This window comes from Sphingomonas citricola, from assembly GCF_019429535.1.
In the GTDB taxonomy this organism is placed as follows: Bacteria; Pseudomonadota; Alphaproteobacteria; order Sphingomonadales; family Sphingomonadaceae; genus Sphingomonas; species Sphingomonas citricola.
Map to the genome: position 1 here is coordinate 1 of NZ_JAHXZM010000009.1, position 57,671 is coordinate 57,671.

A 57,671-nucleotide genomic window follows, 5' to 3' on the forward strand; every position below is an offset into this window, starting at 1 on the left:
GCAGCGTGTGCGAGGAGCAGCGACTGCGTGTCGGTGAGCTTCATGGATCTGGTCTCCGGTAGGAGCGACACCAGCGTCGCTTCCACCAGCCACAGCCCCGATGATCAGGGTCGATCAGGGCTGTGCCATACACTCACCAGCAGCAGGGCACGCCTGTGCTGTTGCTCTGGTTGCAGGTGAAGTCGAGCGCGTTCGTGCAGCGTGTACAGCGATTGTCTCTGTGAAGATCGTGCACATGGGTAGATCTAAACAAGAAAATGGCAACTTCTGAGCCACTAAGGTTGTGGGCAGCTTTATAAAGCGCCAGCTATTATCTTCCTACGTACCGGAAATTTCCGAAGCGTGCCTCACCGTTCCCAGCTGCGTACAAACCCGGCCTTAGCATCAGAAAGCCGCCACGCACATTGTGGTGATAGCCTGAGACTTCCATGCCGCGATCAAAGCGTTGCCACGTCCGGCCGCCATCGCCCGAAGTGTCAAAGGTGACGACGTGATGGTCGTTGGTGACGCGCATGCGCAATCGCTGTCCATGCGGGTTGGCCGGGCGGCCGCGCTCCTGGCCATATTGGTGCGTAACGAAGCGCTGTTCGTCGAAGCCGAGTCCGCAATACAGTTGGTCATCGTAGAACAGGATCAACCCGGCGGTGGTGCTGGGATCGATCTCCACGTCGCACTCAATACGATACGCCCGGTCGGTCGCCACCAGCAGCATCGGCGAAGAGTCGGACGGCGCGGTTCCTGCGGCCGACAGATGTAGTTGCCCGTTGGCGACACGCGCGCGCGCGGCTTCGTTAGAGTGCGGACGAAAGAAGCTCCAGCGCGTGCCAAGCGCCAAGTGCGCGAAATCGTCCGACAAGGACAGCCCGTGCGGCACCGCGCTGCCACCGCGCGGCGCAGGCAGCGGCCGCGACAGGTCGCCGCCGGTCATGTGGAACCAGCCGTTCGCTTCCCACGCCACGCGATCGAGCAACGTCTGGCGGCCAAGAGTCCAGTATCCTGCCTCGTAGCCGTGGTAGAGCGCCCACCAGTCACCCGCGGGCCCCTCCACCAGCGATGCATGGCCGCGCGACCACCAGTGTTCTTCCTCCGACATCGTACGCACCAGCGGGTTGCCCGGATGCTGCTCCCACGGCCCGTGGATCGAGCGTGAGCGCGCAGCGATTACCATGTGACCGGTCGGCGGACCCGCGGTGCCGCCGACCGCGGTCAGCATGTAGAACCACGCGCCGCGGCGATGGATCTTGGGTCCTTCGGGCGAGAAGCTTTCCACCACCCAATCCGTCGGATAGCGCCACGGATCGTAGACATGCTCGACCTTGCCGACCGTCGACAATCCATCATCGGCGAGCCTGATGCGGTCGCCGCCCGACAGGAACAGCCAGCGGCTGCCGTCCTCGCCGACTGCGTGGCAGGGATCGATGTGGTTCGGCAGGCCCAGGTCGATCGGCTCGCTCCAAGGCCCCTCGATTCGATCGGCATGGATGACGAAGATGCCGTTGCGCGGGCTGGCCTTGACCGGAATGTAGAGGAAATAGCGCCCAGCATGCTTTTCCAGGCTGACCGCCCAGACCGAGCCGATGTTCTTCGTGAGCGCTGGGCCGATCGGACGCCAATTCACCAGGTCGCGGCTGTGCCAGATGACGCAACCCGGATAAGAATCGAACGACGAGAAGGTCAGGTAGTAATCGCGCCCGTCCTTCAGGAGCGCCGGATCGGGCCGGTCGCCCGCCAGCACCGGATTGAGGAAGCGACCGTCGCCCAGGTCGGCGACGCGCTGCCCGTCGACGCCGTGCCGCCACGTCTGGGCGGTGGAGGGCAGTGCGGTGCCGGCGGCGAGCGCGCCGGCCAGGGTGTCGCGGCGGGTCAAGTTCATGGCAATTGCTCCAGTCGCTTGCGCCCGTTCGCGAGCACGGCGGCGTGCCACGCGACGCGTCTGGCGGGTGCGCGTGGCGCGCGGTCGGCGAGCGCGAGCCAGGCAAGTGCTTCGGCCGCACGTGTTCCGGGGTCCTTGACGATCCGCGCGAGATCGGCCTCGAAGGCGGCGAAATAGACCGGCTCGCCCTGCCATTCGGCGAACGCCGCGCGAGCGCGATCGAGCGACCAGCCCTGCGCGTGGATGCCGAGGTCGACCCGCCCGCGCGCGGCGCGGAAGATCAGCCAGTGCAGATGCCCGAGCAACGCGCGCGGGTCGGGATAGTCGACCAGCGTCTCCGCGTAAGTCGCCCAGCCTTCGACAAAGGCGGACGCGTAGCGGAGGCGCAGCGGGTGAGGGCGCGCGACCTCCTCGATCCCGAGCTGGACCATGTGGCCGGGCAGCAATTCGTGCGCGACGACGCTCGGCAGCGACCAGGCGGGACGCCGCGCGATCTTGCACAGGTCGACGATATAGGCACCGGGGCGGCCGGGCGCGGGTGGTGTACGATAGCCCTGCTTGCCCGCGGCGATCTCCGCCGGGGTGAGCGAACGGACCGCGACGTCGAGGCAGAAGGGCGGCACGTCGCCGATCAGGCGTGGCGTCTTGCTGCGGAAGTGGGCGAGCGTCGCGGTCATGTCGCCGATGGCCTGCGCCCGACCGGTGTCGCTGTCGGCGTATTGCCGCTCGGGCTCAGCGAACAGGCGCTGGAACCGTGCACCAGGATTGGCACCGTTCATACCGATCACGTCGAACGCCGCCGATGCGCGCGCGTGCAGGTCGCGCAGTGCGGCGTCGAGGCGGCGGATCGCAGTGGCGATATCGATCCTGCCGAGCGTCCGCGACACCCGCAACCCGAGGTCGTCCGGGCGCGTGGCGAGCGCGGCGTCGATCGCCAGCCCGGCACGCGCGGCCTCCACGTCGAGCCGGCGGGCATGGGAGAGTTGCCGCACATCGATCGTGTGCAAGGCTGCGAGGCCGTCTATGGGCTGCGCGCGTGCGGCGTCGTCGAGCGCACGCCACACTGCCTGGGCGTGCGGCATTGCCACCGCGGGCAGTGCTGCCACCGCCAGCCCCGCGAGCATGGTGCGGCGATCGAGCGAGCCATCACTGAACGGGCACGAGACGGGAGCAGGGCTCATCGGCGCGTTGCAACATCGTCGTGTACAGGTGCCGCAACCTGGCAGGCTGTCTGCGGTCCTGATGAACGCGCCGGAGCAACGCCGCGCACTACAAAGGGCCGCCGTGCGCTTCCCTCGCGCGACGCCGTGCGATCGGGAACGGCACCCCTCACGCTAGCGCCCTGCTGCGACATCGCGCATCGGCTCGCTCAACGACACGCTGTTGTTGCGCCGCGTCACTTCCGCCGCATCGCCCGGCAGCGCTACTGTCGCCTCGACCGAACTTGCTGCGATGCCGGCCGGTAGCGTCAGCCGCACGACGGTGGTCCTTGGCGTGAGATCGGTCGGCGCGGCGAGCGGTGGGATGGCGACGCTCGCGACGGCCCGTCCGCCGTTCACCAGCGTCGCAGTGCCGCCGCTCGTCGGCTGAGCGCCGAGGCTATGAACCGTCAACGTGACGCTGCGCCCCTTCACCGCCACGTCATCACGCCCAATTCCAAGGTCAGGACGGCGATCCACGGGCGCGGTCGCGCGGACGAGGTCGAGCGTGATCGTCGACGCGCCCGGTGCGAAGGTAACCGGAAGCGCTGCGCCACGCTCCAGCATCAGCGTTCGTGCGATTCCTCCCGCGGTCACGCGCCATTCGCCGGCGGCGATGTTCCACGTCGACATGTCCGCGGCTACTTCAGCAGCGGCGGTGTTGAAGGCACTGACGGTAACCCGCGCCGGCGTCGCCTTGACCAACAGCGCAACCTGCTCGGCAGCGTCTGGCTGGGCGAAGCGCCACGACAGCGCGTTGGCGGGCCAGCTCTGGTTGCGACGCAGCGCGATGCCGCCCATCCGCTCGCGCTGGAGCCACTCGCTCGGTGCTTCGACGCGGTCGGACCACCAATGGCCTTCAGTCATCATGTACGCGCGCGCCGCCTTGTCGCGCGCAGCGGTCTCGTGCAGCGCCGCCAACGCAGCGGTGTCGCCGTTCCTGCTCCAGCGTGCGTAGAGCGACGCTGGGTCGCTGCCCTTCGCGCTCGCCGCATCGTCGCGCCATGCGCCTCCTTGCGGCAACAGCCCGAACACGTCGTCGTTAATCTCGGCCAATGACGCCGCACCGGCCTTCGCCACACGCGCTTCCAGCGGGCGCAGGTAGCGCGCGTCGCCGGTCCAGCGCCACGACGCCCAGGCAGTTTGGAGCGGCAGCGTGGCACCACCGCCGTCGCCGACGCGCTCCTTATCCGACGACCAGTTGATCTCGTTGGGGAACGACCACAGCCCGTCCGAATCCTGCTTGCCGTGCGCGAGCCAGCCGTCGATCGTGCCGGTGACGAGCGCGCGTGCCTGGGAGTTGCCGTTGTACAGCCCCAGCAGCGTCGGGCCGTGCAGCACCGTGAACGCATAAGGCTTCTGCCACGCCCAGGGATCGTCGCGGTAGATCCTGCGCCCGCCGTACCAGGACGAGGCGAAGTGGAGGTGCCCGGCCGGGTTGCGCAGGATCACCCTTTGCAAGGCGCGCGTCGTCGCCATGATCCGCTCGAGCGTTCGGGGCTCGCCCCAGTTCAGGTACAACCGCGCCGCGTCGCTGTTGAGCCCTTCCTCATAGGCGTGGAGCTCGTCGGTCGTGATCGTGCCGAGCCCGCCGGTGATCATGCCGTTCTTGTACGCAGCATCTGACAGGCGGATGAGCGAGGCGGTGATCTTGTCTGGGATCAGCCCCATCAGCGCCGCGCCGGGCCATTGCTGAACGAGATCGCTGTCGTCGGAGATGCCGCCGCCGAAGTCGCCGTAGGGGACTTGGCGATGATCGATCCACCATTCGACGAACTTACGCACCTGGCGTAGGTCCTGCAATTGCCAATGCGCCCAAGCGGGCACCCCCGCAGGAACTGGCGGCAACGCCACCGGCGGCAGGTTCTCGGGCCGGTAGTTGATGTCCGCCCAATAGGCCCGCCCCTCGACATGGTCCGGGTCGACCCGCAGCAGGTCGCTCGCATCGGCGAACAGCCGCGCGTAGAGCCCGGCGCGCTTGGAAGCGGTGTGCTCCTCGACCAGGAAGCCCCAATTGTCCTTTACCTGGTTGAAGCGATCGGCGACGTGCTCGCGGACGGCTTCCGCGCGTGGCTTGAAGACGAGACGGACGCGTGCGCCGTCGAGGCTGCGTGCGCCGAAATCGGGCGCAGCGCTCGCGATCGAAAGGAACAAGCTGTCGTGCGGTAGGATGCGGTCGCGCAGGTCGAGCCACAAGGTACGCGCCTCGTTCGGGCGCACCGACACCGAAAGGTCGATCATGTCGCGGCCGGGCCAGATGGGATCTTTGACGCGGATGTTGAGCGGCACCAGCCCGCGCGCGTTGGGCGTCAGCGACATCGCGGGCAAATCGATTGCAATACCGTCGAGCCCGTCGTGGATGTTCTGCCATCCGTAATCCCACGCGCGCGCGACGGGCTGATCGGGGGCGGCGTCGCCGAAGCTGGCTGGGATCAGCACGTGGACGATCGGCGCGGCACCGGCTGCGCGCTGCACGACGCTTCCCCCGCCCGCCGCGCCCGCGCCGACCGCGGCCTTTACGCCCGACGTCGGCATCGCAAGCACGGTAGTCCGTTCCTCCGGCGGGTAGCGTCCAGCGATGAAGGTGTTGAGCGGCGCTAGTGCGGCGAGCGTCGGCGCGGCGCCGGCGCGGATCGTGTAATCGAGCTTGAGCGATCCCGCCGGCTCCACGCCGGCGGTTACGTCATAGGCCCAGATCTCCTGAATCGGTTGCTCGGCCATGCGGTTGGTGAAGCGCAACGTGCCGCCGCTATGCTCGGGCGTGCGCGTGACACTGCGTACCACGCCCTGCCGCCGATCAGCCACCTTGGTGCCGTTCCAGTCGAGCGTGCCGTAAGCCGCGCCGCGAATCTCAACCTGGTTGAAGCGCTCGCCCGATGGCACCGTCAGGTCGTAGCTGCGCCCACCCTCGACATAGGTATTCCAGTCAGGCAGCTCGAAATAATCATGGCGACCGGGCAGGGCCGAGCGGTTGTAGACGCCGGGCCAGGTCGTTTCCGCGATACCGTCAACGCCCTTCCACATCCACTCCTTCTGGTCCTTCGCGTCGGCGAACTCGACCTTGCGCACGCGCGTCGCGGGTGCGCCCAGCAACGGCGGCGCGTCGGTGTCCCAACCGTAGCGATGAAGCCACGCCGCGCGCCGCGCCGCGTTGTCGCCGCTGCCGGCGAGCACCGGCTCGCGCTTGGCGGCGAGCGCGGTGATCGCGTCGGTGTCGAGCATCCGGTCGTAGACGCGTATCTCGTCCAGGTCGGAGCCGCGCATGAAATTGTAGCGGCTTTGCACCTGATGCGGTGACAGCACGCGCCCCGCCATGCCGAACTGGTCGAGCCCGGCGTCGAGGTCCGCGCGCTGGTCCTTGCGCGCGACCTCGCGCCCGTCGACGAACAACCGCACGCCCGCGGTCTCGTCCCAGGCGAAGGCGAGATGGCGCCAAGCATCGGCGGCCGGCAGAGCGTCGATCCGCCACGACACGCGCACGCGCGACAGATTGGCGTCGGTGACGAAGGCGTCGAAGCCGTGCCCGTTCCAGTCGATGCGCAGGAACGCCATGTCCCAGCTCGAATGATCAGTGAATCCGACGCGGAAGATGTTGAAGGGTGCCTCGCCGACTGGCGTCCGCGGCCGCCAGAAGAACGACAGGGTGCCGCGCTGGGCACGGATATTGCCCGGCGCGCGCCATGCGACATAGCCGTCGTCGGCCCACCGCGCCGCGCCGCCGATCGCGCCATCGGGCACGATCGTGACCCCACTGCGGAAGTTGGGCACCGCGTCGCCACCTGCGACCTCGGCGGTCAGGTCGCGATCGGCCGACGCGCGGAACAGCAGCCCATCGTGCGCGCCTGTCTGGGCGAGCGCCGGCGTCGCTAGCAGCGACGCGGCGGCGAGAAGTGTTCCCCTAGCGCGCATCGACGCGCGCCAGCCGCGGGGAGAGCAGGTGCACCGCGATCAGTGCGACAAAATAGGCGCTGCCCGCGATCGCGAACAGGACCGAGTAATTGTTGTTGGTGGCATCCAGAATGTAGCCGGTGAACAGCGCCATTCCCATGCCGCCGATCGCCCCGACCGTGCCGCCGATCCCGACTACCGAGCCGACCGCACCGCGCGGAAACATGTCGGAGGGGAGGGCGTAGAGGTTGGCCGAGAACGCCTGATGTGCGGCGGTGGCAAGGCCGATCACCGCGACCGCGCCCCAAACGCTCGATATATTCTGCGCGAAGAAGATCGGCATCACCAGGCACGCGCAGACGAACATCGTCGCCTTCCGCGCCACGTTGGGGGTGCGCCCGCTCGCGATCAGCCGCGACGACATCCACCCGCCCGCGATGCTGCCCAGGTCGGAGATCAGATAGATGACCGCGAGCGGCAGCCCGAACGTCTTCAGGTCCATGTCGTAGCGGTTGAACAGGTAACCCGGCAGCCAGAACAGGAAGAACCACCAGATTGGGTCGATGCAGAACTTGCCCAGCGCATAGGCCCAGGTCTCACGATAGGTCGCGACCTTGCTCCACGCCAGCGGCACTACCGGATCGGCCGGGTCCTGCCGGATATAGGCGAGTTCGGCGGCCGAGACACGCGGGTGCTGCTCGGGATGGCGATAGATCGCCAGCCACGCGATCAACCACAGCACGCCGAACACGCCCGTCACGTAGAAGGCGACGCGCCAGTCGAACGCGAGCACCAGCGCCGGAACTAAGAGCGGGGTGACGATCGCGCCGATGTTGGCGCCGGCGTTGAACAGACCGATCGCGTAGGCGCGTTCGCGCTGCGGGAACCACTCGGTCACAGCCTTGATGCCGGCGGGGAAATTGCCCGCCTCGCCGACACCCAGGCCGAAGCGCGCCATCGCGAACGTAGTGATCGAGGTCGCGAGACCGTGCGCCATGTGGCTGACCGTCCAGACCAGGATCGCGATCGTGTAGCCCGCGCGCGCGCCAACCACGTCGACGATCCGTCCAAATCCGATATAGCCTATCGCGTAGGCGAGCTGAAACCAGAAGATGATGTTGGCGAAGTCGCTCTCCGACCAGCCGAACTCGCCCTGCAACGTGGGCTTGAGCACGCCAATCATCTGCCGGTCGACGTAGTTGATCGCGGTCGCCGCGAACAACAATGCGCAGATCACCCAGCGATAGCGGCCGACGCGCGCCGACGCGCCGGCCACCGCGGGATCGGTGCCGGTTGTGCGTGCTTCCATGATCGTCTCTCCTGATCGGCCTCTGTTGCGGGCCGTTACCATCGGCCTTCTAGCGGGCCGTGATGCTGCACTCGACCGTCCAGCGGTCGTCGAAGGTGGCGATGACGCGGTCGCCGGGTTTGACCGGGTGGACGCCGGTCACCGCGCCGGTCGAAACCCATTGGCCCGCCGCAAGCGCGAGCCCGCGCCGTGCGGCATGTTCGAGCAGGAAGCGCACTGCGCCGAACGGCCCGTCGAGCATAGTCGCAGTGGTCGCGCGGCCTACGGCCTTGCCGTTGATCGACAGCGTCACCGTCCAGGCGTCGATGTCCGCCTCCTGCCAGCCCTCGGCCGCCGCTCCGACGACCAGCCCGTTGTTGTTGCCGAAATCGGCGACGGTCACCGCAGGGCCGTGGGTGTTGATACCGGGGAAGGGCGAACTCGCAACCTCGATCCCGACGTGCACCGCGTCGACCAGCGCACGCGCCTCGGCATTGGTGTACGCCGTTTTGGCGGGGTCGGGCGTGGCGGCGAGACGGAGCAGGAACTCGGCCTCGGCGGCGGCGAATCCGTCGGCGAAGACGGGCATTGCAGGCGCGTCGCCGCCGCCCACCACCTGATCGGCGAAGATCGGGCCGGTCAGGCGCTCCTCGCCCTCTACCGGCGGCGCGATCTTTCCAACCTTCCACCCGGCGACCTGCCCGCCAGCGAGCGTCAGCGCGGCGTCCTGCACCACATAGGCGTCGCGCAGGGTTGCGGGCATCGTGCCGGGGTAATCAGGCAATGCGTGTCCCGCACGCCGTGCCTCGACGAAGGCACGCGCGATCGTCCCCGCTTCTTCAACGATGTGCGTCACGCAACCTCCCCTTTGTTCTCATGGCAATCCTATTAGGAAACCGGTGTCATTGGCAAGCGGCGTCGAACACCCGCTCCCACTCGCCTGCATCGGCGTGCGCGGCTGCGTCGCCGATCGCGGCGACCGCGGCGTGGTCAGTGGCGAGATCGGGCAGGAAGCCGATCGCCTCCTCCACCAGCGTCCGCGCGACCGCGCGTGGGTCGCCATCACGCGCGACCTTCGCCAGCCGCGCCGCTTTGGGATCGATGATGGTGATGCCGGCGCGTGCACGCGCCATGAGGAACGCAATCCAGCAGCCGAGTGCGGCGACGACGTGCCGTGGCATCCGCCCCGCTACGCGATTGGCCGCGAGCGTATCTCCTAAACGGTAAGGCAGCTTCTGCGACCCGTCCTGCGCGATCTGCTCCAACCGGTGGACGATGCCCGGATTGCGGAACCGCGCGAGCACGCTTTTACGGTACGCATCGAGGTCGAGCCCCGGCACCGCGGGCAGCACCGCCGCGATGTCGCGCCGGATCATCGCGTCGACGAACGGGGCGAGGTCGGTATCGCACATCGCCTCCGCGACGCTCGCGTGACCGCGCAACAGCCCGGCATAGGCGAGCGTCGAATGTGCACCGTTCAGGATGCGCAGCTTGGCGCGCTCGTAACCCGCGACATCGCGCGTCAGCGTCGCGCCGACGCTCGCCAGATCGGGGCCGAGCGGACGGCCATTTTCCTCGATCACCCATTGCGAGAACGCCTCGCGCTGCACCGCTGCGTCGTCGGTCAATCCACCGAGCGCCGCCGCCACGTCGTGCGTTAGCGTGTCGTCTCCCGCCGGAGTGATCGAGTCGACCATTGTCGAACGCACGTCGACGTGTTCCGCGATCCAATCAGCCAGCGCGGCGTCGACCGCATGCGCGAACGCGATCAGCGCCGCGCGGATCTTGGCGCCGTTGCTCGCCAGATTGTCGCACGGCAGCACCACGAACGGAGAGACGCCCGCCCCCCGCCGCGCGGCCAGCCCCGCGACGATCCAGCCGATCACGCTGGCGGGCACGTCAGGCTGCGCCAGATCGTGAACGATGTCCAAATGGCTCAAGTCCAGCGTTCCGTTGGGCGCGAGGCAATAGCCCTTCTCAGTCACCGTGGTGGTGACCAACCCGACCGCCGGATCGGTGAGCAGCGCGCGCGTCTGCGCCGCCTCGTTGGGACCGAGGAAGCGGCGATGCGCGGCGATCACGCGGAACGCCGGCGCGGCGTCGCGGATCGCCAGCGTGTACAGACCATCCTGCCGTGCCAGCGCATCGACCGTGCCGCGGCTGCGCATCGACACCGCCGCGATGCCCCAGCGCGGATCGCGGTCGAGCAACGCGTCGATGTACGCCGCCTGATGCGCGCGGTGGAACGCGCCGGGGCCGAAATGGACGATGCCGACGCCCACGTCGCCGCGAGTGTGCGGTGCCGGGATCGCTGCGGGCACCTCGGCGAGGGTCGCGGTAGACAGGTTCACAGCGTCACCCCGCGCTTCCAGATCGCGATCTCGCGCTCGTCGTTGCGCTCGGCCGCCGTCTCCGCGCCCGAGGCGATCGCCACGACCCGCGCAATCAGCGCCGATTCCGCCGCCTCGAAGCCGTCGTCGAGCACGACACCCGCGTCGAAATCGATCCACCCCGGTTTGTGCATCGCCAACGCGTGGTTGGTTGCAATCTTGATCGTTGGCACTGGAAAGCCGAGCGGCGTACCGCGCCCGGTCGTGAACAGGATCGCGGTCGCGCCCGCCGCGACGAGCGCGGTGCACGACACCGCGTCGTTGCCCGGCGCCTCCAGCAGCGTCAACCCGTCGTGGCGCACCCGCTCGGCATAGCCGATCACGTCGCACAGCGGCGCGCGCCCCGCCTTCTGCACCGCGCCGAGTGATTTCTCCTCAAGCGTGGTGATCCCGCCCGCGACGTTGCCGGGGGATGGATTCTCCGACACCGTTTCGCCGTGGTCGAGGAAATAGCGTTTGAAGCCGTTGACCACGCCGACCACCGCGTCGAACACGCCTTCGTCAATCGCGCGGTCCATCAGCATCTGCTCGGCGCCGAAGATTTCGGGAATCTCGGTCAACACCACGCGTCCGCCCGCCTCGACCACGCGGTCGCTGATGCGTCCGACCAGCGGATTGGCGGTCAGACCCGACAATCCGTCCGACCCGCCGCACTTCACCCCAAGCACCAGCCGATCGAGTCCCACGGTCGTCCGCGTCACGTCGGCGAGTGCGGCGAGTTCGACCACCTTGGCGACGCCCTCCGCCACTTCGTCATCGCTCGCCTGCGCGGCTAGGATGCGGATAGCGGCGCGACGGCTCTCGGGTATCTCGCCCAGCAGCGCGGCGACCTGGTTCTCCTCGCATCCCAGCCCAACGATCACCACGCCCGCGGCATTGGGGTGGCAGGCTAGGCTCGCCAGGATGCTGCGTGTGCCCGCCAGATCGGCACCCAGCTGCGAGCAGCCGTGGGGGTGCGAGAAAGCGTGAACGCCGTCGACCCGGTCGCCCAGCACGGCAGCAGCACGCGCAGCGATCCGCTCCGCGGTACGCGCAACGCAGCCGACCGTCGGCAGCACCCAGATCTCGTTGCGGGTGCCAACGCGACCATCTCCGCGGACGTAACCCTCGAACGTCGCTGGCAACGCCGAGCGCGCGGTAGAAGTAGGACCGGGCGTGTAGCGGTAGGTCTCCGCACCACTAAGCGCGGTTGCGACATTGTGCTGGTGGACATGCTCGCCCACCCGGATTGCGCGCGTCGCGCGGCCAATCGGATAGCCAAACTTTACGACGGGCGCACCGACCGCAATCGCGTGACGCGCGACTTTGTGTCCACGTGCGATATCCTCGGCGAGTGTCACGCCTAATGCTCCGTCGCCCGCCGCCGCATCCTCCAGCAGCGTCACGACGTTGTCGCTCGCGTCGATTAGCAGCGCGTCGGCCATGCCTATCCTCTCGCCTGTATCCGCCGAGGCCATCGGTAACCGGTGTCATAGTGTCGTCCTTAAAGTCGCGCAAGTTGGGATGGCGTTAGACACCGAAGGTCCGTTGCGGCTATGTCGACGACATGCAGCGCACCGGTCAGCCTACGATCAACGACGTCGCGCGCGTCGCTGGCGTGTCGAAGAAGACGGTCAGCCGCGTCATCAATCGCTCGCCGCTTCTAGGGCAGGAGACGCGCGCGCGGGTCGAGGCGGTGATCGCCGAACTGGGCTACATCCCCAATCCACAGGCGCGCGCGCTGGCGCTCCGGCGCAATTTCCTGATCGGTCTTGTCCATGACAATCCCAATGCGCAGACGGTCATGAACGTCCAGCAAGGCATGCTTGAGGCGCTGCACGACACCGAGTTCGAGATGGTGGTGCGCCCCGTCGATCGTGGCTCGGCAACGATGCTGGAAGATTTGAAGCACTTCCTCGAACGCCAGCGCCCGTATGGCGTCCTGCTGATGCCTCCGGTCAGCGAGAACGATCTGGTGGCGTGCGCCTGCGCCGAAATCGGCTGCCGCTACGTCCGAATGGGATCGGCGATGCTCGACGAGGAAGCGCGAATGGTGGCCTCCAACGACCGCGACGCGGTGCGCACCGCCACCGCGTATCTGATCGAACAGGGGCATCGTCGCATCGGGCTGGTCGGCGGCCCGCACGGCTTCCGCTCGGCGCGCGAGCGGCGGGGCGGGTTCGAGGATGCGATGGCCGCCGCCGGCATTGCGTTGCCGCGCAGCATGATCGCCGATGGCAATTACACCTTCGACAGCGGTCTGGTCGCGGCCGAGCGGTTGCTCGATGTCGTGCCGCGTCCCACCGCGATCTTCTCGTGCAACGACGAAATGGCAGCGGGGGTGATCCACGCCGCGCGGCAGCGCGGGCTCGACGTGCCGCGCGACCTGTCGATCATCGGGTTCGACGACACGCCGATCGCCGCGCACGTCTGGCCGCCGCTCACCACTGTACGCTGGCCGATCGCGTCGATGGCGCGCTCGGCGACGTTGAAGCTAATTGCCGACGCGGATGCCGACGACGGGGTCGAGGAGCCGTCGCTGTTCCTCTCGACGTTGATCCGGCGCGGATCGGTCGGTGCGCCCACCAATTGACGGAAGCGATTGACTTGACGCGCTGACACCGGTTACCAAGCTCATGTCAGCCGATAGGCGACAGGAGAAGGATTGAGCGTGACCCGGCCGCTGGAACTCCACCCCGATCGTCTTTTTCCGGCCGATCCGACGACACGCGGGCTCGCGCGCGCGCTCTATGCCGAGGTTGCCGGCCTGCCAATCGTCAGCCCGCACGGCCACGTCGACCCGAACTGGTTCGCGACCGACGCGCACTGGACCGACGCGACCACCTTGCTGCTCGCGCCCGACCACTACCTCTACCGTATGCTCTACTCGCAGGGCATCGATCTCGACGCGCTGGCGATCCCGTCGAAGGCGGGTGTGCCCGCGACCGACCCGCGGGCGGCGTGGCGGCTGTTCGCGGCGAACTATCACCTGTTCTGCGGCACCCCGTCGCGATTGTGGCTCGATCACGTCTTTGCCGAGGTGTTCGCGTTCGATGTGGCGTTGGAGGCGGCGACCGCCGACCAGTATTTCGACGCGATCCAGGCGGCGCTCGCGACCGACGCTTTCCGTCCGCGTGCGCTGTTCGATCGCTTCCGCATCGACTTTCTCGCCACCACCGAGGGTGCGCACGACGATCTTTCCGCGCACGCCGCGATCCGCCGCTCGGGCTGGAGCGGGCGCGTCGTCACGACTTATCGCCCCGATGGCGTGATCGACGTCGAGCACGAGCAGTTCGCCGGCGCGATGACGCGCTTCGCCGAGCTGACGAACGAGGACGTGCATGACTGGCGCGGCTATCTCGCCGCGCACCGCAGCCGTCGCGCCGCCTTCCGCGCGGCAGGCGCAACCGCGACCGACCACGGCCACCCGACTGCGCAGACCGCCAACCTCTCGACCGCCGAATGCGAGGCGCTGTTCGCGCGCATTACGGGCGGCACGTGGAGCGCCGCCGACGCCGAGCTGTTCCGCGCGCAGATGCTGACCGAAATGGCCAGGATGTCGGCCGACGACGGCATGGTGATGCAGATCCATCCCGGATCGTACCGCAACCACAATGCCGGCCTGTTCACCAGCCACGGCCGCGACAAGGGTGCCGACATCCCGAAGCGGACCGATTACGTCCACGCGCTCAAGCCGATGCTCGACGTCGTCGGCACCCGCGGCGACCTGACGGTAATCCTCTTCACGCTCGACGAATCCAGCTACGCGCGCGAACTCGCTCCGCTCGCCGGGCATTACCCGTGCCTGAAACTCGGGCCTGCCTGGTGGTTCCATGACAGCCCGGAGGGCATGCGCCGCTTCCGCGAAGCCACGACCGAGACCGCCGGCTTCTACAACACCGTCGGCTTCAACGACGACACGCGTGCGTTCCTGTCGATCCCGGCGCGCCACGACGTCGCACGCCGCGTCGATTGCTCGTTCCTCGCCCGGCTCGTCGCCGAGCACCGGATCGCCGATTGGGAGGCGGTCGAGCTGGCGCACGAGCTGACCAGCGGCCTCGTCCGCCGCGCCTATCGTATCGACCAACCCGCACCCGCCGCGATCGCGGCCTGACGACACGAGGACAGTTCCATGAAGATCGCGCTCATCACCGAGAACAGCCAAGCCGCCAAGAACACCATCATCCACGAGGCGTTGACCTCGGTGGTCGAGCCGATGGGGCATCAGGTATTCAACTATGGCATGTACACCGCGGAGGATAAATCCTCGCTGACCTACGTGATGAACGGCCTGCTCGCCGGCATTCTGCTCAATTCCAAGGCAGTCGACTTCGTCGTCACCGGCTGCGGCACCGGCATGGGCTCGATGCTCGCGTGCAACGCCATGCCCGGCGTGTTCTGCGGGCTGGTGATCGATCCGACCGATGCCTTCCTGTTCGGGCAGATCAACGACGGCAATTGCATCTCCACGCCGTTCGCCAAGGGCTTCGGCTGGGCCGCCGAGCTGACGCTCAAGGACATCTACCAGAAGATGTTCGAGGGCGAACGTGGCCTGGGTTATCCCAAGGAGCGCGCCGAGATCATGCGCACCAACCGTGGCGTGCTCAAGGACCTGAAGCAGGCGACGTGCCACGACATGCTGACCGTGCTCAAGTCGGTCGATCAAGACCTGCTGCGCAAAGCGATCGCGGGCGAGAAGTTCGCCGAGCATTTCTACGCCCACGCACAGGATGCTGAGATCGCCGCCTATCTCAAGGCTCTGTCGACCGAGGGCGCCGCCGAGGCGCAGCCGCAGTCCGTGCTCGCCTGACATGAACCCGTTCGATCTCTCTGGCCGCGTCGCGGTCGTCACCGGCGCCAATACCGGCATCGGCCAGGCGATCGCGGTCGCGCTGGCCGAGGCGGGGGCCGACGTGGCCTGCGTCGGGCGCACGCCGGCGGAGGACACGGTGGAGCGCATCCGCGCGCTCGGCCGTCACGCCGAAATCATATCCGCCGACCTGTCTACGATCGAACCCGTCACGCGCGTGGTCGACGAGACGGTGGAGAGGCTGGGCCGGCTCGACATCCTCGTCAACAATGCCGGCATCATCCGCCGTGCCGACGCGGTCGACTTCACCGAAGAAGACTGGGACGCGGTCGTCGACACCAACCTGAAATCCGTGTTCTTCCTCTGCCAGGCGGCCGGCCGCCACATGATTGCGAACGGCGGCGGTCGCATCATCAACATCGCATCGATGCTGACCTTCCAAGGCGGCATCCGCGTACCCAGCTACACCGCATCCAAGAGCGGGATCGGCGGCCTGACCAAGCTGCTCGCCAATGAGTGGGCGAAGCACAACATCAACGTCAACGCGATCGCGCCGGGCTATATCGCCACCAACAACACCGCCGCATTGCAGGCGGACGAGATGCGCAACGCCGCGATTCTCGATCGCATACCGGCAGCGCGCTGGGGCGATCCGGCCGATCTGGGTGGCGCGGCGGTGTTCCTGGCGAGCGATGCGGCATCCTATGTGCAGGGCCACATCCTGGCGGTCGACGGCGGCTGGCTCGCCCGCTGACGAGGTGATTGACGGGGTGATGATCGGCGAGGCGGCTCGATAAACCGTCCGCCGCCTCGCCGGTCGGGCGAGCGAAGGGGAGGAAAGCTGATGGGACGGTTCCTGGCGTTCGGCGAGATCATGCTCCGCCTGTCGCCGCCCGGGCGCGAGCTTCTGCTCCAAACCCCGCGCCTAGATGTGTGGGTGGCGGGCGCGGAAGCGAACGTCGCAACGCAGCTCGCGCGCCTGGGTCACGACGTCGGTTTCGCCAGCCGCGTGCCCGACAACGATATGGGACGCGCGGCGATCACGACCTTGCGCGGGCACGGCGTCGACGTGGCGCACATTGCCACGGGCGGCGAGCGGATGGGGCTGTATTTCGTTACCAGCGGCGCAGGCATGCGCGCGACCGAGGTGATCTACGACCGCGCGGGTTCCGCCTTCGCCGGAGCCGCCGCCCACAGTTGGGACTGGGACGCGATCCTCGACGGCGTCGACCGGCTCCACCTGTCCGGCATCACGCCCGCGCTCGGCCCCGTTCCGGCCGAGGCGGCGATAGCGGCCGCAGAGGCGGCGGCGGCACGCGGGATCGCGGTATCGTTCGACGGCAATTGGCGCGGCAAATTGTGGGCGCGGTGGGACGGTGATCCGCGCTCGATCCTGACCCGCATCGTCCGACACGCGGACCTGATGTTCGGCAACCACCGCGACGTCGCGCTGCTGCTCGGCCGCGATGATTTCGCCGGCGAAGGCGAGGATCGTCGCCGCGCCGCTGCCGAGGCGGCATTCGACGCCTTTCCCAAGTTGCAGACGATTGCCTCCACCGCACGCCACGTCGAGCACGTCGACCTCAACCACCTGTCGGCGCGCATCGACACGCGCGACGGCGTTGCACAGACCAAGGAGGTGATCCTGTTGGGCATCGTCGACCGGATCGGCGGCGGCGACGCCTTCGCCGCCGGCGTGCTCCACGGACTCCGCCGCGGGCAGGACAGTGCGGGTGCGGCGCGCACCGGGCTTGCGCTCGCCGCGCTCAAACACTCGCTGCCCGGCGACGCGGCGCTGTTCCGCCAGGCCGATATCGACGCGTTCCTGGAAGGCGGACTGGACGTGCGGCGATGACGACGCGTCGGCAATTGCTCGCGGGCGGCCTCGCGCTCGGGATCGCGGGCACCGCCCGGGCGCAAGGGAGCGCCGTACGCGCCATCTGCCCGGCAGGCACCTTTCTCGGCACGCGTGAAGGCGGCGTCGCCGCGTTCCGTGGCATCCGCTACGGCCGCGCCGCGCGCTTCATGGCGCCGGTCTCGGAACCGGTCGCGCGCGATCCCGTCCGCGCCACCGCATTCGCGCCTTCGTGCCCGCAGGGCGGTGACGCGGGCGGGGAGGGGCTCGCCTTCGCCGAGGATTGCCTCTCGCTCAACGTCTGGACACCCGACACCGACGCGCGCGCCGGACGACCGGTGATGGTCTACATCCACGGCGGCGCTTATTCCTCGGGCAGCGCGAACCTGGAGCGGCAGGACGGCGCGACGCTCGCTGCGGCGGGCGACGTCGTGGTGGTCAGCGTCAACCACCGGTTGAACGCCTTCGGCTACCTCTACCTCGCCCGGCTCGACCCTCGATACGCCGACAGCGGCAATGCGGGGCAGCTCGACCTGATCCTCGGCTTACGCTGGATCCGCGACAATATCGCAGCGTTCGGCGGCGATCCGTCGCGCGTGATGGTGTTCGGCCAATCGGGTGGCGGTGCTAAGATCGCGACACTGATGGCGACACCCGCCGCGGCCGGCCTGTTCGGCCGAGCCGCGACGATGAGCGGGCAGCAGGTGACGGCGTCGGGACCGCTCAACGCGACGGCACGCGCCCGCGCCTATCTCGCCGCGCTGAAGGTCGACGCGACCGATCTGTCGCCGCTCGCCACGATGCCGACCGATCGACTGGTCGAAGCATTGCGGGCGGTCGATCCGGTGCTCGGCGGCGGCGTGTACTTTGGTCCCGTGCTCGACATGCGCACGCTCGCGCGTCACCCGTTCTGGCCCGACGCCGCGCCGCAGTCGCTCGGCCTGCCCATGATGCTGGGCAACACCGCGGGCGAGACGCGCGCGTTTGTCGGTCCCGAGAAGACGCGCGACCTGACGTGGGGCAATCTGCCGCAGCGGCTCGCGCCCGAACTGCGCATCGACCTGCTGCCCGAATGGGTCGTCGCCGAATATCGGCTGCGCTTCCCGACATGGTCGCCGGTTGACATCTTCTACGACGCGACAACGTGCGGGCGCAGTTGGCGTGGACAGGTGATCGAGGCCGAGGAACGCGCGCGCGCGGGTGCGCCCGCCTGGGTCTATCAGGTTGATTTCACCGCGCGTACCGAGCCGGCGCGCGGCGCCTTCCACTCGATCGACATCGCGCTCGTCTTTGGCACGCTAGGCGCGAAGGGCGCGCTCACCGGTACCGCCGCCGACGCACGTGCGGCGAGCGCGGCGATGCAGTCGGCGTTCGTCGCCTTCGCGCGCACCGGCGATCCCGGCGGCGGCTGGCCGCGCTACGATCTGACGCGCCGCGCGACGATGGTGTTCGATGCGCGCAGCCGTGTGGAGGACGACCCCCGCCGCTGGCAACGCGAGTTGTTCGCGCGCGTACCCTATATCCAGCCGGGCACCTGACGCTTCACCGGGCGACAGGATAAGATACGATCAGCACCAACGGAGCGCGGCCGAGCTGCCGGATACCGACCGTTGCGCCGTTGTAGAGGTATGCCGCCATCCCAGCGGTCACCCGCCTCTTTTCAGGCCCGGACTGCACCTCGCCTTCGCCCGACAGGACGTAATAGACCTCGTCGTGCGCGAGCGGGTGGAGCCCGATCGCTGCACCGGGATGCAGCACGCGCTTGCGAAACTCCAACGTCCGTTCCGGCACGGCGTCGCTGATGCGGTAGGCGGTGCTGGTGCCGATCTTGCCGTGCGGCGTCGCCTCCTCGCGACGCACATCTGCTTCATCGACGACGATCATCGTGCGCGGCGCCTGCTGAGCGGGTAGCGCCGTCGCCATGGTCGCGAGTGCGGCTGCGATCGTCCACGACTTCATTGCCGTCTCTGCCTCCATCAATGCGTGCCGCGGCATATTGACATGACGTGGCAAGGGTTTCATCACTGCTGACACCGGTTACCTTGATGATGCAAGGGGCTGAACAAGAAAGATCGCCGATCAACGGCGGCGCAAGGAGGGGATGATGCGTGGATCAAACAATTCACGACGGCTCCTCTACCAGTTCAAGCGGCATCGGTCCGGCCACGGCCTACCGGTGTCAGAGACAATGGTTAGCGCCGCAAGCGACGGCGAAGAGGGGAAGAAGGCATGCGGATCGATCGAACCAAGCTGGGTGGCGTCTCCGTTGCGGCAATTGCCGTGGCGCTGTTGGTGCCCGCTGCGGCCTTGGCGCAGGCAGCGGAGATACCTGCCACCGCCACGCCGGGATCGCCGCCGCAGGTTGACCCTGCGCCTGCGCAGAATTCGGTTGTCCCAAACACGGGCACCACCGCGCCGGACGATGCTGCCCTCACCGTCCCGCAGGACCAGACGGAGGCCGGCACGGAGGGTGCCGACATCGTGGTCACCGGCTTCCGCAAGTCGCTCGACGCCGCGCTCAGCGTCAAGCGCGAGTCGGTCGCCGCGGTCGACGCGATCGTCGCGGAGGACATCGCCAAATTCCCCGACCAGAACCTCGCCGAATCGCTCCAGCGTATTCCCGGCATCTCGATCCAGCGCGACGCGGGCGAGGGACGCGCCATCACGGTGCGCGGTCTGGGTGCGCAATTCACCCGCGTCCGCGTCAACGGATTGGAGACGGTCGCGACCTCCACCGACGGCGCATCGGCGAACCGCGACCGCGCGTTCGACTTCAACGTGTTCGCGTCCGAGCTGTTCAACTCGATCGTCGTGCACAAGACTGCGGAGGCGTCCCTAGACGAAGGATCGCTCGGCGCCGTGGTCGACCTGAACACCGGTAACCCCCTTGGAGGGAAGAAGGGCTTCACGCTCGTTGGGTCGGTGGTCGGCACCTACAACGACTTGTCCAAGAACGTCCGCCCGCGCGTCGCCGGGTTGTTGTCATGGAAGTCCCCCGACGGCACCTTCGGCGCTTCTATCTCAGGCGCGTACCAGAAGACCGACAATCTAGAACTGGGCAACAACACGGTGCGCTGGGCACAAGCGCGCTTCGACTCGGTTGACGGCAATCCGTGCTTCTTCAATTCGAATTCCGGCACCGCGCGCGTCAACAATGCCGGCGGTTCCTATCGCTCGAGCGCCACGTGCGACAAGGCGGCGTTGTCGTTCCACCCTCGTATCCCGCGCTACGGCTATATCTTGCACGACCGCGAGCGGCTCGGCCTCACGGGCAGCGTGCAGTGGGAACCGAGTGATGCGACGAAGCTGTCGGTCGATGCGCTCTACTCGCGCTTCAAGGAAACGCGCGAGGAGAAGTACGGAGAAGTCTTGCTGCGTTCCAACGAACGGTCGATCGATGTCGTCAACCCGGTCTATGACGCCAACAACAACATGATCGCAGCGACCCTCAACGATGCGTGGGTGCGCACCGAACATTACTTCCGCAAGTCGAAGACAGAATTCTATCAGGTCGGTGCAAGCTGGGATCAGGACGTATCCGATCGCTTTCGCTTCACCCTACTCGGCGGCATCTCACAATCGGACGCCACGATCCCGGTCGAGACGACCTTCGTCTTCGATGATCGCGACGCGCAGGGATATCGCTACGATTACACCAACTCGCGCAGCCCGCTGCTAACGTTCGGCACCAGCGTGACCGATCCGGCGAACTTCCAACTGGCCGAGATCCGCGATCGACCGTCTTCCACGGTCAATAAGTTCCGCACTGCGCAACTCCGCACTGAATACGACGTGGCCGAGGGATTTCAGCTCAAGCTGGGCGGCGTGTATCGCAAGTTCTCGTTCGATTCAGAAGCGTTCACCCGCGATGCGGTCGTCTGTCCGGCGGCCGGGCGCGATGTCGTGCTCGGCACCATCACCTGCTCGGCTCCATCCCTGTTCGGACCGAGCGCGGTGTACGGCTTCTCGGCCGCAGGACTGGGTGAAACATTCAACATCGGACGCGCTGGGCAGCCCAGCGGCAACACCAACGACTTCTACATACCGAACATCGATGCATCGGCGCAGTTCACGGGGCTCTACAATCGTCCCTTGGTGCTCGACGCGGGCCAGAATCGTAGCGTCAGCGAGGAGGTGACCGGCGGCTACGGGCAGGTGGACGTGAAGGGCACGATCTTCGGACTCGATTACGCCGCCAATGGGGGCATGCGCTATGTCCGAACGCACCAGGTCTCGACGGGGCTTAACAACGGCGTCGCGGTGACGATCAAGCGCAATTACGATGATTGGCTACCTGCGCTCAACGTCGCGTTGTTCCCGACCGAAAAGGTGATCCTACGCGGTGCAGTTGCAAAGGTGCTGACCCGGCCGACGCTTGGCAATTTGACACCAGGTGGTTCGGTCGACGGCTTCAACTACCGCATCACCTTCGGCAACCCACAGCTCGACCCATTTCGCGCCACCGCCTTCGACCTTGCAGCGGAATGGTACTTCGCGCCGCAGTCGATCTTCTCGGTCGCGGTGTTCAAGAAGAACGTCGAGAGCTTCCCGGTCTCGCAAGCGACGAACGGCACATTCGACTCAACCGGGCTGCCCCGTTCGGTGATCCCGCCGTCCAGCCCGGCCGCGCTGCCGCAGAACGCGGACGTGATCTACACGATCACGTCGCCGGTGAACGGCACTGGCGCGTCGTTGAAGGGGCTGGAAGTCGCGCTGCAGACGACCTTCCGCTTCCTTCCTGGTTTCCTCAAAAACTTCGGCGCGATCGCCAATGCGACCTTTATCGACTCAAGCGCTACCTATCTGGTGCAGGGTCCAACCGTGAACGCCTGCGTGCCCGGTGCCAATGCGGCGGCTGCCTGCAGCTTCGGCCCGAACGTCTCGACGACACGTTCCAGCACATTGTTCGGCCTGTCAAAGCGCCAGTACAACGGGACGCTCTACTATGAGGACAAGAAGTTCTCGGCCCGCGGCTCGATCAGCTACCGCGGCCCCTACGTCGATCAGAACAGCGCAACCGGCAACGTGTTCGAAGGCTACAATTCGACCATCAATGTCGATGCCTCGGTCCGCTACCGTATCACTGAGAATGTCGAGATTTCGCTTGAGGGCACCAACCTGACCGACGAATATCGCGACCGCTACACCGACCTCGATGCTAATCGCAATTATGAGTACAACCACTTCGGCCGCACCTTCTTTGCCGGTGCGCGAGTGAAGCTCTGAGCATGATCGGTCGCCGTAACCTGCTGCTCGGTCTGGTAGCGGCCGGCACCGGCGCGGCCGCGCAGACCTCGCCGCCGCGCCGCGATGGTCGGACGGTCGCGGGCCTGGGCGAACCGTCCGAGACGATCGACCTGTGGCCGCGTGGCGCACCCGGCGCACCGCGCGTGCTGCCGGTAGAAGTAGTCGATGAACGCAGCAAGGACGCCGATCTGACCGATCGTGCGGTGCATGGCATCACGCGCCCGCGCATGGTCGTGTTCCGTCCCGCCGTGCCCAACGGCGCTGCGGTCCTCGTCACGCCGGGCGGCGGCTACCGTTGGGTGGTGATCGACAAGGAAGGGTATGAAGTCGCGCGCTGGCTGTCGGCGCGCGGCTTCACCGTATTTGTGCTGTTCTACCGTTTGCCGGGCGAGGGCTGGGCGGCGGGGCCTGACGTGGCGCTATCGGACGCGCAGCGCGCGATGCGGCTGATCCGCCAACGCGCACGCGAATGGGGCGTGATGCCCGACCGGGTGGCGGCGATGGGATTTTCCGCTGGCGGGCACGTCTGCGCCGATCTCGCAACGCGCTTCGATGTGCCGACCTACCGTCCGATAGACGACGCAGACCGCCTGTCGTCCCGTCCCGACCTCGCCGCGCCGATCTATCCCGTCCAGTCGATGACGCCGCCGCTCGCGCATCCGGGCTCGCGCACGCTGCTGCTCGGCGCTGATCCCACGGCGGCGCTGGAGCGTGCGCACTCGCCTGCGGGGAACGTCACTCGCCGCACGCCGCCAACATTCCTGGTTCATGCCGAGGACGATGCCACGGTCCCGGTCGGCAACACGCTGGAGCTGCGCGCGGCGTTGGTGGCAGCAGGCGTGCCGGTCGAGACCCACCTCTTCACCCACGGCGGTCACGGCTTCGGCCTTCGCCGGGCGATGGGCAAGCCCGCCGCGTCATGGCCAGACCTGTTCCTAACCTGGACCAAGTCGATGGGCTTGGCCTGACATCGGACGCTGACCCCGATTTAGGATCGTGTTACCGCCAGCGCGGACCTGATAGGAATTCTGCTTCCCGTACCACAGCCGCTTTTGCGGGAAGAAGCCCCACCTGCGCTAACGCTTGGCCGGCATGGCCACCGAGCAGCTTCCGCGCGCAGGCGACGCGCCCGCTCCCGCATCGATCGATCCAGCTTGCGACTTGGACACCCGCCCCCGCCCGCATTTAAGTCGCGCGCGACGAGGAGAGATTGAATGTACGCGGGACTGATCGATGGCGCGTGGACGAACGGGACCGGCGCACTGCTCCATTCGGTGGAAGCGGCCACCGGCACGGTCATAGATCCGGGCTATCCCGCCGCCCACGAACGCGACGTCGAGATCGCATGCGCCGCCGCCGACGCCGCCTTTGACGTCCTTCGCGAGCTCGCCCCCTCGGCGCGTGCCGCCTTCCTAGAGGCGATCGCCGAGCAGATCGTGACGCTGGGCGATGCGCTCATCGACATCGTCGTACGCGAGAGCGGCCTGCCGCGCGGCCGCATCGAGAGCGAGCGCGGGCGTACCTGCGCCCAGCTCCGCTTCTTCGCCGACGTCCTCCGCGAGGGCAGCTGGGCAGGTGTCCGCATTGACCCCGCGCTCCCCCACCGTGCGCCGCTGCCGCGTCCCGACCTGCGACTCCGCATGGTGCCACTCGGCCCCGTTGCGGTCTTCGGCGCATCCAACTTCCCGCTCGCCTTCTCGGTCGCTGGTGGGGACACCGTGTCGGCGCTCGCCGCGGGGTGTCCGGTGATCGTCAAAGCGCACTCGGCCCACCTTGGTACTTCCGTCCTTATCGCGCGTGCGGTCGATGCCGCACGCCGGGCTTGCGGCCTTCCGGCCGGCGTCTTCCAGCTCCTCATCGGCGAGCGCGCGGTCGGCACCGCCCTCGTCGCCGACCCGCGCGTCAAGGCGGTCGGCTTCACCGGTTCGCGTACCGGCGGTCTCGCGCTCGCCCGAGTTGCTGCCGCACGGCGCGAGCCCATCCCGGTCTATGCTGAGATGTCGAGCGTCAATCCGGTACTCATCTTCCCCGCCGCGCTCGCCGCACGCGGGCACACCATCGCCACCGGTTTCGCGCAGGCGCTGACGCTCGGCACCGGTCAGTTCTGCACCAATCCCGGCTTACTGATCGCACTCGACGGTCCCGACCTCGACACGTTTCTCGATCATGCCTCGGCCGCGATCGAGGCGCTTCCCGCCACGACCATGCTCACCCCAGGTATCCACACCGCCTACGTCAAAGGGGTTGAGAAGCGGCGCGGCGTGGCGCGAGTGTGCGGGCAGGGCGCGCCGCCCACAGCTCCCTTCGAGGCGCACGCACACCTCTTTGAGATCGACGCTGCTGCCTTCCTCGCCGAACCCCACCTCCACGAAGAAATATTCGGCCCGGCCGCGCTTCTCGTCCGGTGCGGCGACGTCGCGGAGATGACCGCCGTCATCGGCGCACTTGAGGGGCAGCTCACCGCCGCGCTCCATGTCGACGAGGAAGATTACGCCGATGTCGCAGCGCTCGTTCCGCTACTCGAGCGCAAGGCAGGCCGTCTTCTCGTCAACGGCTTCGGCACCGGGGTGGAGGTTGCCCACGCGATGGTTCACGGTGGGCCGTTTCCAGCGACCTCGGACAGCCGCTCCACCTCGGTCGGCAGCCTCGCGCTTGATCGCTTCCTGCGCCCAGTTTGCTACCAGTCGCTCCCTGACACGCTCCTCCCGGCCATGCTGCGCGACGACAATCCATTCGCGCTGCCGCGCCGTATCGATGGGAAGGCGGAACTTTGATGGATCGGCGCTCTCGCTCGAACGTGGAGGCGCGTGGGCCGCTCCAGAGCCCACCGGCTAACGGTCTTCGCCAGTCCACGCTTGATCCGGAGTTCTGTTTCTCTTCTCCTGACTAAGGAAGCGCGGCGAAGGATCAGGCTCGGTGTCGCATATGATGCTCGCGGGCTCGGGCATGCGATCGATCCACCCTGCGCATCGATCAGCCTTCCCTTTGGCTTGGACGCTCCTGCCGGACGCGCGGTAAGGCACCATTCATACCCGACGCTCATCGATCGCGCGGGATCCACGGAGAGCATGGCATGACCACCCTGGCACCCACGACAATGGCAAAGACGCTGGGGCAGGGGCTCCTGTCGTTTCCGGTCACCCACTTCACGGCCGAGGGTGCGTTCGATGAGGCGCCCTACCGCGCGCACTGCGCTTGGATGCTCGAGCACGAACTCGCCGGTTTGTTCGCGGCCGGCGGCACCGGCGAATTCTTCTCGCTCACCCCGACCGAGGTCGCCACCGTTGTCGCCGCCGCGGTGGCCGAAACGAACGGCCGCACACCTGTCATCTCGGGCTGCGGCTACGGCACCGCGATCGCCACCGGCATCGCCCGCGATGCGGAGAAAGCCGGTGCCGACGGACTTCTGCTGCTTCCGCCCTACCTCGTGGGTTCGAAGCAGGAGGGTCTTGCGCAGCACATCGAGGCGGTTTGCCGCGTTACCGGCATGGGCGTCATCGTCTACAATCGCGACAACGCCGTCGTGAATGACGAGACGCTCGCCCGTCTTTGTGAGCGCAATCCCAACCTTGTCGGCTACAAGGACGGCGTCGGCGATATTGAGCTGATGACGCGCATCTTTGCACGTATGGGCGACCGCCTGACCTATATCGGCGGCCTGCCCACCGCGGAAACCTTCGCGGTGCCCTACTTGACGATGGGGGTCACCACCTACTCGTCGGCGATCTTCAATTTCGTCCCCGACTGGGCGCTGGCCTTCTACAAGGCGGTCCGCGCGAACGATCAAGCCACCGTGATAGACGGTCTCCGACGCTTCGTCCTTCCTTATATCGCGTTGCGTAACCGTGGTCAGGGTTATGCCGTGTCGATCGTCAAGGCCGGCATGCGCGCGGTTGGCCGCGACGCAGGTCCGGTACGCACTCCGCTCACCGATCTCACCGCCGCAGAGAATGCGGAGCTTCGCGCGCTGATAGAGGGCATCTCGCCACAGTCGCTCGCCGCGGCGGCGTAGTTTCTGCTCGCTGGCCCGCGATCATGCGACGCTCAGCCCCGCGTCCGCCATTCCGGCTTCAAGCATCAGTCTGTGTCTACCCGGCGCGGCATGACGATGGTGTTGGCCGAAACGTCGTCTTAGTCTGACCGCATGTTTGAATTGAGCCAGCTCCGCTGCTTCGTCGCCGCCGCCGAGGAGCTGCACTTCGGCCGCGCGGCGCAGCGGCTCAACATGACGCAATCGCCGCTCAGCCGACAGATCCAGCTGCTGGAGCGCATCCTTGACGTGACATTGCTGGAGCGCACCAGCCGCAACGTCGCGCTGACGCCGGCGGGGCGCGTGTTTCTGATTGAGGCGCGCCGCATCGTCCGACTGGCCGAGAGTGCGGCCTTGTCCGCGCGGCGCGTCGCCAAGGGTGACGCGGGCAAGGTCGCGATCGGCTTCACCGCGGTGTCGGGCTACAATCTGGTGCCGCAGATCGTCGCACAAGCGCGCGCCAGCCTGCCCAACATCGATCTCGAACTCCGCGAGATGGTGTCGGCCGATCAGGTCGAGGGGCTGCTGACCGGCCTGATCGACATCGGCTTCGTCCGCCCGCCGATCCACCGCCACGAGTTCGACACCGTGTGCGTGCTCCACGAGCCGCTGGTCGCCGCGCTGCCCGGGGGTGACCCGCGCCAAGCGCTGGCCGAACTCGTCCCGTCCAATTTCGATGGCCTGCCGCTCATCACCTATGCGCGTCAGGGCGCAGGCTATTTCCACGACATGCTCGCGCGATTGTTCGACGACGCCGGCGTCAATCCGGTGTTCGTGCAGCACGTGACGCAGATCCACTCGATGCTCGGGCTCGTTCAGGCCGGGCTCGCCGCCGCAATCGTGCCGGAGAGCGCGGCGGGACTCCACATGAGTGACATTCAATTCAGACGCCTCGTCACCGAACCCGAGCGGCCGGTCGAGTTGCACATGGCGTGGCGGCGCGACAACGCCAATCCCGCTCTGGAGGCGATGCGGCGGCTATGTGCCGAGGTTGCCGCGTGACCGATCGCCGCACCGTTCTGGCGGGGCTCGCCGTCACGACGATGAGCGTGCCGACGGCCGCGGCGGCGCGCGGCGATCCGGTCGCGGCGACGCGCGGCGATCCGGTCGCGGCGACGCGCGGCGGGCGGGTGCGGGGTGTCCGCGAGCGCGGCATCCTGGTCTTCAAGGGATTGCGCTACGGCATCGCGCCGCGCCGCTTCGCGCGCGCGGTGCCGCCGCCGGCATGGCGGAACGTCGCCGACGCAACCCGCTACGGTGCTGCCGCGCCGCAGACGCGCAGCGAGGAGCCGACGAGCGAGGATTGCCTGTTCCTCAACGTCTGGACACCCGGGCTCGACCGCGCGCGGCGCGCGGTAATGGTGTACCTGCACGGCGGCGCACACGCGCACGGATCGGGCAGCGACCCGCTCTACGACGGCACCGACCTGGCGCGACGCGACGTGGTGGTGGTGACGCTGAACCACCGGCTCGCCGCACTCGGTTATTGTTATCTCGCGCAACTCGGCGGTCCGGCGGAGTCGGGCAACGTCGGCAATCTCGACATCGTGCTTGCGCTCGAATGGGTGCGCGACAACATCGCGCGCTTCGGCGGCGATCCGGCGTGCGTGACCGTGTTCGGCCAGTCGGGTGGCGGCGCCAAGGCGGTGACGCTGATGGCGATGCCGGAAGGCCGCCCGCTGATCCACCGCGTCGCGACGATGAGCGGGCAGCACGTCACCGCCGCCGGCCCCAACAACGCGACCGTGCGCGCACGTGCCTTCATGGCGCAAGCGGGCGCGCGCTCCGCCGCCGAACTCGCCACCCTGCCGATTGAGCGACTGGTCGACGCGATGGCGATGACCGATCCGATCGAGCACAAGGGGGAGATCAGCTTTACCTCGACGCTCGACCACCATGTCCTGCCGCGGCATCCCTTCTATCCCGACGCGCCGCGCGAAGCCGCGCACATCCCGCTGATCGTCGGTAACACGCACGACGAGACGGCGTTATGGATCGGCGACATGCTGCGGCGCGGCGACACGACATGGGACAATCTGCCCGCGCGGCTGGTCGCCAACAGCGTCAAGGACGTGGCGCCCGACTACGTGATCGCGCGCTATCGCCAGTTCTATCCCACCCGCACGGCGGGGCAGATCCTGCTCGCCGCCACCACCGCCGGGCGCTCATGGCCCGGTCATCTGATCCAGGCCGAGGAGCGCGCGAAGATCGGCGCACCGACGTGGATGTATCAGCTCGACTATCCCTCGCCCGAGGCAGGCGGCGTGCTGGGCGCGTTCCATTCACTCGATATCGGGCTGGTGTTCGACAACACCGCGGTGCCGAGCGCGCGGACCGGCGACGACGCGCTGGCGCGCTCGCTTGCGACGCGCATGGCCGACAGCTTCGTCGCCTTCGCGCGCAGCGGCGACCCGAACACGCGCGCGCTGCCGGCATGGCCGCGCTTCGATTTGGCGACGCGCGCGACGATGATCTTCGATCGCACCTGCCGGATCGAGAGCGATCCGCGGCGCGAGGAACGCCTGCTGTTTGCGGTCGCGCCCTACATCAAGCCTGGCGGGTGAGCCGCTACCGATCCCATGGGAACGCCAGCGTCGGTCGGTTGGCGTAGCGGGTCATCGATAGCGACAGACTGGCCCCGCTGCCCGGTGCCAATCGCACGGTCGCATCGCGCGTGCCGACTGTTGTCGTTCGTCCGCCAAGCGTGACCGCGTCGATGCGGTGCTCGGCGTAGGCGCCGCCTTGTACGATCACGGTCCGTGGTTGGACGCCGGTGTTGACCAGGGTTACGGCGCATGTTCGATCGCCCATTGCGGTCACCAGTGCGGCGACATCCTCCGGCAGCCCCGCGCGCCGTGCGTCGGCATCGAACCAGCGCAGCCGCGCGTGGAGCGTCACGCCGCCCTGCGCCGGCGACGTCTTGCTCCACGACGGTCGCGCAATGTGTAGGCCGCCGGTGGTCAGCGCGACCAGGCTCCCGACGCTCGCCGGATTGATGTCGATCGGCCAGTCGGCGAGCCGCGTCTCCTTGGTGGTGCGGTCCGCGCGCGCGCGCGCCGCGCGTTCGGCGACCCGCGTCAGGTCGGCCTCGATCGCCTGTTCGGGGTAGCGGGCGTTGCGCCCTTCGAGAAACGCGATCCACGGATGGTCGCCCGCCGCCGCACGGTCCGCAGGGCTCTGCGTCACGTACCAGATCTCGAACCCGTTGGTGCGGTTCGGCGTGGGGGTCCAGCCGTACCAGCCGTCCGCATTGTGCATCGTCGGCACGTGGGCGACACCGTCGATCGTGCGCGCGTGGCGTTCCAGCAACGCGCGCTGCCGCTGCCACACCTCGATATAGGCCGGATCGCCGGTCAGCAGCGTGCCGTTCATGAAGGCGGTGATCGCGCGCGACACCCGATTGCGGTTCTCGCGCTTGCCCGTCTGCGGCACGACCGGCGAGAAGCCCCAGCCGTAGGTGCCGCCCCACCAATCGGGCGCGATCCGTCCGTCGGGCGCGATCTTGCTCGGCACCACGTCGCCGTTCGCCGCCGCGCGTGCGACCCATGCGTCGAGATAGTCGAGGCTCCAGCGCCGGAACCGCTCGCCCAAACCCAGCGCGTAGGCGTTCAGCCCCAGCGTCGTCGCCTGCAGGTTGAGCGGATTGTCGCCGACCACGTCGCCGTACTCGGCATAGTGGTCGAGCGTTTCCTGATAGGTCCGCTCGCCATGCTCCATGTGGAAGCGCGTGGGGTCGAACGGGTCGCCCGCCCAGTCGAGCGGGGTCGCTGCGCGCAGCATCGGCCCGCGGCTGCCGTTCAGCAGGCTGCGCATCATTTGGCGCGCGGGGTCGTAATTGGGCGCATCGTGATCGCGCCCGGTGTAGAAATCGGCGAAGCGGCGCGTGCGGGCCGCCAGCTTGGCGTCGCGCGGCGTCGACAGCCCTTGCAGGTTGAAGCTCGTCAGCCCCTCGGCATTGTGCTGCCAGTCCATCTGCACCGGGAACTCGCGGTAGTACATGCCCGCGCGCGCGATCGGCACCTGTGTGGTGCGCGCGGTGGTGAACTGGCACAGATGCCCTTCCCAGAAACGCCGCGCGAGCGTCAGGATATTGTCCGATCCGCCGAGTGCGTGGAGCAGCTCCCAATCGTTGGTCGCCTCCGCCGCGTCGTCCGGCCCGTCGTTCGCGCCCCAGCGCTCGGTCACGATCAACCGATCGTGCGCGTCGACGTATTTGGCATAGAACGCCTCGCACGCCGTCGCATTGGCGTCGAACAACCGGCGCTGGAGCGTCGCCCAGCGCGGCGCGGGCATGGGTGTATCGATCGCAATTCCGGCGGGCGCACCTCTCGCCGCGGCGGGGAGCGCGAGGCCGGCGGCAGCTCCGAGCAGCAGGTCACGCCGCTGCATCACGCGAGCTCCACCCGCTTGATCGGTCCGACCACAAACAGGAAGGCGACGATCGTCAGCACGCAATGCGCGCCGACGAACACCAGCGCCCAATCGAACGACCCCGTCGCCGCGACGATGTAGCCGACAACGATCGGCGTCACGATGCCGGCGATGTTGCCGAACATGTTGAACACGCCACTGGCGAGGCCGGCGAGCTGCTTGGGCGCGACGTCCGCCATGACCGCCCAGCCGAGCGAGGCAATGCCCTTGCCGAAGAACGCCGCCGCCATCAGCGCGATCATCAGCCACTCCTGCTCGACCCAGACGCAGGCAATGATCAGCGTTGCGAGCAGCATGCCGACCGTGACCGGCCCCTTACGCGCGAGGTCCACCGAGCCGCTCCGCTTCAGGATCAGGTCGGACGCAAACCCGCCGAGCAGCCCGCCTGCGAACCCGCACAAGGCAGGCGCGGCGGCGGCGAAGCCGGCCTCCATGATGTTCAGCCCGCGCTCCTTGACCAGGTAGATCGGGAACCAGGTGACGAAGAAGTAGGTCAGCACGTTGATGCAATATTGCCCGAAATAGATGCCGAGCAGCATCCGGTTGGCGAGCAATCGCCTGAGGTTCGCGCGCGTGAAGGTCGCGGGGCGGGCGACGCCCGCTTCCTCCATCCGCACCAGACCGCCGCCCGCCTCGATGTGATGCAGTTCGGCGGCGTTGATCGACGGGTGGCGGATCGGCGAGTGGATCGTGCGCACGAACAGTGCGGTGGCGACGAGGCCTAGCCCGCCCATCACCCAAAACACCGATCGCCAGCCGAACGAGTGGACCAGCCAACCCATCAATGGCGCGAAGGCGACGAGCGAAAAATACTGCGCCGAGTTGAAGATCGCCGACGCGGTGCCGCGCTCCGCGCTCGGGAACCAGGCGGTGACGAGCCGCGCATTACCCGGGAACGATGGTGCCTCCGCCAGCCCGACCAGAAAGCGAAGCGCGAACAACGTCGCCACCGCCGACACCCCGACGAGCAGGCCGGTGAAACCCTGCAATGCGGTCAGCACCGACCAGCAGGCGATCGCGCCGGCGTAGATCCGCTTGGTGCCGAACCGGTCGAGCATCGCGCCGCCGGGGATCTGCGCCAGCGCATAGGCCCAGGCGAACGCGGAGAGGATGAAGCCCGTCTGCACGGGCGACAGCCCGAGTTCGCTCGATGCGGCCGATCCGGCGATCGAGAAGGTTGCGCGATCGGCATAGTTGATTGCGGTGATCGCAAAGATCAGCACGATCACTTGGTAACGCATGCGCGTCGGACGTGCCGGGTTGGACGCCGATGTGGCCGGGATGGCAGCGGTCGCGGTCATGCTTCGATCCTCTCGAGCCTGCGCCCCGTCTCACGCGGGGATGCGGTTGAGCCATCCCAAGTAGACGAGCCATGCGCCAGCGTCCAAGTCGCATCGCGCGACGATCATGCCACGCCTTGGCTCGATTGCGCCTCTACGATCGGTGTCAGCGTCGATTGGTGCACGTCCGGCATCGATCGATGTTCGATTGAGGTTGGCGCTCGTCGGTGCGGCGTGGCTAATCGAGGCCCTCGAAGAACCGGTTCGCCCTGACGACGCCGGCATCGCACAGGAGAGGACCGCCATGACCGGCTACCGTCGCATCCACACCGTTCTCGCGCTCTCGACTGCGGTCGGCGCCCTTCTCACGGTCGCGTCGGCCCACGCGCAAGCCGCGCCCGAGACGAACGCGCAGAAGGACAGCCGCGCCGCCGGGCAGCAGCAGGAAACCGAGACGCCGCCGCCGTCGCCCGCGGCGCCGGTCGACCCGCAGGTCGCCGACGCACCCGCGCCCGAAGGCCAGGCGGCCGACATCATCGTCACCGGTTTCCGCCAGAGCCTCAACAGCGCGATCAACCTGAAGCGCAACGAGACCGCCTCGATCGACGCGATCAAGGCCGAGGACATCGCGGAGTTCCCTGACCTCAACCTCGCGGAGTCGCTCCAGCGCATTCCCGGCGTGACGATCAACCGCGTCAACGGCGAGGGACGCAACATCTCGGTCCGCGGCCTCGGCCCCGAATATACCCGCGTGCGCATCAACGGGATGGAGGCGATCGGCACCACCGGCGGCACCGATAACTCTGGTGGCGTTAATCGCGGTCGCGGGTTCGACTTCAACATCTTCTCGTCCGACCTGTTTAACAGCTTGGCGGTGCGCAAGACCGCCACCGCCGACGTCGAAGAAGGATCGCTCGGGGCCACCGTCGACCTGCAGATCGCGCGCCCGTTCGACTACAAGAAGCCGACCGTCGCCCTGTCGGCGCAGGCATCGTACAACGACCTGCGCGAGAAGGCGACGCCGCGCGTCTCCGGCCTCGTCTCGGTCGTGACCGACGACAAGCGCTTCGGCGCCTTGCTGTCGGTGTCCTACGAGGAGCGCAAGCTGCGCGAGGAAGGCGCCAACATCACGCGCTGGAGCTACGGTGGCTTCAACGGTGGCTTCAACGCCGCTTCCACGCTGGCGGGCTACTCGCTGGCACAGATCAACAACGCCAATCCCGACACCGCCTTGTTCCACCCGCGGATCCCCGGCCTCGTCAGCTACGACATCGATCAAAAGCGGTTGGGTGCCGCCGCCGCCGTGCAGTTCGCGCCGACCGACATGACCTTGCTGTCGATCGACGGCCTCTACTCGCGGCTCGATGGCACGCGGCGGGAGTCGCAGTTCCAGGCGATCAGCTTCAGCCGCTCAGGGACAGGCAAGCCGCAGACGATCATCCGGTCAGGGACGGTCGACGGCGACAACAACATCATCAGCGGCACGTTCGACAACGTCGACCTGCGCACCCAATCGCGCTACGACGAATTGCAGACCGACTTCTATCAGGTGACTGCGACGCTCGACCAGAAGTTCGGCGACCGGCTGAAGTTCGGCTCGGTGGTGGGTTATTCCAAGTCGGCGTTCGACAATCCGGTCCAGACCACGGTCACGATCGATGCCACGAACACGCAGGGCTTCTTCTACGATTTCTCGCAAGGGCGTTTTCCGGTGATCCGCCCCGGCGTCAACATAGCGGACCCCGCTACCTTTGCCTTCACCAACGGTACGTCCGAGGTGCGCATCCGCCCGCAGACGGTCGACAACGACTTCACCAACGCCAAGGGCTTCCTAGAATGGAAGACCAGCTCGTTTCTGACCGTGAAAGGCGGGGTCGACTGGCGGCGGTTCCGCTATTCCTCGACCGAGCGGCGGCGCTTGCAGGCGGAAACGGTGGTGCAAACGCTGACCCCGGCGCAACTGGCCGCCGGCGTGACCACGTTCAACGGCTTCGGCAAGGGGCTGAACGTGCCCGGCGGGACGCCGACATCGTGGGTGATCCCCAACCTCGACGCGTTCATCAGCCAGTACGGCATCTACGGCAATCCGATCTACACCACGGGCGGCGTCGAGAATGCGACCGCGCGGGGCAGCTACATCACGGTAGAGGAGCAGGATCTCGGCGCCTACGGCATGGCGTCGTTCAACTTCGCGGATAGCGGCCTGCCAGTCCGCGGTGACCTCGGCGTGCGTTACGTCAACACCGACCAGACCTCGACCGGCTATGCCAGCCAGGGCGCGCAGGTGAACCTCGTCACCGCGAAGCGCAGCTACGATCGCTGGTTGCCGTCGGGCAATCTGGTGCTCGACGTCACCGACAACCTGCTCGTCCGCTTCGCCGCGGCCAAGACACTGGCGCGCGCCGGCATCTCATCGATTACGCCAGGCGGGAACCTGAACATTTCGGGCGGCAATCGGTCGTTCAGCTCGGGTAATCCAGACCTCAACCCGACCGAATCGGACAACATCGACGTGTCAGTCGAATGGTATCCGACCACCGGCGCGATCTATGCAGTGGCGGCGTTCCGCAAGGATATCGGCACCTTTGTCCAGACGCTGAGCACGCAGCTGCCGTTTTCCGCGCTCGGGCTGCCCGCCTCGCTGCTGCCGAGCAACGTATCGCCTGGCGATATCTTCATTGTCAGCCAGCCGGTCAATTCGAGCGGCGGGCGGCTGCGCGGGTTCGAGGTTAACGTGCAACAGCCCTTCAGCTTCCTGCCCGGCTTCCTATCGAACTTCGGTGTGCTCGCCAATTACACCTGGGTGGATTCGAACATTGAATATCTGACCAGCGCCACTGGCGGATCGAGCGTGCGTGAGCCGCTAGTCGGCCTATCGAAACACGCCGCGAACGGTACGTTGTATTTCGAAACCACCAAATTCGCGATCCGTGGATCGATAGCCTACCGCTCCAAATATCTGACTGCGGTACCGGGCACGGAGGGCAATGCTTATAATGGCACCAATTCAACTACCAACGTTGACGCACAGGTATCATACAACGTTACGGACCGCTTTAAAATTAGTCTGGAAGCGATCAATCTGACCGATCAGAAGAATGATCAATTCGTGGACGAAACCAACCGTTTGAACGTCCTAACGCATACGGGACGGCAATTCTTTCTAGGCGCACGTTATGCTTTTTAGGGGCGTCGTCAAACCAAATGCACCTGCTGGTAATGCGGAGCGGGTAGGGGAGGCGCATGCCTCGCGCCCGCAAGCCCGCTTCGCCGTTCCGCTACTTCAACTCGTCACCGGAGGTGATCCGGCTGGTGGTGCTCATGTACGTGCGCTTTCCGCTTTCGCTGCGGAACGTAGAGGACCTGCTGTTCGAGCGCGGGATCGACATCTGCCATGAGACGGTGAGGCTATGGTGGAACAGGTTTGGCCCGCTGTTCGCCGGTGATATCCGGCGTCAACGTGTCAGCCGCATGCGTGGCTTTCGTCACTGGCGCTGGCACCTGGACGAGATGTACGTGAAGCTAAACGGCGAGATGGTCTACCTGTGGCGAGCGGTCGACCACGAGGGTGAGGTGTTGGAGAGCTACGTCACCAAGACGCGCGACAAGGGTGCGGCACTTGCGTTCATGAAGAAGGCGATGAAGCGCCACGGCTCAGCAGAGGCAATCACCACCGATGGCCTCCGCAGCTACGGTGCGGCGATGACCGAGCTTGGCAACCGCGACAAGCAGGAGGTTGGACGCTGGGCCAACAACAGGGTCGAGAACTCACATTTGCCATTCAGGCGACGAGAACGAGCGATGCTCCGGTTCAGGCAGATGAAGACGCTTCAGAAGTTCGCCTCGGTTCACGCCAACGTCCACAACCACTTCAATCTCGACCGCCACCTCGTTGACCGACAGACCTACAAGGAACGCCGCTCAGCCGCCTTGGCTGAGTGGCAGGTGCTCGCGAGCTAGGCGCACGTCCTCAAAGACCCAAATGCATCGTCCAGAGAGCGCTTCGCGTTAGACTGACAGCACCCGTGTAGATGCAGCGCGCGCCCTTCGCGACGGCCATCAGCCGCTTATCGAGGCGGAAGCAGATCATGTTCGAGAGGACGGGGCTGCTGGGCGCGCCCTGCGGTAGGTGCGCGTTCATGCAGCAGATACGCGCGATGATGGCGGCAACGCGCGCGTCGAGGTTGAGCGAACTCAGCATTCCCTCGACACGGTTCTCGGTGATTGTTGAAAAAAAGTCTTTGAGGTCGAGATTGACGACGTAGCGGCGGCCGAGATGAGCGGCCGCGTTGGTCTTGACCGATCGGTCGTCGACGAAGCCATGGACCGGATTGCGCGGCCGGTACATGACGTCGAGCCGATCGGCGATCTGGCGTTGGAAGTGCTTCAGGCGGTCATTGGGCGCGCTGATCAGACGCAGCTTGTTCTCGCCCTTGGCGATCGAGAAGTGCTGATACATTCGCTCGCGATAGTACCAGATTTTCTTGAGCTCGCGGGGGCCGACACCGAGATAGGCCAGAAGCGTTGCTTCGCTTGCAAACTCCGGCGGGACGGTGACGCGGAGAGGTTGTCCGAACAACGTTCCCCAATACGGCACGAGGCCTCCCTTCCAATCACGCCAGCGTGTCGCAGAGTAGCTCTGGCGCGCAGGTTATGTACAGACATTAGCTCTTACGCCGCAGTTACTACAGCGCGTATGCGAAGGGAGCCTCGTCGCATCACGATGTAGCAGGACGGTGTCGCCATTCCTAGCCTCGAGCCCAGACGGTTGGACTAACGCCACGGACCTGATCAAAGGCGCCTTAGTCTGAATGTTTGCGCACGGTTCCGTCGCAATGCCGGCATGAATGAACGGCCGAAATGCTATCGCGACGCTTCGAAGCGGACAGACCGCTTCCCTCCCAATAACCGACACACAGTCAGCCCAGCATTTGGGTCACTGCCTCGGTCTCGCGTGATGAACGAATGGCAGAAATCGGGAGGCGGTCTGGCAGCTTCGAATGACGGCTATTGGGTCTTCGCTGTCATTTGGCTCCGGCCGACGTCATGCCAGCAAGCGCGCATACTCCTGCTCGGGGTAACCATATGTATCTCCAGCCAAGGCGATTAGCTTGGCTCGGTCAACAACTAGCACTTTGGCACGCACCGCGCGTATCGCCTGTTCTTCCTCTAGGCGATGAAGCGCGTCTGTGACGCTGCTGCGTCGTACGCCGAGCATCAGCCGAAACTCCTCGTGCGTCATGCAGATCTCGTCCGCCTGCACCCGGTCGTGGTACAAGAGGATCCAGCGGGCCATGCGGCGTTCGATCGAGTGCGCCAGTGACGACACAATCGTGCGACCCATCTGCAACATGAAGATGTGCGCGAAGCGAAGCAGCGTCGTGCGCAAGGTCGCGCTCTGTTCCACCGCGGCGATCAGCTTCTCCGCTGGAATGCGCAGTGCCCGTCCGGCTTCGGCGCGCATGGTGACATCATAAGGTGAGCGATCGTCGCCCATAAGAAGGGGCCAGCCGACGAACCCCTCGGCGCCGAGCAGCCCGACCGCATAGCGCCGATCATTGTCGAGCGAGTCGAGCACACCGGCTATTCCCTGCTCAAAGAAGCACAGATTCTCTATCGGCGCGCCGGCACGCGTAATGTAGTCACCGACTGTGAACGACACTGGTTCCAAATAGGGGCTGATCAACGCCGCGTCGTTGGGACTCAAGGCCCCAAGCAGGCGGTTACCACCCGTTTTAATACGGGATGACACAGTGCCGCTGATAGGTAGAATCGTCGCCACTGCCTCTCCTGCGCTCATTCATGCTTGGAACGGTTCCGTACAGAAACGTTGCGGCGCTCTCCGTTGTTCAAGTCTCTAACAACAGGAGGAACACATGCTAGCAATCTCGAAAAAGCCGCTCTTCCGCGGTATTGCGGTCGCCGCTTTGCTCGCCGTTTCGGCAGGCGTGTTCGCGCAGTCGCCGCGGTCGGTCAGCGCCCCGCCGCCCCCGCTGCCGCCCGCAACCAGCACCCAGCCGCCGAAGGCGGCACCCGACATGCAGATGGTGCTAGATGCACTGGCGGGTCTCGGCGGCAAGCCGATCGAGACGCTGACCCCGGCGGAGGCACGGATGCAGCCATCGGCGGCGGACGGCGCGAAAGCGGCGATGGCGAAGAAGGGCATGTCGACCACGCCAGATGCTTCGGTCACGACGCAGGATGTGCCCTACGGTAGCGATCCGAAGCAATTCGCGCGTATCTACAAGCCAGCGAACGCGCCCGCAGGTGGCAAGCCGATGCCGGTCGTGGTCTATTATCATGGTGGCGGCTGGGTGATCGCCGATGTCGCAACCTATGACGCGGCACCGCGCGCGATGTCGAAGGCGCTGAGCGCAATCGTCGTGTCGGTCGAATACCGCCATGCACCCGAGTTCAAGTTCCCGGCACAACACGATGATGCGGCAGCTGCCTATCGTTGGACGCTGGCGAATGCGGCGAGCTGGGGCGGCGACCCGATGAAGATCGCCGTGGTGGGCGAGAGCGCCGGCGGCAATCTGGCGGTTGCGACCGCAATCTACGCGCGCGACAATGGCCTAACCGCGCCACGCCACATCGTCTCGGTCTATCCGATTGCCAACAGCAGCATGACACTGCCGTCACGCATGGACTCGGCTAATGCCAAACCGCTCAATGCCGCGATGCTGAAGTGGTTCGGCTATTACTATCAGAACAGTGCCGCCGACGCGCAGGACCCGCGGCTGAATCTGATATCAGCCAACCTGCGCGGCCTCCCGCCCACCACGATCATCAACGCGCAGATCGATCCGCTGCGCTCGGATGGTGAGACGCTGGCAGCCGCAATGCGCAAGGCAGGCGACAAGGTCGAGCAGAAGACCTTCCCCGGCGTCACGCACGAGTTCTTCGGAATGGCAAAGGTCGTTCGCGGCGCGCAAGAAGCGAACGACCTCGCGGTTGCGCGGCTGAAGGCGGCATTCGCAGCTCCCACGGCGCGTCGCTGAGCGTACCGGCGGCGGCATCGCGCCGCCGCCATCTCTTTTCGAGAGGACCCTTGATCATGGCCCAGGCAACTGTGCGATTCTTACGTTACAGCGATGACATCGAGACGCGCGAACCGGACGAGCAGGAAAGCATCGACGGCATCATCAAGGGTATGACCCAGGAGAGTCAGACGGTGGAGAAGCGTGATGGTCGCGCTGTCCGCGCCAGCCACGCCAAGAGCACCGCTTGCACCACCGGCACGCTGACGGTCGCCGCAGACCTGCCGCCCGAGCTCGCGCAAGGCTTGTTCGCCAACCCGGGCACGTTCGACGTCGCCGTCCGCTTCGCACAAGGGCCAGGCGAGAAGCTCGGCGACCGCGTGTCGACGCACCGCGGCATGTCGATCAAGGTGTTCGGCGTCGAGGGCGATAAGCTGCCCGGTCATGATGCGCCGACGCAGGACTTCGTGCTGGCAAGCGGCACGACGTTTCCGGCGGGCACCGCTGCGGGGTTCCTGTCGCAGGCCAAGAAGATCGGCTTGACCGTGCCGATGCCCGAAGGCGCAAAGAGCGCGGCGGCCTCGATCGCGCGCAACATCAACAAGGTGCTGAACGCGGTCGGCGCTGGCCCGAGCCCGACGCTCGACTTCTACGGGCACCCGTTCAGCCACCCGCTGGCGGAGCACTATTTCAGCCAGTGCCCGATCCGCTTCGGCGACCATGTGGCGAAGATTGGAGCGTTCCCAATTGCGCCGGAGCAGCAGGCGCTGACCGACTGGCGGCTCGATCCGCACGAGGACGAGGACGGCTTTCGTCACGCCGCGGTCGATTACTTCGGCGACAGTGACGCGGTATTTGAACTGCGCGCGCAGCTGTGGACCGACGCGGACACGCAGCCGATCGAGGATACATCGGTCGACTGGCCGACGAGCGACAGCCCGTACCGCACAGTCGCGACGATCAGATTGCCTAGGCAAGCGGCCTATAGCCCCGAGCGGGTGCGTTACTTCGACGAGGTCATGACCTTCCGTCCGGCACACAGCTTGGCGGTGCATCGTCCCTTGGGCGGCGTGATGCGCGCGCGGATGCAGGTCTACCGTGCGCTCAGCGATTTTCGGCACCGCGAGAACGGCATCGAAGCGGCGAACACCGGCAATGTGGATGACATCCCCGCCTGAGTTCGCCTCTGCGCGGATCGCGCTCAACCGGTGCTTCCATCACGCCCGTCGCACCCAATCCAATCTCTCGCGTTTCACGATCAACCAGCGCGCACCACGCGCAGCTCGGCACTGGAGACAATCATGCGTTCTAAAACCCGCTTTCTTGCTAGTCTCGCCCTTGCCAGCACGCTGCTGAGCGCTGCTACAATCACCTATGCCCAGGCGAGCGCGGGAGAGCTCAAGCAGGAAGCCCAGTTCGAGCATCAGGCGACCGGCGTGGCGGTGACGGCCGACGGCCGCCGCTTCGTCAACTTTCCGCGCTGGACCGACGACGCGCCGATCTCGGTTGCGGAAGTGATGAAGGATGGCACGCTGCGGCCCTACCCGGACGCGAAGTGGAACAGCTGGCGCAACGCGCGCAGCGGCGAGTTGCCGGTCAGCGGATACTTCGTCTGCGTCCAGTCGATCGTCCCGGACGGCAAGGGCAACCTGTGGGTGGTTGATCCGGGCGCACCGGGCAACGAGAAGATCCTCGAAGGCGCGCCCAAGCTGGTCAGGATCGATCTCAGGACCAACCGCGTGACCAAGGTCATCCCCGTGCCCGGTGACGTGGCGCTGCAAGGCACCTACCTCAACGACATCCGCTTCTCGCCCGATGGCAAGACAGGCTACATCACGGACAGCGGCACGCGCGGCGCGATCATCGTCGTCGACCTGGAGAGCGGCCGATCGTTCCGCACGCTCGATGGCCATCCCTCCACGCAGATCGACAAGACCGTCAAGGTTGCGCTCGATGGCCGCCCGCTGGTCCGCCCCGACGGACGCCAGCCCGCTTTCGCCGCCGACGGTATTGCAATCTCGAACGATGGTCGCACACTCTACTGGCAGGCACTGACGGGTAAGACGCTCTACTCGATTGATACCGCTTTGCTGCGCGATGGAGTCACCGAGGCGCAGCGCGCCGCGGGGGTCCGCACGGTCGCGCAGACGCAGGTCGCGGACGGTTTGTGGATGAGCAAGGCAGGTACGCTCTACATCACTTCGCCGACCGATTATTCGATCAAGCGGCTGAACGGCAGCACGGTACAGAACGTGCTGACCGACCGGCGTCTGCGCTGGCCCGACACCTTCTCGGAAGGGCGTGACGGGCGCATCTACGTCACCGCTAGTCACATCCAGGACACCAACTGGTTCAAGCCCGCCGCCCCGCCGTCGATCCGCACCGAGCTATTCTCGTTCGCCGGTGCTCGCTGACATGGCGGACACCAACACGAAACGCTGGGCCGGCGCGCTCGCGGGCGGGCTCGTGGCCGGGCTCGGTATCACGGCGCTGCTGATATCGGGCGAGCGCAAGTCGGGTGAACCGTCCGAACTGGCGAAGCTGGAGCGTGCGGCGGCGGACAAGCTCGGGCTCGACACGCCGCCTGCCGACCAGCTGCCGTCCGCAGTTGAACAAACGGTCATTCAAGGTGGACATCTCGCGCTCGGGCTACTTGCCGCCGTAACCTACGCTGCCGCAACCGACGAGGACACGCCGGTAGTTGCGGGGGGTCTGGCATTTGGCGCAGCTTTCTACGTGACAATGCACTGGTTGCTCGGGCCCGCGCTTGGAGTGAACCAGCCGGAGTGGCGCGCCGATCGCGCGACGCTGGCCATGCACACGATCAATCATCTAGTCTTTGGACTTACCACCGCGGCAACGGCGCGGGCCGCTCAGCGTGCATGATACGGTGGAGCTAGCAAGGATTGCTGGCAGCCTACTAAGCGGTATCTTTGCCAAAGGGCAGCCTGAACACGTTGGTATGCCGTAGCAATCGCGGCGCATCACAGCAGGTGTCTATCGGGATGCGTGCACGGGCTGGAAACGCGGTTGAAGGACTGAACGACTGGTTGGCAGGTCAGAGCGCGATGAAACGCGAGTCTCCAAGCGGCACGCTGGCTGCCAGCCGCCGTGCATGGTTTTGGCAAACTGCGCGGGCGAGAAGCACTGCATAGTTAATGCGGCCTCTCCGATTAGGCCATGCGACGCGAACGGATGGCTGAAGTCGGGAACTGCGACGTTTCCAGTGAATGGCCGAAGATGGGTCTGAGTGGGTGGACGATAGTGCTGGTGGTCCACGCTCCCGCTCGTCTTAGCTCTTTACGTCCCGCTTGAGCATGACGTCTTTCATCGTGTTTCCTGCCAGGCCACCTGCTGCAAGTGACACAACAACGTTTCCGACAAAGAAGTCAGCAATACCAACGACGCCGGCAAATGCCGTCAGTGCAGCGGCCGTGACCGGCACTGCTGCAACCGCCTTACCAATGGTGACCTTTGCCGATTGTCGGATAGCTTGAAGGCGGTTCAACGCAGCATCGAGTGGCTGCTGTGCTGCGACAAGGGCGATCAGATCGCCAAGAGCTTCATGTAGGGCGCGCAGGTGCGAGAGCGCTGCTTCGCGATCCTCATCAACGGGCCCGCCATTGTCCCGCATCTGCTCCTCGTCTCTGATTAGGCGCTCGACCGCGAGTAGAGCGGCAGGACCAAGTGCCTGAACAAGGAAAGCGTGCTCGCGAATGTTTGTGCGTCCCGTCCAACCCGACGCATGGACGGTCGCGCTGCCAGCCACCTCCTCAAGCAGCGGAGCAAATTGCAGGCGAACCATGTCGCGGCGTTCATTGCGCTCCTTTGTTTCACGAACATGCCGCACAAACGAGGACAGATTTGCTTGGGCAGCGACAAAGGCGGGAGCCAGGGCTCGTAGATCCTCGCGGCTGAGTAGTGCGCGGCGAAGCGCCTTGTATCTCGCGTCATCAGCGAGATCCTGAATACCGTCGCACGCACCCAAACATAAAGTTCGCAGCCGCTGTACCGCCTCTTCGTCGTTTAACCCCTCGGGCCATCGGGTCGCCTGCGACCGGATCGCATCGTGTTGCATCGTACCTCTCGACTCACCTCATAAGGACGCGCATTACCATCACGAAAGCGTGTAGGACATAACGAGAACAAGGGCGAGCGCTGCGCTATGTTCATTCCACATCAGAACCGCCTGCTGCTCGCGCCACCCGACCCGCGAGCCGGATACAGGCGTGAGCGTCTTGACGATGATGTTGCGAGGTTGTTGTTCCGCTAGGATCGCGCCCGTGATGGCAGGAGCGAGGAAGGCGAGCCGCACTATGAGCGTTAGGTAGCTCGGCATGACACCCTCGCGTGAACTATCGTGCTGGCGTTCCAAGCGGAGTAGAAAACCGGGCGATCAACTGGGTCAAACCTGCTCGATCGACGATCGAACCTGCCCAGGCAACCACGCCATCGGGGCGAATGAGCAAGGCCTCTGCATTGGCTCTGTGGCCTGAGTGAGAGACAAAATAGTCAAGCTGGGAAGATGCACACCCGACCTCGGCTAGTGGCTCGGACGGATCGAAGTCGAGCAGGGTAGGCCGGCCACGACGCAGCGCCTCGTTGAGTGTTCGTCCATCCGTGAGCGGCATGTCAGGCACGCTGCGGCCTATCAGAGGATGAGCCGCACCTGGCAGCTCGTATTGCAGGCCGGCACCCCAAATGCGCCCTGCGAAGAACGTCGCTCCGTCGCGGGTCTCCATCAGGTCGTGAACCACGGCTCGCAATGCTGCAGTACCGGGATCGGGTCTGAGCAGCGCCACCTGTGCCCGTGACCATTCTAGCACCTGGTTTGCGATGGGGCGTCGTTCCTGCTCGTAACTATCGAGCAGCGACCGCGGTGCACGGTCAGCGATCACCCCAGCGAGCTTCCAGCCGAGGTTCATTGCATCACCGATGCCCAGGTTGAGTCCTTGGCCGCCGAGGGGTGCATGAACATGCGCGGCATCGCCGGCGAGAAGCACGCGGTCTTGGCGATAGCTGACCGCAATGAATGCCCGATCGGTCCACGTCGTGGCGAGATCCACGGCTTCGACTGTGACATTGGTCTCCGACACGCGTCGCAGGACCGCTTGTACGTGCTCGCGGGTCAGCGGCAAGGTACGGTGGCTCACCCCGCCGTCGAAGTCGACCATGGTGACGGTGCCCGGCGGGGCATACGTGTACATGCCTGTGGCGGTATGCTGGCGACCGGGGCGAAGCTGGTTTGGCTCCTCAAGGCGCAGCGTCACCGAGTAGCCGGTAAATTCCGGCTCGGTGCCAGCGAAGCTGATCCCGGCGCTTTTACGAACCGTGCTCCGCCCGCCATCGCATCCAACCAACCAGCCGGCTTGGTGCGTTGTGCCGCCGGCATGGACCTCAACGCCGTCCGCCGTTTCTGCAACGCCATCGACGCTGCAGCCGTAGCGGATCACGACGCCAAGCTCGCTTGCACGCGTAAGTAGCACGTGCTCGATGTCCGCCATTGTAACTGCGAGCGTTTCGACCGCAGCGCCGCAGCGCCACGGCCACGCGTCCCGGTCCACCATGTCGTGAAAGAATTGCAGACCGGCGAAATGACCGGCCGGACACCGCGCGCCCGCGGTCCAAGGTGCGGCGGCTAGTGTATCAGCCGAAGCCATGCGGGCCTTGAGCGGCGTCAACAGATCCCGCCGATCCAAGCTCTCCATGGTCGGCAGGTTCAGCCCGCGAAGACCAAAGGGTAACCTCTTCAGCGCGGACGCCGATGCCTCGCTGCGCTCGAGCACCAGCACGCGGCAACCGGCAAGCCCGAGCTCACATGCGAGAAAGAGGCCAACGGGCCCGGCGCCGGCGATGATGACGTCGTATGTGGACTTGTGATCGAGTGGCATGGTGAAGGCTCCTTCAGTCGATTGTTCGACCGGAGCGTTCCCCTTCCAGGCACCCTCGCGGACGAACGGCTTAGCGCCGTGTTGGCGCCGCTGTTCGTCGAGGGGATCCTGGCCAAGGCCAAAGACCAGAGCTTCCGTTACCGAAAGGGCTTGGGCTGACCACGCCAAGCCTGCCTTTTCCGACTATGCCGACCTAGCTGATCGCGATCTGCATTGGAAGACCATCGCGGCGTTGGCGAGCATTTTACGGCTGCCGACATGCTGTGCAGCTCGGCGTTTTTCTGGTTTGCCGACACGATGCCCGCGGACCATTTATCCGCGAACGGTTAGCGCGTTGTGGCGAACAAATGAATGCCGCCGCACAATTGCGAGGTCTAGGGCGACCCTTTCGGCATCGTGAGGCATCGGGTCGATGCATCAGCTCATCGTTTGATAGTGCTAGGGATGGAACCCTCCGGGTAGGTTGGCTTGACACGCTCGCTGGGTCGTCGAGATTGAGTTGGTACCACAGACCTGCCGGGCCACGAATTGTGCGTGAACGTAGAAGAGTTCGCTGAGAAAGGTCGGCCGGCCTGAAACTTCGCTGATGCAAAACGTTTCTGGAGCAATGTTTCGAAAGGGTTCGGCAATGGCTCGGTTCTACCGATTGGCGATCGCGTGGTCCGTCGCCGTTCTCGGCGGCTTCTTCGCCGTGGCCGGTGGCGTACTCGCGTCGCTAGGTGGGTCGCTCTACTATCTGATCGTGGGGATCGCGATGGTGGCGAGTGGTGCAATGCTCGGCCGTAACACCCGGATCGGCCGCCTGCTGTTCGTCGCGATTTGGGCCGGCACGCTGATCTGGGCGCTATGGGAGGTCGGCTTCGATGGCCTTCAACTCATCCCGCGGCTGATCGCGCCGACCGTTCTGCTGGTGCTCGTCCTGCTGACCGGCTGGCGCGCGCGATCCTGGCGTTCGCCGGCGCAGGCGGTGCCCGCCGCCGCGGCGGTGCTCCTCGCACTTGGCATCGGCGGCGCCGCGATCCACGGCGATGGCGCGCGGGCGCAGGATGCGTCCGCTACCACCCCGCTTCCCGCCGCCCCGACCGGCGAGGCCGACGCGGACTGGCGCGACTACGGCGGGACGCTGTCGGGCCGGCGCTACTCGGCGCTCGCCGACCTCACCCCGCAGAATGTCGGCCAGCTCCAGCTCGCCTGGACGCAGCGGACCGGCGACCTGCCGATGGCGGCAGAGTCGAAGGAGCATAAGCGCGAGTATCATTCGGAATCGACCCCGATCCACATCGGTGACACGCTCTACACCTGCACCCCGCACTCGTTCGTGCAGGCGATCGACGCGACGACAGGACGAACGAAGTGGAGCTGGCACGAGGACGCGCCGATCGCCGGCAACAACTATCTGGTCTGTCGCGGCGTCACCTATTTCGAGGCGCCGGCAGGAACGCCGTGCCCGCACCGCATCTTTGCACCGACGTTCAACGCCCGGCTCGTCGCGCTCGACGCCGACACGGGCAAGCCGTGTACCAGCTTCGCGAACGGTGGCGCAATCGACCTGCGCACCAACATGGGCACGTCGAAGCCGTCGGATCAGATCGGCACCACGCCGCCCGTTGTCGTCAACAACCGGCTGATCATCGGTGAGCGAATCATCGACAACGTCAATCGCAACATCCCGTCGGGCGTGGTGCGCGCCTACGATCCGGTGTCGGGTGCGCCGGTCTGGGCATGGGACGTCGGCCGCTCGCCCGATGCGATCGCGCCGCTGCCCACCGGGCAGACCTACACGCGAGGCACGCCCAACGTTTGGGGTGCGATAACCGCTGACGCGGCCAATGGGCTCGTGTACCTGGGCACCGGAAACGCATCGCCCGATTACTGGATCGGGTATCGCCGCCCGTTCGACGACCGGTTCGGCTCGTCGATCGTCGCGCTCGACATCGCGACGGGCAAGCTGCGCTGGACGCGGCAGCTCGTCCACCGCGACATGTGGGACATGGACCTGCCGATCGGCCCGTCGCTGTTCGACTATCGCGCGCCCAGCGGGCAGGTGATTCCTGCACTGATCCAGACGACCAAGATGGGGCAGGTATTCTTTCTCAACCGGCTGACCGGCGCGCCGCTCGCGGCGATCACCGAGCGCCCGGTGCGCACCGATGGCGCGACGCCGGGCGTGCGCGTGTCGCCGACGCAGCCTTTCTCCACCGGCATGCCGAGCTTCACGCCGCCCGCGCCGACCGAGGTCGCGACCTGGGGCGCGACACCGATCGACCAGCTGTTCTGCCGCATCGACATTCGCCGTGCGCAAGGGGCCGGCATCTACCAGCCGATGGGACTGAAGCCGATCATCGGCCATCCCGCGTTCGACGGCGTCACCGACTGGGGCGGCGCGGCGGTCGATCCGGTGCGTGGGGTGATGACGGTCAACACGATGGAAATGCCGTTCAAGCTGTGGCTGATGCGCCGGGACGACCCGCGCGTTGCCGAGCTGGTGAAGCAGAAGCAGGGCGGCGAGAACGCGATGCAGGCGCAGCTGCAGACGCAGTACAACACGCCATACGTCGCGGTGGTCAAGGCGTGGGTCGGCATCTTCGGTGCACCCTGCGTGGCGCCGCCGTGGGGGCGCTTGACCGCGGTCGACCTAGGCACCCGCAAGGTGCTGTGGAAGAAAGTGCTAGGCACCGCACGCGACACCGGGCTGTTCGGCTCTCACTTGGGTGTGCCGATCAAGACGGGCGTGCCCAATTTGGGCGGGTCGATCATCACCGCGGGCGGACTTGCCTTCATTGGCGCGACGACCGACCAGTATCTGCGCGCCTTTGATCTCAACACAGGAAAGGTCGTATGGAAGACGCGGCTGCCAGCAGGAGCGCAGGCGACGCCAATGACCTATCGCGGGCGCGACGGGCGGCAGTACGTCGTCATAACCGCTGGCGGGCACGGTGCGCTGGGTACCCGCTACGGCGATTATACCCTAGCCTATGCTCTTCCAAGAAGCTGAGCATAGGTGACTGGTACTTATCTTCGGAGGTCCACGCAACTCACGGGCTAAATTAACTTCTCGCTGTAATGTAGCTCACTAGTAATCTAATGATTACTAACGGTAATATCGGCGCTATACTTATCAAGTCCGTTTAGCATAACTGTTAGTTTAAGATCACGACTGTGATCGCCTCTTGGAGCTGATATAGTATAATGGATTCTGTCTGACGGAATAAGGACGTTAGCGATAACCGATTTTTTTGGTTCGACGTGAACGTGCGTGAATCCAGCCATGCGCCGGATTGGAGAAGCCTCACCTATGCGGATATGTAGGTCGGTGCGAACAAAGGCTGTTCCCGGTCTTGTCCCGGTGTTTGTCACTTCTGCCTGAATGACAAGCGGTTGGTCGTGCAAAACTTCTGCCGGAGCCTTGACGTTCGAAAGCGTGAAGCGCGTATACGACAGGCCTGAGCCGAACGCGTACAATGCGCGATCAGGCGCGTCTCGCCAATGACTGCGGCCGCCTTCCATCGGCTGACTTGCCGGTGCTGGGCGACCAGTCGCCGGACGATCGTAAGACCACGGTTGTTGCCCAGTTGAAAATGGGAAGCTCACGGGCAGCCGGCCTGTGGGTTCACAGACGCCGAAAAGAATGTCGGCGATGGCCGTACCGGTTTGCTCGCCCAAGAACCATGTGGCAAGCAGCGCTGAAGCATCCCGGATAGCTCCTTCGAGCGCCAAGGCGCGACCGTGGCGCAGCAGGACGACAATCGGCTTACCCGTTGCTGCCAACGCTTCGGCGAGCGCCTGCTGGGGCGCCGGCACCGTGATTGAGACGCGGCTGTTTGCCTCGCCAGACATCGCCGCGCTCTCACCGATTGCGAGCAGGACGACGTCGCTCGCGCGCGCCAACGCCACCGCGCGCTCGATACCGCCGGGGATTGCGGCCTCGATCGCGCACCCGGGCTCTACCGTGAGTGCATCTGGGTCCGCGAGCAGCGCTCGGATACCGGCTTCGATGCTGATCGCATCTTGCGTGCGTCCGGCAAACGTCCACGGTCCCCCCGTGTTAGCGCGGTCTGCAGCGAACGGACCGATGAGCGCGATGCGCGTGTCTCTTCGAGGCAGCGGCAGCAGATCGCCGTCGTTGCGCAAAAGTACGATCGCACGGGTCGCCACGTCACGAGCCAGTTTCTGGGTGGCCTCCCGCTTCACCGCGCGGCGCTCGACACGAACGTCAAGCGAGCGAAAGGGATTGTCGAATAGCCCCAGCGCTTCCTTGAGGGCGAGCACGCGCCGAACCGAGCGATCAATCATGCTCATCGGCACCCGGCCAGCCGCAACGAGCGCGGGCAGATGGCGGTTGTACAGACCACTCTGCATCGACATGTCGATCCCAGCAGTGATGGCCAGCTTGGCAGCGTCGGCCTCGTTCTCGGCCACGCCGTGCGCGACCAACTCACGGTCTGCGTCGTAATCCGACACGCACACGCCGGTGAAACCCATCTCCTCGCGAAGCACGCGGGTGAGCAGCCAGTGATTGGCCGTCACCGGTATGCCGTTCAGCGTCGTGAACGACGCGATGGTCGCCCCGGCCCCCGCCTTGAATGCTGCAGCGAACGGTGGAAGGAATAGTTCGCGCAGCGTTGCTTCGCTCATGTCGACAGCGCCGTATTCCATGCCCCCCGTCACGGCCGAGTAGCCCGCGAAATGCTTTGCGGTGGCAAGCAGTGCATCGTTCGCCCGCAGGTCGTCGCCCTGAAAGCCGCGAACGCGCGCGGCTGCGAGCAGCCGGTTGAGCAACAAGTCCTCCCCGGCACCCTCCGCGACGCGCCCCCAGCGCTGATCGCGGGCGATGTCGACGACCGGAGCAAAGGTCCAGTGGAGCCCTGCCGCGCTCGCCTCACGCGCGATCGCGCGACACGCCCGCTCCGACAGGTCGGGATCGAAGGCGGCAGCCTCGGCGAGCGGGATCGGGAAGGTGGTACGGCAGCCGTGGATCACGTCGGCGGCGAAGACCAGCGGGATGCCCAGGCGACTGGCCAGCGCCGCCTCTTGCGCCTTCCTGGCTCCGGCGACGCCGTAGCCGTTGAACAACATACCCACGCGGCCTGCGCGCACCTCGGCCAGCATGGCCGCCGCGCTGCGCGGGTTGACGACCGGGTTGAACACGGCGTCGACGGGGCGGACATCGTCATTGAAGCAACTGAGCTGACCCGCTTTCTCCTCGATGGTCATGCGCGCCAGCAACGCGTCGATCCGCTCACTCGCCGTCCGTGCGGCAGCCGGAAACGTCATGCCCGCAGCCAGCCCTAGCGTTGCGGTCAGGAGCATGCGGCGATCGAGCAAGCCGTCATCCATGCGCTTCGCTCCTACCTTCATCGCTTATCGCGTACCATTGACCAAGCTGCCGCTGCATGGAAGTTACCTGCCGTTCATCCCCGGCCGCAAGCACTGCTACTGCACCCTGCCTGCGCCATCGTCAGAACCGATACCATCCTTGATCACGGCAACACGACGGCTCGTCGTGACACTTCTGCAACGCCTGGAGGCCTTCGATCACGTAAGCAGAATATGGCCATTGCGGGTGTGTATCGAGGGGATTAACGCCCGCAGCCAACAGGATCACGGCTCCGGAGTCGAGCCGAGGGGAGAGGATCATGATCGGTTTCAACCGCGCCGCCGTGCGAGCGGCGCTGCTCGCCAGTGCGGCGATCATGCCGGGCGCGAATGCCTGGGCGCAGACCGTGCCGGGCGATACGCCGTCGCAGTCGCCTGCGCCCGCGCAGACGAGCGAGGATCCCGCCGACGGCAACGCGGACATGCAGGACATCGTCGTTACCGGCACGACGTCGCGTGACCGTCCGCTGATCACCTCCTCGGCCGACATCACCTACGCCGATCGCGACGCGATCGACCGCAAGGCACCGCGCAGCACCGCCGAACTGCTCGAACTGGTGCCCGGTATCTTTGTCGAGGGTACGGCCGGTGCCGTGTCGAACAACTACTCGGTCCGCGGCCTGCAAGGCGGCGGGCAGCGCTTCGTCCAGCTCGAAGAGGACGGCATGCCGATCCTGTACGGCGGTGGTGGCGCCGACTTCTTCTTCGATCAGGATCTGACGATCGACCGGCTCGAGGCCGTCAAGGGCGGCTCGTCGGGCGTGCTGACCGTCAATGGTGCAGGCGCGACGATCAACTTCATCTCGCGCCGTATCAACTTCAACGAGGCCGAAGGTGCGGCGCGGGTCACCGCGTACAATTACGGGCTGAAGCGCGGCGATTTCTATTATTCGCAACCCTTGGCCGAAAACCTGGCGTTCAGCCTCGGCGGCTATGTTCAATCATCGCCGGGAGTGCGTGACAATCCGTTCGACTATCAGGGCTGGCGCCTCAAGGGCGCACTCGAATACCGATTCGACGGGGGCGGCTTCCTGCGCGTGACCGCGAAGGGCGGCGACGTCGAGAACGCCTATTACGCCGATCAGCCATACCGCTTCACCAATGGCGAGCCTGCCGGCATTCCCAGCCTCGACACTCAGTTCGGGAACGTTGGCGGCGACGCGTTCACCAACATCGCGGTTCCCGTCTCGACCTTCGCGCATCCCAGCGGTTTTCGCCCATTCCGCTACCGTGACGGGATCAAGAACAAGACCGCGCAGATCCGTGTCGATTTTGAAAAGCCGCTGACTGACTCGATCGATCTGTTTGCCAAGGCGCGCTATCTAAAATATTCGTACGACTTCAACGGGCTCTTCCCCGGCTCGGGCACCGGCAACGCCGGTCTCACCAGCGCCGTCAACTATCTGACGCCGGGTGCAGGTTCGCCGATCAACGATCTGCTGACCGCGGGACGCGCGGCATTCCCGCAGACCGTGCGGTTCGGCATCAAGAACCTGCGCACCGGCGTGCTGCTCGGTTCGAACCAGACCGACGCGCTAGCGGCGTTGAACAACAACGGCTTCCTGCAGCGCACCACGCTCAACCACGATTACATCGATGGGCGCGACTTTGGCGCGAACGTCGGCGCCCGTTGGGAGTTCGAGAGCGGCAGCTTCAAGAACTCGCTGACCGCCGGCGTCATGTACTATAACGTCAAGCGGTCGCAGGACCAGTCGGCGACCGCCAGCGTCGTCAACGACGTGCGCACCAACAGCGACATCTACGACATCGTCGCGCTGGATACGAACAACAACGTGGTCGGCACGCTCAGCGACAACGGCCTGGTGTCGTACGGCGACTGGGGCGCAGGCATTCGCCAGCGGCTCGACGACAGTGTCTCGCTCTACGCCAACGACGAGCTCGCGATCGGCGATCTGCGGATCGACGGCGGCGTGCGGTGGGAAAGCGACTCCGCCACGGCGCGCGACGGCGGCACGCTGGCGAACGACCAGCCGGTGCAGGCCGGCGTGGTGGGCGTGATCCGCAACGTCGGCAACGCGTACAACGGCGTGCTGTCGCAGAACCGGCAACTGCGGCAGAAGGCGGCCTACACGGTCGGCGCGAACTACAGCTTCACGCCGAACTTCGCGATCTACGCGCGTTACGCGAACGGTTTCCAGACCAACAACACCGATCCAATCACGACGATCGAATTGTACGAGGCGGGTGTCCGATACCAGTATGGTCGCCTGTTCTCAGGGTCGGCGACCGTGTTCCGAACCAACTTCCGCAACCAGAACTACAATTTTGCCAATCCGGCCAATCCGTCGCAGCAGCAGAACATCAACGCTGACCTGCGCACCAACGGTGTCGAAGTCGACGCGGTGGTCCGCCCCACGACGTGGTTCTCGCTCGATTTCCAGGGCGTGTTCCAGGATCCGAAGCTGGTCAATCTCCAGCTCGACGGCCAGACGCAATTGGGCTTCGAAGGCAATCGTCCCGAACGGACGCCGGCGACGCTGTTCACCGTGACGCCGACGATCAGTCTGCCGAACGGCGCCGGCGAGGTTTATGGTCGGTACAAGTACATCGGCAAGATCTTCGCCGATGCCGGCAACGGTGTCGCACTACCCGATTACGGGGTGACCAGCGTCGGCGTGAACCTGAACCTGCGTGAGAACGTGCAACTGACGCTCAACGCCGACAACGTGTTTGACGTCATCGGCCTGACCGAAGGCAATCCACGCCAAGGCCAGACGCAGGCCGTTACCGACGGATATTTCTACGCCCGTGGCATTCCGGGGCCGACCTATGGCGGATCGCTGACCTTCCGCTTCTGACGTGTAAGCACTAGCCTTTACGGGCGCGACGGCCTTGCCCGTCGCGCCCTTTTCGTTGCGAGGAAACCAAGCATGAAGCGGATCGCGAACGGCATCCTGGCAGGAGCGCTGGCGATGGTTGCGGGTCACGGCGGTGCGATCGCGCAGCAGGCTGGATCGCCCGACCCTCGCTCGCCCGAGTTAGCTTACACGGTAGAAGAGGGTGACAACCTCAACGCTTTCGTGCGGGCTGGGCCGGTGGCGGCGCACCTGTTGCTGCGGAACGGCACCGATCCGCGCATCCTGGTCGCTTTTCCCGCCGGCAACAGCGGCGTGGGTCTGTGGTTCACGTCCTTGTCGCGCCCCGCGACGTGGCGCCTGCTGCGTGCGCCGCAACCGATCGCGCTGAATGACCCTCGTGGACGCCGCTTGAACGGGGTTCGTGCCGAAGCCGCGATCGATGCCGCGCAGCTCACGATCAAGCAGGCGGTGCTCTCCAACGTGCGGTTCCTGCGCGACTATCAGGCAGTCGGGCGGTTTCCCCCCGAGGTCGCCGTCGCACCCCGCATCGAGCGGAATCGCCTGATCTGGTCGCGTGACCGCGTCGATGGTGCCGCGGGATATCGGCTCGAGGTAGAGGTAATCGCGGGCTCGATCCGCGACGGTCGGATCGTGGCGAACGGCGGTCCCATCCGATTGGCCATTGTTGCGGCGACCGGTGATGCGCCGCTGACCGGGTTGACCGAGACGGAACTGCTCGGCTCGCGCGCTGCGAACGATCCCGTCGCGCGCAATGCGCTGCGCTTCCTCAGCTACCGGGAGAAGTTTCTCGCCGGATCGTGGCGCTTCAACACCTATTTCGGGCGTGACACGCTGATGTCCTTGCGGCTGCTGATGCCGGCACTGCAACCACCCGCGATCGAAGCGGGGCTGGGCGCGGTGTTGTCGCGGCTCGCGAGCGACGGCGACGTCGCACACGAAGAAGGCTTGTCCGAATTCGCCATCATCGACCGGCGGCAGCATGCGGATGCCGGCAAGCCGGCAGGCGGGGATGATGCCGCTCCGACGCTCGATTACGCGATGATCGACGACGATTACATGCTTGCGCCGGTCGCATCGGCGTATCTGCTCGATCACGCAAAGCCTGCTGCGGCTCGCGCCTTTCTCGCGCGTCCGATCCCCATCGTCGCGCGTCCCGGCTTCACCGAGCCTGCCGGGGCGGCGTTGATGCGCAATCTCCGCTTCGTGCTCACGCATGCGCGCGCCTTCGCTGCCGACCCGCGCGTGTCGAACCTGCTGCATTTGAAGGCCGGGCGCATGACCGGCGAATGGCGCGACAGCGAAGAAGGGCTCGGCCGCGGCCGCATCCCTTACGACGTGAACGCGGTGCTGATCCCCGCGGCGCTTGAGGCGGCTGCGAGGCTCCACCAGCAGGGACTTCTCGACACGTATATGACCGCGGCAGATCGGGTTGCATTCGCGCAGGCGACGCCGATGTCAAACGCTTGGAGAACCCACGCCCCCGCGATGTTCCGGGTGACGATGCCGTCGGCGCAGGCGACGACTCTGGTCCGCCGGTACGCCGATCGCTTGAAGGTACCGGCCGCGCCGGCGCTCGGCGCGCTTGGCGATCAGCCGTTGACGTTTCACGCGATCGCCTTGGATGCGGATGGTCGCGCCGTGCCGATCATCAATTCAGATGAAGGGTTCGAATTGCTGTTCGGGCAGCCAACGGCAGCCGATCTCGACACCTATGTTACCGCGCTCGCGCGACCATTCCCGGCCGGGCTGATGACCGACGTCGGGTTGCTGGTCGCCAACGCCGCCTTGGCCGATCCGGTCGTGCAGGATCGGTTCGCACCCAGCGCTTATCACGGTGCGGTGGTCTGGTCCTGGCAGCAGGCGCTGTTCGCCGCCGGGCTCGAGCGGCAACTGGCGCGTAGCGATCTGCCCACCACGACCCGCGCGACCCTCGAGCAGGTTCAGGCACGGCTGTGGCGTGCGATCATCGCGACGCGGGCGGTGCAGAGTTCGGAGCTTTGGTCGTGGGCATTTAGCGATGGTCGCTACCACGTCGTGCCCTTCGGCGCCGGCAAGCGGGACGTCGACGAGTCAAACGCCGCGCAATTGTGGAGCACCGTCTATCTGGCGGTACAGCCTCCTGCCGCGCGCGTCAGCGCGCCGACAGGAAAGCGGTAACGGTCAGGCGGCCCGTTGTTGGATTATCGCTCAACGCCGTCTCCGGCGCGATGATCCCGCTGTGTAGCATCTGACTGCGATAGATCACCGCTCGGTTGAAGCACGCATCAACGTATCCGATCTGCTCGAACAGCGCGTTGTCGCCGGCCATATACGCGGACGCCAAGGTCTCCAGCTGCGCGAGGTCGCGGTTGAGCTCGGCAAGGTAGCGGGGCGAGCGTGCGGCATCGATCGCCTCGAACCCGGTCGCGCGGTGGCGATAGAAGGCGGTTCCGCCGAGATCGTCGAGGCTGAGATAGTGAACCAGGGCGATGCGCGCGGGCTCCACCGCATCGACGTGGGGCAGACGCTGCGCGACACTGAGCTGGTCCGGCGGCACGGTCACGATCGAGAAGCTCGCATCGAGGAGGCGTACACCCTGCGTGTAGCCGAACACGTCGCGCAGCGCGGTTGCGATCGCCGGATTGACCTGGCCGAGGTAATCGGCGGGCAGAATGCCCCGGATGCCGGGATAGTGGCGTGACGCGCGCGTGAAGGCGGCAGCGTTCGCAGCGGTCCGAAGGCTAGTTGGGTCGGGATGGAAGTTATCGACTGTGACGATCGGATGTCGCTCGCTTCCGATCAGCCGCGCGCTGAGATCGGGTCGGTTCAAGACCACGGTCCGATGATACGGGCCAAGGCCTCGTCGTGACGCGGCAGGGTTGGCACGGCACGCGCGATGACGTCGGCCACCTGCTGCACTTGTGCACGGTTCGTCTGACGATCGGTAACGTCCGCGAGCGGATTGTAATCGGTCGCTTCGATCCCTTGACCATTCAGGACGGCGAGCCAGCTTGCCTCGCGAAACAGCTCGTCGGTGCCGAGCATCAGGCGCCCCGAGCGGCGATATTGCTCCTCGCGTTCGCGCAGCGAGTCCGGCAGCGGCATCTCGCGGCAATGCTGCCACAACGGTTCGTCCTTGTCGCGGGTGGCATGGTAGTGCAGCATCAAGAAATCCTTGATGTTGTCCATATCCGCATTGAGCAGCGCGTTGAAACGATCGGCGAGTAGTGGATCGCAATCTTTGTCCGGAAACAAGGCCAGCAACTTGGCGATCGCGCTCTGGATCAGGTGGATGCTGGTCGATTCAAGCGGCTCCAGGAAACCGGACGCCAGCCCGATCGCGACGACATTGCCGACCCATGCCCGGCGGCGCGTGCCGGCCGTAAAACGTAGAAAGCGTGGGTCGGCGAGAGCCTCGCCGTCGAGATTGCCGAGCAGCGTCGACGCGGCCTCATCATCGCCGAGATAGTTGCTCGCGTAGACGTAGCCGTTGCCGGTGCGGTGCTGGAGTGGAATGCGCCATTGCCATCCCGCTGCGCGCGCGGTCGATCGCGTGTAAGGCGTTGTTTCTCCGGTCCGCGCACATGGTACGGCTATCGCCCGATCGCACGGAAGCCAATGCGACCAGTCCTCGAACGAGGCATCCATCACGCCGTCGATCAGTAATGCGCGGAAGCCGGAACAGTCTATGAAGAGGTCGCCACATAGCTGCTCGCCCGCCTGAGTGTAGATCGCAGTAACGAACCCCGTGGTCGGATCTTGCTCGACTGACTGAAACTTGCCTTCTACCCGGCGCACCCCGGCCGCTTCCGCGAGACCTCGCAGGTGTCGTGCGTAAAGCCCGGCGTCGAAGTGATAGGCATAGCCGAGCGTCGACAGGATCGACCGCGCCTCGCCGACCGGTTTGGCAAAGCGGTTCTCGGCAGCCAGCCTCGCCGCGAGCGAGAATTCGGACAGCGGTGAATTTAGTCCTTCGGCCTTTGCCTTCAGCCAGCGATGATAAAAGGCGACACCCGGAAACGCGAAGCCGTACGAGCCAAACGGATGGAAGTAGCGGTGACCCGGTGCTGCCCAATCGACGAACTCTATACCCAGCTTGAAGGTTGCCTTGGTTGCACTGAGGAATGCGGCCTCATCCAGACCGATCATCTGATTGAACCAATGGATCGTCGGGATGGTCGCCTCGCCCACGCCCACTGTGCCGATCTCTTCCGATTCCAACAGTGTGACGGACAAAGCATCGCCAAAGGTGCGCGCGAGTGCTGCCGCCGTCATCCAGCCCGCGGTGCCGCCACCCAAAATGACAACGTTGCCGATCCGTCGCGCCGAATTCAT

General features: G+C 65.8%; 39 protein-coding genes (1 of these 39 running past the window's edge). 21 read left to right on the forward strand and 18 right to left on the reverse strand.

The features are described 5' to 3' along the window. Positions 1-310 precede the first annotated feature (310 nt). The 7 genes from KZ810_RS16575 to KZ810_RS16605 all read right to left on the reverse strand — a co-directional run bounded on the left by KZ810_RS16575 (position 311) and on the right by KZ810_RS16605 (position 12,062). The gene (locus KZ810_RS16575) at positions 311-1,873 is read right to left on the reverse strand and encodes a family 43 glycosylhydrolase (protein ID WP_219770239.1); all 1,563 of its coding nucleotides are present in this window, start codon (positions 1,871-1,873) and stop codon (positions 311-313) included. After that, entirely contained in the window at positions 1,870-3,054 is a 1,185-nt protein-coding gene (locus KZ810_RS16580; protein WP_219770240.1) for a DUF885 family protein, read from the reverse strand. The genes KZ810_RS16575 and KZ810_RS16580 overlap by 4 nt, the downstream gene beginning before the upstream one ends. Positions 3,055-3,207: 153 nt before the next feature. Continuing rightward, positions 3,208-6,981 (reverse strand): LamG-like jellyroll fold domain-containing protein, encoded by a 3,774-nt coding sequence (locus KZ810_RS16585; protein ID WP_219770241.1) that lies wholly within the window; start codon positions 6,979-6,981, stop codon positions 3,208-3,210. Further along, on the reverse strand, positions 6,971-8,269 hold the full coding sequence (locus KZ810_RS16590; protein WP_219770242.1) for an MFS transporter: 1,299 nt from the start codon (positions 8,267-8,269) through the stop codon (positions 6,971-6,973). Before KZ810_RS16590 ends, KZ810_RS16585 begins: the two co-directional genes overlap by 11 nt. A 49-nt stretch (positions 8,270-8,318) precedes the next feature. Then, positions 8,319-9,095 (reverse strand): 2-keto-4-pentenoate hydratase, encoded by a 777-nt coding sequence (locus tag KZ810_RS16595; protein WP_308461587.1) that lies wholly within the window; start codon positions 9,093-9,095, stop codon positions 8,319-8,321. 55 nt (positions 9,096-9,150) lie between these two features. Next, complete coding sequence (locus tag KZ810_RS16600) at positions 9,151-10,599, reverse strand: mannitol dehydrogenase family protein (protein ID WP_373369180.1); 1,449 nt, start codon at positions 10,597-10,599, stop codon at positions 9,151-9,153. After that, the gene (locus tag KZ810_RS16605; protein WP_219770243.1) at positions 10,596-12,062 is read right to left on the reverse strand and encodes a UxaA family hydrolase; all 1,467 of its coding nucleotides are present in this window, start codon (positions 12,060-12,062) and stop codon (positions 10,596-10,598) included. The genes KZ810_RS16600 and KZ810_RS16605 overlap by 4 nt, the downstream gene beginning before the upstream one ends. A 122-nt stretch (positions 12,063-12,184) precedes the next feature. Between KZ810_RS16605 and KZ810_RS16610 the strand changes: the two genes are divergently transcribed. The 6 genes from KZ810_RS16610 (at position 12,185) to KZ810_RS16635 (ending at position 18,820) form a co-directional block, all read left to right on the forward strand. After that, a complete protein-coding gene (locus KZ810_RS16610; RefSeq protein ID WP_219770244.1) occupies positions 12,185-13,210 on the forward strand; it encodes a LacI family DNA-binding transcriptional regulator in 1,026 nt (341 codons plus the stop codon). 78 nt (positions 13,211-13,288) lie between these two features. Further along, positions 13,289-14,731: a glucuronate isomerase gene (gene uxaC, locus KZ810_RS16615; RefSeq protein WP_219770245.1), complete on the forward strand. Its 1,443-nt coding sequence runs from the start codon at positions 13,289-13,291 to the stop codon at positions 14,729-14,731. 18 nt (positions 14,732-14,749) lie between these two features. Next, positions 14,750-15,427, forward strand: a complete 678-nt coding sequence (locus KZ810_RS16620) for an RpiB/LacA/LacB family sugar-phosphate isomerase (protein WP_219770246.1) — start codon at positions 14,750-14,752, stop codon at positions 15,425-15,427. Position 15,428: 1 nt separating this feature from the next. Continuing rightward, positions 15,429-16,181 carry a 2-dehydro-3-deoxy-D-gluconate 5-dehydrogenase KduD gene (gene kduD / locus KZ810_RS16625; protein ID WP_219770247.1) on the forward strand — a complete coding sequence of 251 codons (753 nt, stop codon included), beginning with the start codon at positions 15,429-15,431 and terminating at the stop codon, positions 16,179-16,181. Between the two features lie 90 nt (positions 16,182-16,271). Continuing rightward, complete coding sequence (locus KZ810_RS16630) at positions 16,272-17,282, forward strand: sugar kinase (protein ID WP_219770248.1); 1,011 nt, start codon at positions 16,272-16,274, stop codon at positions 17,280-17,282. Beyond that, positions 17,279-18,820, forward strand: coding sequence for a carboxylesterase/lipase family protein (locus tag KZ810_RS16635; protein WP_219770249.1), 1,542 nt, complete (start codon positions 17,279-17,281; stop codon positions 18,818-18,820). The genes KZ810_RS16630 and KZ810_RS16635 overlap by 4 nt, the downstream gene beginning before the upstream one ends. Before the next feature lie 4 nt (positions 18,821-18,824). On the opposite strand, the gene KZ810_RS16640 is transcribed toward KZ810_RS16635, so the two are convergent. Beyond that, positions 18,825-19,241, reverse strand: a complete 417-nt coding sequence (locus tag KZ810_RS16640; RefSeq protein ID WP_373369181.1) for a cupin domain-containing protein — start codon at positions 19,239-19,241, stop codon at positions 18,825-18,827. A gap of 270 nt (positions 19,242-19,511) precedes the next feature. Here KZ810_RS16640 and KZ810_RS16645 point away from each other — a divergent pair, with 270 nt between their 5' ends. The 6 genes from KZ810_RS16645 to KZ810_RS16670 all read left to right on the forward strand — a co-directional run bounded on the left by KZ810_RS16645 (position 19,512) and on the right by KZ810_RS16670 (position 29,123). Then, positions 19,512-22,508: a TonB-dependent receptor gene (locus KZ810_RS16645; RefSeq protein WP_219770250.1), complete on the forward strand. Its 2,997-nt coding sequence runs from the start codon at positions 19,512-19,514 to the stop codon at positions 22,506-22,508. A 2-nt stretch (positions 22,509-22,510) separates the two neighbouring features. Beyond that, on the forward strand, positions 22,511-23,497 hold the full coding sequence (locus tag KZ810_RS16650; RefSeq protein WP_219770251.1) for an alpha/beta hydrolase: 987 nt from the start codon (positions 22,511-22,513) through the stop codon (positions 23,495-23,497). A 246-nt stretch (positions 23,498-23,743) separates the two neighbouring features. Continuing rightward, on the forward strand, positions 23,744-25,303 hold the full coding sequence (locus KZ810_RS16655) for an aldehyde dehydrogenase (NADP(+)) (protein WP_219770252.1): 1,560 nt from the start codon (positions 23,744-23,746) through the stop codon (positions 25,301-25,303). A 299-nt stretch (positions 25,304-25,602) separates the two neighbouring features. Beyond that, entirely contained in the window at positions 25,603-26,541 is a 939-nt protein-coding gene (gene kdgD, locus KZ810_RS16660) for a 5-dehydro-4-deoxyglucarate dehydratase (protein ID WP_219770253.1), read from the forward strand. A gap of 132 nt (positions 26,542-26,673) precedes the next feature. Then, positions 26,674-27,561 (forward strand): LysR substrate-binding domain-containing protein, encoded by an 888-nt coding sequence (locus KZ810_RS16665; RefSeq protein ID WP_219770254.1) that lies wholly within the window; start codon positions 26,674-26,676, stop codon positions 27,559-27,561. Then, entirely contained in the window at positions 27,558-29,123 is a 1,566-nt protein-coding gene (locus KZ810_RS16670; protein ID WP_308461586.1) for a carboxylesterase/lipase family protein, read from the forward strand. The genes KZ810_RS16665 and KZ810_RS16670 overlap by 4 nt, the downstream gene beginning before the upstream one ends. Positions 29,124-29,127: 4 nt before the next feature. On the opposite strand, the gene KZ810_RS16675 is transcribed toward KZ810_RS16670, so the two are convergent. Together KZ810_RS16675 and KZ810_RS16680 are read right to left on the reverse strand one after the other, a co-directional pair. Beyond that, positions 29,128-30,948 (reverse strand): DUF8034 domain-containing protein, encoded by a 1,821-nt coding sequence (locus KZ810_RS16675; protein ID WP_219770256.1) that lies wholly within the window; start codon positions 30,946-30,948, stop codon positions 29,128-29,130. Next, the gene (locus KZ810_RS16680; protein WP_219770257.1) at positions 30,948-32,291 is read right to left on the reverse strand and encodes an MFS transporter; all 1,344 of its coding nucleotides are present in this window, start codon (positions 32,289-32,291) and stop codon (positions 30,948-30,950) included. Before KZ810_RS16680 ends, KZ810_RS16675 begins: the two co-directional genes overlap by 1 nt. Before the next feature lie 283 nt (positions 32,292-32,574). On the opposite strand from KZ810_RS16680, the gene KZ810_RS16685 reads away from it, so the two are divergent. Continuing rightward, positions 32,575-35,457, forward strand: a complete 2,883-nt coding sequence (locus tag KZ810_RS16685; RefSeq protein WP_219770258.1) for a TonB-dependent receptor — start codon at positions 32,575-32,577, stop codon at positions 35,455-35,457. A 56-nt stretch (positions 35,458-35,513) separates the two neighbouring features. Continuing rightward, on the forward strand, positions 35,514-36,230 hold the full coding sequence (locus KZ810_RS16690; RefSeq protein ID WP_219770259.1) for an IS6 family transposase: 717 nt from the start codon (positions 35,514-35,516) through the stop codon (positions 36,228-36,230). 10 nt (positions 36,231-36,240) lie between these two features. On the opposite strand, the gene KZ810_RS16695 is transcribed toward KZ810_RS16690, so the two are convergent. Together KZ810_RS16695 and KZ810_RS16700 are read right to left on the reverse strand one after the other, a co-directional pair. After that, positions 36,241-36,867, reverse strand: coding sequence for a reverse transcriptase family protein (locus tag KZ810_RS16695; RefSeq protein WP_219770260.1), 627 nt, complete (start codon positions 36,865-36,867; stop codon positions 36,241-36,243). A gap of 447 nt (positions 36,868-37,314) precedes the next feature. Beyond that, positions 37,315-38,052 (reverse strand): Crp/Fnr family transcriptional regulator, encoded by a 738-nt coding sequence (locus tag KZ810_RS16700; RefSeq protein ID WP_219770261.1) that lies wholly within the window; start codon positions 38,050-38,052, stop codon positions 37,315-37,317. Between the two features lie 94 nt (positions 38,053-38,146). Between KZ810_RS16700 and KZ810_RS16705 the strand changes: the two genes are divergently transcribed. From KZ810_RS16705 to KZ810_RS16720, 4 genes are all read left to right on the forward strand, one after another. After that, entirely contained in the window at positions 38,147-39,271 is a 1,125-nt protein-coding gene (locus KZ810_RS16705; RefSeq protein ID WP_219770262.1) for an alpha/beta hydrolase, read from the forward strand. A 56-nt stretch (positions 39,272-39,327) separates the two neighbouring features. Continuing rightward, a complete protein-coding gene (locus KZ810_RS16710) occupies positions 39,328-40,428 on the forward strand; it encodes a catalase family protein (RefSeq protein WP_219770263.1) in 1,101 nt (366 codons plus the stop codon). 123 nt (positions 40,429-40,551) lie between these two features. Further along, on the forward strand, positions 40,552-41,664 hold the full coding sequence (locus tag KZ810_RS16715; RefSeq protein WP_219770264.1) for an L-dopachrome tautomerase-related protein: 1,113 nt from the start codon (positions 40,552-40,554) through the stop codon (positions 41,662-41,664). Position 41,665: 1 nt separating this feature from the next. Further along, the gene (locus tag KZ810_RS16720; protein WP_219770265.1) at positions 41,666-42,136 is read left to right on the forward strand and encodes a hypothetical protein; all 471 of its coding nucleotides are present in this window, start codon (positions 41,666-41,668) and stop codon (positions 42,134-42,136) included. A 406-nt stretch (positions 42,137-42,542) separates the two neighbouring features. Here the strand turns inward: KZ810_RS16720 and KZ810_RS16725 are convergent, their stop codons facing one another. From KZ810_RS16725 to KZ810_RS16735, 3 genes are read right to left on the reverse strand one after another with little or no spacing between them, the layout of a single operon-like run. Continuing rightward, positions 42,543-43,328: a hypothetical protein gene (locus tag KZ810_RS16725; protein ID WP_219770266.1), complete on the reverse strand. Its 786-nt coding sequence runs from the start codon at positions 43,326-43,328 to the stop codon at positions 42,543-42,545. Between the two features lie 39 nt (positions 43,329-43,367). Continuing rightward, complete coding sequence (locus KZ810_RS16730; protein WP_219770267.1) at positions 43,368-43,589, reverse strand: hypothetical protein; 222 nt, start codon at positions 43,587-43,589, stop codon at positions 43,368-43,370. Between the two features lie 16 nt (positions 43,590-43,605). Next, the gene (locus KZ810_RS16735) at positions 43,606-45,141 is read right to left on the reverse strand and encodes an FAD-dependent monooxygenase (RefSeq protein WP_219770268.1); all 1,536 of its coding nucleotides are present in this window, start codon (positions 45,139-45,141) and stop codon (positions 43,606-43,608) included. Positions 45,142-45,769: 628 nt separating this feature from the next. Here KZ810_RS16735 and KZ810_RS16740 point away from each other — a divergent pair. Further along, on the forward strand, positions 45,770-48,136 hold the full coding sequence (locus tag KZ810_RS16740; RefSeq protein WP_219770269.1) for a membrane-bound PQQ-dependent dehydrogenase, glucose/quinate/shikimate family: 2,367 nt from the start codon (positions 45,770-45,772) through the stop codon (positions 48,134-48,136). A gap of 86 nt (positions 48,137-48,222) precedes the next feature. Here the strand turns inward: KZ810_RS16740 and KZ810_RS16745 are convergent, their stop codons facing one another. Further along, positions 48,223-50,478 carry a glycoside hydrolase family 3 N-terminal domain-containing protein gene (locus KZ810_RS16745; RefSeq protein ID WP_258045071.1) on the reverse strand — a complete coding sequence of 752 codons (2,256 nt, stop codon included), beginning with the start codon at positions 50,476-50,478 and terminating at the stop codon, positions 48,223-48,225. Positions 50,479-50,777: 299 nt separating this feature from the next. Here KZ810_RS16745 and KZ810_RS16750 point away from each other — a divergent pair, with 299 nt between their 5' ends. Then, positions 50,778-53,336 carry a TonB-dependent receptor domain-containing protein gene (locus tag KZ810_RS16750; RefSeq protein ID WP_258045072.1) on the forward strand — a complete coding sequence of 853 codons (2,559 nt, stop codon included), beginning with the start codon at positions 50,778-50,780 and terminating at the stop codon, positions 53,334-53,336. 72 nt (positions 53,337-53,408) lie between these two features. Then, complete coding sequence (locus KZ810_RS16755) at positions 53,409-55,514, forward strand: hypothetical protein (protein WP_219770270.1); 2,106 nt, start codon at positions 53,409-53,411, stop codon at positions 55,512-55,514. Here KZ810_RS16755 and KZ810_RS16760 read toward each other — a convergent pair. Then, positions 55,489-56,166, reverse strand: coding sequence for a DUF6445 family protein (locus KZ810_RS16760; protein WP_219770271.1), 678 nt, complete (start codon positions 56,164-56,166; stop codon positions 55,489-55,491). The genes KZ810_RS16755 and KZ810_RS16760 overlap by 26 nt on opposite strands. Further along, on the reverse strand, positions 56,163-57,671 hold the 3' portion of the coding sequence (locus KZ810_RS16765; RefSeq protein ID WP_258045073.1) for a tryptophan halogenase family protein. 15 nt of this gene lie beyond the right edge of the window; only the last 1,509 of its 1,524 coding nucleotides appear in the window; its start codon lies beyond the right edge, outside the window; its stop codon occupies positions 56,163-56,165. Before KZ810_RS16765 ends, KZ810_RS16760 begins: the two co-directional genes overlap by 4 nt.

Coding starts and splice junctions, on each gene's coding strand:
- KZ810_RS16680 (WP_219770257.1), bottom strand. CDS start 32,291: ATGACCGCGACCGCTGCCATCCCGGCCACATCGGCGTCCAACCCGGCA.
- KZ810_RS16730 (WP_219770267.1), bottom strand. CDS start 43,589: ATGCCGAGCTACCTAACGCTCATAGTGCGGCTCGCCTTCCTCGCTCCT.
- KZ810_RS16685 (WP_219770258.1), top strand. CDS start 32,575: ATGACCGGCTACCGTCGCATCCACACCGTTCTCGCGCTCTCGACTGCG.
- KZ810_RS16665 (WP_219770254.1), top strand. CDS start 26,674: ATGTTTGAATTGAGCCAGCTCCGCTGCTTCGTCGCCGCCGCCGAGGAG.
- KZ810_RS16735 (WP_219770268.1), bottom strand. CDS start 45,141: ATGCCACTCGATCACAAGTCCACATACGACGTCATCATCGCCGGCGCC.
- kdgD (WP_219770253.1), top strand. CDS start 25,603: ATGACCACCCTGGCACCCACGACAATGGCAAAGACGCTGGGGCAGGGG.
- KZ810_RS16675 (WP_219770256.1), bottom strand. CDS start 30,948: ATGCAGCGGCGTGACCTGCTGCTCGGAGCTGCCGCCGGCCTCGCGCTC.
- KZ810_RS16610 (WP_219770244.1), top strand. CDS start 12,185: ATGCAGCGCACCGGTCAGCCTACGATCAACGACGTCGCGCGCGTCGCT.
- KZ810_RS16740 (WP_219770269.1), top strand. CDS start 45,770: ATGGCTCGGTTCTACCGATTGGCGATCGCGTGGTCCGTCGCCGTTCTC.
- KZ810_RS16750 (WP_258045072.1), top strand. CDS start 50,778: ATGATCGGTTTCAACCGCGCCGCCGTGCGAGCGGCGCTGCTCGCCAGT.
- KZ810_RS16690 (WP_219770259.1), top strand. CDS start 35,514: ATGCCTCGCGCCCGCAAGCCCGCTTCGCCGTTCCGCTACTTCAACTCG.
- KZ810_RS16720 (WP_219770265.1), top strand. CDS start 41,666: ATGGCGGACACCAACACGAAACGCTGGGCCGGCGCGCTCGCGGGCGGG.
- KZ810_RS16755 (WP_219770270.1), top strand. CDS start 53,409: ATGAAGCGGATCGCGAACGGCATCCTGGCAGGAGCGCTGGCGATGGTT.
- KZ810_RS16585 (WP_219770241.1), bottom strand. CDS start 6,981: ATGCGCGCTAGGGGAACACTTCTCGCCGCCGCGTCGCTGCTAGCGACG.
- KZ810_RS16650 (WP_219770251.1), top strand. CDS start 22,511: ATGATCGGTCGCCGTAACCTGCTGCTCGGTCTGGTAGCGGCCGGCACC.
- KZ810_RS16605 (WP_219770243.1), bottom strand. CDS start 12,062: ATGGCCGACGCGCTGCTAATCGACGCGAGCGACAACGTCGTGACGCTG.
- KZ810_RS16715 (WP_219770264.1), top strand. CDS start 40,552: ATGCGTTCTAAAACCCGCTTTCTTGCTAGTCTCGCCCTTGCCAGCACG.
- KZ810_RS16655 (WP_219770252.1), top strand. CDS start 23,744: ATGTACGCGGGACTGATCGATGGCGCGTGGACGAACGGGACCGGCGCA.
- KZ810_RS16645 (WP_219770250.1), top strand. CDS start 19,512: ATGCGGATCGATCGAACCAAGCTGGGTGGCGTCTCCGTTGCGGCAATT.
- KZ810_RS16620 (WP_219770246.1), top strand. CDS start 14,750: ATGAAGATCGCGCTCATCACCGAGAACAGCCAAGCCGCCAAGAACACC.
- KZ810_RS16575 (WP_219770239.1), bottom strand. CDS start 1,873: ATGAACTTGACCCGCCGCGACACCCTGGCCGGCGCGCTCGCCGCCGGC.
- KZ810_RS16630 (WP_219770248.1), top strand. CDS start 16,272: ATGGGACGGTTCCTGGCGTTCGGCGAGATCATGCTCCGCCTGTCGCCG.
- KZ810_RS16745 (WP_258045071.1), bottom strand. CDS start 50,478: ATGGATGACGGCTTGCTCGATCGCCGCATGCTCCTGACCGCAACGCTA.
- KZ810_RS16590 (WP_219770242.1), bottom strand. CDS start 8,269: ATGGAAGCACGCACAACCGGCACCGATCCCGCGGTGGCCGGCGCGTCG.
- KZ810_RS16705 (WP_219770262.1), top strand. CDS start 38,147: ATGCTAGCAATCTCGAAAAAGCCGCTCTTCCGCGGTATTGCGGTCGCC.
- KZ810_RS16710 (WP_219770263.1), top strand. CDS start 39,328: ATGGCCCAGGCAACTGTGCGATTCTTACGTTACAGCGATGACATCGAG.
- KZ810_RS16640 (WP_373369181.1), bottom strand. CDS start 19,241: ATGAAGTCGTGGACGATCGCAGCCGCACTCGCGACCATGGCGACGGCG.
- KZ810_RS16580 (WP_219770240.1), bottom strand. CDS start 3,054: ATGAGCCCTGCTCCCGTCTCGTGCCCGTTCAGTGATGGCTCGCTCGAT.
- KZ810_RS16635 (WP_219770249.1), top strand. CDS start 17,279: ATGACGACGCGTCGGCAATTGCTCGCGGGCGGCCTCGCGCTCGGGATC.
- KZ810_RS16725 (WP_219770266.1), bottom strand. CDS start 43,328: ATGCAACACGATGCGATCCGGTCGCAGGCGACCCGATGGCCCGAGGGG.
- kduD (WP_219770247.1), top strand. CDS start 15,429: ATGAACCCGTTCGATCTCTCTGGCCGCGTCGCGGTCGTCACCGGCGCC.